The 57671-nt window shown below is 49.5% G+C and carries 44 protein-coding genes (1 of these 44 running past the window's edge); 20 read left to right on the forward strand and 24 right to left on the reverse strand.

What is annotated here, in order from left to right:
- A partial coding sequence (locus tag JW814_02345; GenBank protein ID MBN2070270.1) for a hypothetical protein occupies positions 1-189 on the forward strand: 189 nt, incomplete at its 5' end.
- 65 nt (positions 190-254) lie between these two features.
- Here JW814_02345 and JW814_02350 read toward each other — a convergent pair.
- On the reverse strand, positions 255-572 hold the full coding sequence (locus JW814_02350; GenBank protein ID MBN2070271.1) for an RNA-binding protein: 318 nt from the start codon (positions 570-572) through the stop codon (positions 255-257).
- A 529-nt stretch (positions 573-1101) separates the two neighbouring features.
- On the opposite strand from JW814_02350, the gene JW814_02355 reads away from it, so the two are divergent.
- Both JW814_02355 and JW814_02360 read left to right on the forward strand, forming a co-directional pair.
- Positions 1102-2676, forward strand: coding sequence for a C69 family dipeptidase (locus JW814_02355; protein MBN2070272.1), 1575 nt, complete (start codon positions 1102-1104; stop codon positions 2674-2676).
- Between the two features lie 77 nt (positions 2677-2753).
- On the forward strand, positions 2754-4046 hold the full coding sequence (locus JW814_02360) for an MFS transporter (protein ID MBN2070273.1): 1293 nt from the start codon (positions 2754-2756) through the stop codon (positions 4044-4046).
- 107 nt (positions 4047-4153) lie between these two features.
- Here the strand turns inward: JW814_02360 and JW814_02365 are convergent, their stop codons facing one another.
- Entirely contained in the window at positions 4154-7312 is a 3159-nt protein-coding gene (locus tag JW814_02365) for a S9 family peptidase (GenBank protein ID MBN2070274.1), read from the reverse strand.
- A 227-nt stretch (positions 7313-7539) separates the two neighbouring features.
- Between JW814_02365 and JW814_02370 the strand changes: the two genes are divergently transcribed.
- Together JW814_02370 and JW814_02375 are read left to right on the forward strand one after the other, a co-directional pair.
- Positions 7540-8061, forward strand: coding sequence for a thioredoxin family protein (locus JW814_02370; GenBank protein MBN2070275.1), 522 nt, complete (start codon positions 7540-7542; stop codon positions 8059-8061).
- Between the two features lie 35 nt (positions 8062-8096).
- Positions 8097-9161: an ATP-dependent 6-phosphofructokinase gene (locus JW814_02375; protein ID MBN2070276.1), complete on the forward strand. Its 1065-nt coding sequence runs from the start codon at positions 8097-8099 to the stop codon at positions 9159-9161.
- Positions 9162-9164: 3 nt separating this feature from the next.
- Here the strand turns inward: JW814_02375 and JW814_02380 are convergent, their stop codons facing one another.
- Complete coding sequence (locus JW814_02380) at positions 9165-10337, reverse strand: class I SAM-dependent RNA methyltransferase (GenBank protein ID MBN2070277.1); 1173 nt, start codon at positions 10335-10337, stop codon at positions 9165-9167.
- A gap of 211 nt (positions 10338-10548) precedes the next feature.
- Here JW814_02380 and JW814_02385 point away from each other — a divergent pair, with 211 nt between their 5' ends.
- From JW814_02385 to JW814_02405, 5 genes are read left to right on the forward strand one after another with little or no spacing between them, the layout of a single operon-like run.
- A complete protein-coding gene (locus JW814_02385) occupies positions 10549-11757 on the forward strand; it encodes a glycosyltransferase family 4 protein (protein ID MBN2070278.1) in 1209 nt (402 codons plus the stop codon).
- On the forward strand, positions 11757-12875 hold the full coding sequence (locus JW814_02390) for a DegT/DnrJ/EryC1/StrS family aminotransferase (GenBank protein ID MBN2070279.1): 1119 nt from the start codon (positions 11757-11759) through the stop codon (positions 12873-12875). The genes JW814_02385 and JW814_02390 overlap by 1 nt, the downstream gene beginning before the upstream one ends.
- 31 nt (positions 12876-12906) lie before the next feature.
- The gene (locus JW814_02395; GenBank protein MBN2070280.1) at positions 12907-14031 is read left to right on the forward strand and encodes a glycosyltransferase; all 1125 of its coding nucleotides are present in this window, start codon (positions 12907-12909) and stop codon (positions 14029-14031) included.
- 25 nt (positions 14032-14056) lie between these two features.
- Positions 14057-14974 carry a hypothetical protein gene (locus tag JW814_02400; GenBank protein ID MBN2070281.1) on the forward strand — a complete coding sequence of 306 codons (918 nt, stop codon included), beginning with the start codon at positions 14057-14059 and terminating at the stop codon, positions 14972-14974.
- A gap of 27 nt (positions 14975-15001) precedes the next feature.
- Positions 15002-15277, forward strand: a complete 276-nt coding sequence (locus JW814_02405) for a hypothetical protein (GenBank protein MBN2070282.1) — start codon at positions 15002-15004, stop codon at positions 15275-15277.
- A gap of 24 nt (positions 15278-15301) precedes the next feature.
- On the opposite strand, the gene JW814_02410 is transcribed toward JW814_02405, so the two are convergent.
- The 5 genes from JW814_02410 to tldD form a co-directional block, all read right to left on the reverse strand.
- Positions 15302-16900, reverse strand: coding sequence for a rhomboid family intramembrane serine protease (locus tag JW814_02410; protein MBN2070283.1), 1599 nt, complete (start codon positions 16898-16900; stop codon positions 15302-15304).
- Positions 16901-17128: 228 nt separating this feature from the next.
- Positions 17129-17797, reverse strand: a complete 669-nt coding sequence (locus tag JW814_02415; GenBank protein ID MBN2070284.1) for an endonuclease V — start codon at positions 17795-17797, stop codon at positions 17129-17131.
- Positions 17798-17804: 7 nt separating this feature from the next.
- Complete coding sequence (locus JW814_02420) at positions 17805-19202, reverse strand: MBL fold metallo-hydrolase (protein ID MBN2070285.1); 1398 nt, start codon at positions 19200-19202, stop codon at positions 17805-17807.
- Between the two features lie 204 nt (positions 19203-19406).
- Positions 19407-20750 carry a TldD/PmbA family protein gene (locus JW814_02425; GenBank protein MBN2070286.1) on the reverse strand — a complete coding sequence of 448 codons (1344 nt, stop codon included), beginning with the start codon at positions 20748-20750 and terminating at the stop codon, positions 19407-19409.
- A gap of 19 nt (positions 20751-20769) precedes the next feature.
- Positions 20770-22185: a metalloprotease TldD gene (tldD, locus tag JW814_02430; protein ID MBN2070287.1), complete on the reverse strand. Its 1416-nt coding sequence runs from the start codon at positions 22183-22185 to the stop codon at positions 20770-20772.
- Between the two features lie 109 nt (positions 22186-22294).
- Between tldD and JW814_02435 the strand changes: the two genes are divergently transcribed.
- The gene (locus JW814_02435) at positions 22295-24472 is read left to right on the forward strand and encodes a M28 family peptidase (GenBank protein ID MBN2070288.1); all 2178 of its coding nucleotides are present in this window, start codon (positions 22295-22297) and stop codon (positions 24470-24472) included.
- A gap of 34 nt (positions 24473-24506) precedes the next feature.
- Here the strand turns inward: JW814_02435 and JW814_02440 are convergent, their stop codons facing one another.
- The 4 genes from JW814_02440 to JW814_02455 all read right to left on the reverse strand — a co-directional run bounded on the left by JW814_02440 (position 24507) and on the right by JW814_02455 (position 27603).
- Positions 24507-25091, reverse strand: coding sequence for a hypothetical protein (locus JW814_02440; protein MBN2070289.1), 585 nt, complete (start codon positions 25089-25091; stop codon positions 24507-24509).
- 24 nt (positions 25092-25115) lie between these two features.
- Positions 25116-25619 (reverse strand): hypothetical protein, encoded by a 504-nt coding sequence (locus tag JW814_02445; protein MBN2070290.1) that lies wholly within the window; start codon positions 25617-25619, stop codon positions 25116-25118.
- On the reverse strand, positions 25616-26758 hold the full coding sequence (locus tag JW814_02450; protein MBN2070291.1) for an aminotransferase class V-fold PLP-dependent enzyme: 1143 nt from the start codon (positions 26756-26758) through the stop codon (positions 25616-25618). The genes JW814_02445 and JW814_02450 overlap by 4 nt, the downstream gene beginning before the upstream one ends.
- A gap of 194 nt (positions 26759-26952) precedes the next feature.
- The gene (locus tag JW814_02455) at positions 26953-27603 is read right to left on the reverse strand and encodes a Crp/Fnr family transcriptional regulator (protein ID MBN2070292.1); all 651 of its coding nucleotides are present in this window, start codon (positions 27601-27603) and stop codon (positions 26953-26955) included.
- 214 nt (positions 27604-27817) lie between these two features.
- Here JW814_02455 and hcp point away from each other — a divergent pair, with 214 nt between their 5' ends.
- From hcp to hemW, 3 genes are all read left to right on the forward strand, one after another.
- On the forward strand, positions 27818-29452 hold the full coding sequence (gene hcp, locus JW814_02460) for a hydroxylamine reductase (GenBank protein MBN2070293.1): 1635 nt from the start codon (positions 27818-27820) through the stop codon (positions 29450-29452).
- Between the two features lie 190 nt (positions 29453-29642).
- Positions 29643-31439, forward strand: coding sequence for an elongation factor 4 (lepA, locus tag JW814_02465; GenBank protein ID MBN2070294.1), 1797 nt, complete (start codon positions 29643-29645; stop codon positions 31437-31439).
- Positions 31432-32547 (forward strand): radical SAM family heme chaperone HemW, encoded by a 1116-nt coding sequence (gene hemW, locus JW814_02470; GenBank protein ID MBN2070295.1) that lies wholly within the window; start codon positions 31432-31434, stop codon positions 32545-32547. The genes lepA and hemW overlap by 8 nt, the downstream gene beginning before the upstream one ends.
- A 65-nt stretch (positions 32548-32612) precedes the next feature.
- Here hemW and JW814_02475 read toward each other — a convergent pair whose 3' ends face one another.
- From JW814_02475 to JW814_02490, 4 genes are all read right to left on the reverse strand, one after another.
- Positions 32613-34625, reverse strand: a complete 2013-nt coding sequence (locus JW814_02475; protein MBN2070296.1) for a T9SS type A sorting domain-containing protein — start codon at positions 34623-34625, stop codon at positions 32613-32615.
- Between the two features lie 185 nt (positions 34626-34810).
- Positions 34811-35284: a hypothetical protein gene (locus JW814_02480; protein ID MBN2070297.1), complete on the reverse strand. Its 474-nt coding sequence runs from the start codon at positions 35282-35284 to the stop codon at positions 34811-34813.
- A 203-nt stretch (positions 35285-35487) separates the two neighbouring features.
- The gene (locus JW814_02485) at positions 35488-36576 is read right to left on the reverse strand and encodes a hypothetical protein (GenBank protein ID MBN2070298.1); all 1089 of its coding nucleotides are present in this window, start codon (positions 36574-36576) and stop codon (positions 35488-35490) included.
- Positions 36573-38864: a hypothetical protein gene (locus JW814_02490; GenBank protein ID MBN2070299.1), complete on the reverse strand. Its 2292-nt coding sequence runs from the start codon at positions 38862-38864 to the stop codon at positions 36573-36575. The genes JW814_02485 and JW814_02490 overlap by 4 nt, the downstream gene beginning before the upstream one ends.
- Before the next feature lie 254 nt (positions 38865-39118).
- Between JW814_02490 and JW814_02495 the strand changes: the two genes are divergently transcribed.
- Positions 39119-40999, forward strand: a complete 1881-nt coding sequence (locus JW814_02495; protein MBN2070300.1) for a tetratricopeptide repeat protein — start codon at positions 39119-39121, stop codon at positions 40997-40999.
- 54 nt (positions 41000-41053) lie between these two features.
- Here JW814_02495 and JW814_02500 read toward each other — a convergent pair whose 3' ends face one another.
- On the reverse strand, positions 41054-42382 hold the full coding sequence (locus JW814_02500; protein MBN2070301.1) for a hypothetical protein: 1329 nt from the start codon (positions 42380-42382) through the stop codon (positions 41054-41056).
- 383 nt (positions 42383-42765) lie between these two features.
- On the opposite strand from JW814_02500, the gene JW814_02505 reads away from it, so the two are divergent.
- Positions 42766-43845 (forward strand): hypothetical protein, encoded by a 1080-nt coding sequence (locus tag JW814_02505; GenBank protein ID MBN2070302.1) that lies wholly within the window; start codon positions 42766-42768, stop codon positions 43843-43845.
- Complete coding sequence (locus JW814_02510) at positions 43845-45245, forward strand: O-antigen ligase family protein (protein MBN2070303.1); 1401 nt, start codon at positions 43845-43847, stop codon at positions 45243-45245. The genes JW814_02505 and JW814_02510 overlap by 1 nt, the downstream gene beginning before the upstream one ends.
- Here the strand turns inward: JW814_02510 and JW814_02515 are convergent.
- Both JW814_02515 and JW814_02520 read right to left on the reverse strand, forming a co-directional pair.
- Positions 45233-46171: a hypothetical protein gene (locus JW814_02515; GenBank protein MBN2070304.1), complete on the reverse strand. Its 939-nt coding sequence runs from the start codon at positions 46169-46171 to the stop codon at positions 45233-45235. The genes JW814_02510 and JW814_02515 overlap by 13 nt on opposite strands.
- 2 nt (positions 46172-46173) lie before the next feature.
- Positions 46174-47763 (reverse strand): hypothetical protein, encoded by a 1590-nt coding sequence (locus JW814_02520; GenBank protein MBN2070305.1) that lies wholly within the window; start codon positions 47761-47763, stop codon positions 46174-46176.
- 207 nt (positions 47764-47970) lie between these two features.
- Between JW814_02520 and JW814_02525 the strand changes: the two genes are divergently transcribed.
- On the forward strand, positions 47971-49620 hold the full coding sequence (locus tag JW814_02525; protein ID MBN2070306.1) for a Na/Pi cotransporter family protein: 1650 nt from the start codon (positions 47971-47973) through the stop codon (positions 49618-49620).
- Between the two features lie 42 nt (positions 49621-49662).
- On the opposite strand, the gene JW814_02530 is transcribed toward JW814_02525, so the two are convergent.
- On the reverse strand, positions 49663-51807 hold the full coding sequence (locus tag JW814_02530; protein ID MBN2070307.1) for a tetratricopeptide repeat protein: 2145 nt from the start codon (positions 51805-51807) through the stop codon (positions 49663-49665).
- Positions 51804-53039, reverse strand: coding sequence for a dicarboxylate/amino acid:cation symporter (locus JW814_02535; GenBank protein MBN2070308.1), 1236 nt, complete (start codon positions 53037-53039; stop codon positions 51804-51806). Before JW814_02535 ends, JW814_02530 begins: the two co-directional genes overlap by 4 nt.
- 325 nt (positions 53040-53364) lie before the next feature.
- Between JW814_02535 and JW814_02540 the strand changes: the two genes are divergently transcribed.
- On the forward strand, positions 53365-53982 hold the full coding sequence (locus JW814_02540) for a protein-L-isoaspartate(D-aspartate) O-methyltransferase (GenBank protein MBN2070309.1): 618 nt from the start codon (positions 53365-53367) through the stop codon (positions 53980-53982).
- Position 53983: 1 nt separating this feature from the next.
- Entirely contained in the window at positions 53984-54799 is an 816-nt protein-coding gene (locus JW814_02545) for a M48 family metalloprotease (GenBank protein MBN2070310.1), read from the forward strand.
- A gap of 7 nt (positions 54800-54806) precedes the next feature.
- On the opposite strand, the gene JW814_02550 is transcribed toward JW814_02545, so the two are convergent.
- The 3 genes from JW814_02550 to JW814_02560 form a co-directional block, all read right to left on the reverse strand.
- Entirely contained in the window at positions 54807-55757 is a 951-nt protein-coding gene (locus tag JW814_02550; GenBank protein MBN2070311.1) for a UbiA family prenyltransferase, read from the reverse strand.
- Between the two features lie 7 nt (positions 55758-55764).
- On the reverse strand, positions 55765-57519 hold the full coding sequence (locus JW814_02555) for an acyl--CoA ligase (GenBank protein MBN2070312.1): 1755 nt from the start codon (positions 57517-57519) through the stop codon (positions 55765-55767).
- A gap of 128 nt (positions 57520-57647) precedes the next feature.
- A protein-coding gene (locus tag JW814_02560) for a hypothetical protein (protein ID MBN2070313.1) crosses the window boundary here: on the reverse strand, positions 57648-57671 show its end. Its footprint extends 267 nt past the window's final position; 24 of the gene's 291 nt are visible here — the last part of the coding sequence; its start codon lies beyond the right edge, outside the window; its stop codon occupies positions 57648-57650.

Here is a 57671-nt window from a genome sequence, read left to right on the forward strand (position 1 = left end):
CTGCCTGTCACGCAGGAGGTCGCGAGTTCGAGTCTCGTCGGCCCCGTTTTTATTGACCGGAAGATGATAGAGAATCTTCCGGTTTTTATTTCCATGAGGGATGTCCGGGGATTTTCATGCAGTATAATTCTCATATATAGTTCCATTCCTGAAGACTTGAAGAACTGGTCTGCGCTGCCCCTTATCTGATCAAAAAAAGGCGCGGAGGATGACCTCCGCGCCTGTATATCATAGCCATCTATATGGAAAATGATCTAGTAGTCCCTGTTGTACCCGCCGCGACCGCCGCCGCCACCGCCGCCACCGCGGCTGTTTCTGCGGTCCTCACGGGGCCTTGCTTCGCTGACCTTAAGGGAACGGCCTTCTATTTCCATTCCATTGACAGCCTCTATCGCTTTCAACGCTTCCTCATCATTTTCCATCTCGACGAAGCCGAAGCCTCTTGAACGATCAGTGAATTTATCCTTGATTATACGGGCTGATGAGACAGCGCCAAAAGGAGCGAAAATCTTGTCCAGATCATCATCATTTGTTGAGAATGGAAGATTTCCCACATAAATATTCTTTGCCATTTTTTACGGATCCTTTCTAAGACATATAAAAACGGGAAAAGGCCGCGGTCACTTCAGGCCGCCGCATTAACTGAGTTACTTTTCATTCACCTCTTTCCCGCTCAGCCAAACAAAGATCGATGAGTATTGCGCCGATATATCTGGCCATATACATTATCCTGTGTGATCCGTACGAATTAAGTTGTCCTGGAATCTGATAAAGACAGGCGCAAATACTTCATCGATAGGATCCTGCAACAGAAGATCTTTGAATTCTGAGCATTTAAACTGTTGGTTCGCTTCTCCTTTTTTGGACAAAAGTCCCTTCTGACCAAATATACAAGAAGAAATATCGGCAAATCCAGTCTTTTTTATTAATTTTAAGGCTATTTTTCAGGGGAAAGATTCGGATTGCCAGCAATCAATAGTGCTGATATCCTCAGGTAATCCCGAGCCGGCTGACCAGGCAGCCGGCAAAGCGGTAAAACCCGCTGGTCCCCGGGCCGCGGACAGATTCCGAAGGAAGAATTCTCAGGATGGAGGAGCAGGATTGAATGGAAAAACGGTTAATCACGGATTGGTTCTTTTTCTTCTGGCCGGCGCGCTCTTTTTTCCGCGGGAGATCGATTCATGTACCTGTATCCTTGTCGGGAAAAAGGCTTCAGTCGACGGTTCTGTGACTACTTCACACACATGCGACAGCAGGATCGACAGGACATGGCTTGAGGCAGTCGGGGAAGGAAAGTACAGGCAGGGCGCAGTATGCGGAGTCTATTCAGGGCTGAGATTCATGCGATTCCCTGGTGATACGGCAGGGGTCGTTCTCAAGAAAGAGATACCGCAGGTCGAGAAGACTTACGCCTATCTGAACAGTTCATATCCCTGTATGAATCAATTCCAGCTGGCAATAGGAGAATCGACTTTCGGGGGAAGACCGGAACTTCGAAACCGCGACGCGGTCTTCTCGTGCGAAGAGCTGTGCCGGTTTGCCCTCGAGAGGGCAAAGACCTGCAGGGAGGCGATCGCCATAATAGGCGAACTGGTTGCGGAATATGGCTATAATGATGGCGGCGAGTGCCTGATGTTTTCCGATAAAAATGAAATATGGCACTTCGAGATCATCGGTTGCGGGAGTGATCGTATCGGCGCCGTTTGGGCGGCGCAGCGTATCCCCGATGATCATATCGGTGTTTCAGCCAACGCAAGCAGGATCATGGAGATCGATCCCGAAGATACAGGGAATTTCATGGTATCGGCAAACATATACGAAGTGGCGATCGCCAATGGCTGGTATGACCCTGGTTCGGGTGAGCCATTCAGGTTCTGCTACGTATATGCTCCCGAAGGAAGGACCAGCATGGCGGCGAGACGCCGTGAATGGAGAGTCTTTGACCTTCTTGCCCCTTCACTGAGACTCGATCCCAATTCGGAGAATTATCCGATATCGGTAAAACCGGATACTCTTGTCTCTGTGAGACAGATCATGGATGTCTTCCGGGATACCTTTGAAGGGACAGAGTTTGATATGACTAAATTCATGTATGTCGAAGACGATAAAGGAAATTTCGTGAAGAGTCCGTACGCAAACCCCTTCATGCATTACGATATGATGCCGCTGATGAAGATCAATGGCGGGTGGGGCAGGATGGGCGAGAGGTGTATAGCGAGGTATTACTGCACATATATAACGATAACTCAGTCAAGAGACTGGTTGCCTGACCCTGTCGGCGGCCTCGTCTGGTTCGGCTGGGATAATCCGGCGATGACGGCATTCGTGCCTCTCTATTGCGGTATCGGCGATCTGCCCGATACCTGGAAGCTGAGCGGCAGGCAGGCGTTCGACAGGGATTGCGCCTGGTGGGGGTTCAACAGGGTAGCCGACCTGGCTGCGCAGAAATGGGGGGAGATGCGCGTAGACGTCGATTCGGTAAGAACTTCCCTCGAAGATGAGGCTTTTGCCGCGATTGAAAATGTTGAAAAAAAGGCTATCGAATTGTACGGGAAAAATCCGGAAAAAGCGAAAAAATATCTTACTGGCTACTCGACAGGGTTCGCTCAAAAGGCGACGGAAGCATACTGGCAGCTTGGAGACCATCTCTGGTGGAAGTACACCGGTAGATTCTGATATTTCAACGCGGATTTGTGCTGCATTAAGGGAGATAGCCCAGGTGTTTATCTGGCAGGCACAGGAAGGGAGTTCTTATGACTGAGACAGCGGATCTGCATGAGAGGAAGTGGTGGAGGTGGTTTGTCCTCGTCATGGTCAGTCTCATCATGTTCGGATCGTACTACGTCTATGATTCGCTCAGTCCGATCAATGATAATATCCAGACGGCGATGGGGCTTGATAATTCGAAATTCGGTCTCCTGTTCACCTTCTACGCCCTTCCAAATATCTTTTTTCTCCTCGTAGTGGCGGGGTTTTTTCTCGACAGGGTCGGTATCAGGAAAGCGGGGAGCTTCTACGCTTTTCTTATCCTTCTCGGTACGCTGCTTACATCGATAGGGGCGGGAAACTCATTTGCCCTTATGTTGATAGGAAGGATGGTCTTCGGATTCGGATCGGAGGCTACCCTTCTCGTAACGAACAAGGTGATAGCCCGGTGGTTCAAGGGAAAGGAACTCGGTCTCGCTTTCGGTCTGAATATAACAGTGATGAGACTCGGGACAGTCCTCGCGCTTAATTCATCGGCCCAGATAGCTTCCTGGAGCGGATCCTGGCGGTGGTCCGTATGGGCCGGTACGGCAGTGATGCTGGTCTCTTTCATATTATTCCTGCTCTATATCTTCAAGGACAGATCGATCGATATAGCTGTGGAAGGTGGAGAAGAAGAGCGGATAGTGATGAAAGACATATTCCATCTGGAACCTGCATTCTGGGCGATCAACCTGTTGTGCCTGACTTTTTATTCGGCAGTCTTTCCCTTCACGAGCCACGCGACCCGGTTCCTTCAGGTCAAATTCGCCATGAGCGCGGCGAAGGGAGGGCAGTATACTTCATATATAATGACTGCCTCGATGATCTTTACGCCTGTGATGGGTTTTTTAATCGATAAATTCGGACACCGCGGAAAGATCATGATAGCCGGTTCGATGCTTATTATTCCGGCACACCTGCTTCTGGGTCTTACTTTTGTGAAACCATACATAGCCTTTATCCTGCTTGGAATATCGTTTTCGCTGGTGCCGGCGGCGCTGTGGCCAGCGGTACCGATCCTTGTACGGGAAAAATTCCTCGGCACTGCCTATGGTCTTATAGCATGGATCCAGAGTATCGGCCTGGCAGTATTCCCGTGGCTTGCCGGCAAGGTAGTCGATATGTCAGGCGGCGATTACACCAGCATGCAATGGATGTTCGCTTCGCTCGGTCTCGCCGGGCTTTTCTTCTCTGTCATGCTGATGATCCTTGACCGGAAAAATCGTTCCGGTCTGGAGCTTCCGAGCCGGCTTGCCCAATCCAGGGCCGACGCGGAGAGGGATCTATCCGGGAGTTGAGAGGATCAGGGATAAATATCGCTGAAAAGGCTGAGTAAAAAGAAGGAGAAGATCTGGCGATCTTCTCCTTCTTTGCAAGGTCTCCGTTTATTGCGAGTGCTGGAGGATCACTTGTCCGAAAGAATGGCAAGAAGGTCTTTCTCAAGCGATTCTGAAGGAGTCTCGACTATTCTTCCGATCTCACTGCCGTCGCGCAGTATGATTATCGTAGCGACCCTTTCCACGTCGAACCACTTTCTGATATCCCGTGACCAGTTAAACAATCTTGCCGGAATCGGCATATCGATCGTAAATCGTGAAGATCCGACGGCGAGCATTCTGATCTCCGAAACGGGATATTCCATTTTTTCCAGTATTTTCCAGAGCCTGGGGATCTCCCTTCGCGAGTCCGGACACCAGGTGCCGAGGACGCAGAGTATTTCCACTCCGTAGATCTTTTCTTCAAGCACCGCGATAGTCGCTTCATCCGGTTCGTACGCAAAGAATTCGCTGTCCCAGCCGTCGAGGCCCTCAATGATCTCTTCCCTCGTCACTTCTCCCATAAGGACAACGGTATCATCACCCAGGTCGATTTTTTCCGCAGCTACTTTTTCCGGTTCTTTTTTCTTTTCATCTTTCAGCGGAGGATATGTCTCATTCCACCACTCAGGCTGATCTTTCAGCCATTTGTCGAACCAGGCCAGCTGGGCGTCAGACCAGGATATGCGCTTTTTATAATCGAGGATGAAATGATTCTGTCCGGAATACTTGATATATTCTACTTCCTTACCAAGTACTTTCAGCGCCGTATACATCTGTTCGCTTTCCCCTGGAGGAACGTTGGTGTCGGAACCTCCGTGAAGGAGAAGAAGCGGTGTCGTTATTTTATCCGCGGCAAAGAGAGGACTCTGGTCGACATAGATATCAGGCCTGTTCCATGGATAGCTTCCGGCAGCTGAAACGGCATTATAGGCGTATCCCCAGTATCCTTCTCCCCAGTAGCTCGGGATCATGCTTATCCCCGCGTGAGAGATCGCCGCGGCGAAAAGATCGGTTTTCGTGATAAGGAGCTGGGTCATGAATCCACCATACGACGCTCCTATACAGCCCACCCTGCAGGGGTTGACGAAAGGATGGGCCTGAAGGAATTCTTTCGTCCCGAATATGATCTCCTCCGCCGTGGTCTTACCCCAGTCATTTACATGAGCCGTTGAAAATTCCTGGCCGAAACCAGTGGCGCCGCTCGGTTGAAGCACATAGACGACATAACCTTTTGCCGCCCAGAGGTTCTTTGGATATCTGCCTCCAAAAGCGCGATTGACCGGGGAAGTCCCCCCATAATAATAGACTATACAGGGGTATTTCTTTTCCGCGTCGAAATCCGGAGGATAGTGAACCCGGCCGACGATCTTTACACCTTTTTCACTGATGAAATCCCAGTTCTCGATCTTTCCGAGCCTGACATTTTCCATCATTTCCCTGTCGGGATCATAGATCTCCTTTGCCTTTCCATTTTTAAGGTTGGCGTAATATAACTTTGCAGGTTGATCAGCACCCGATCCGGAGAAGACCATTGAAAGGCTATTATCGCTTATATCACCCCTGCTTATCACGTCGACGCCGAAATCGAATTCATTGAATCTGCTTTTCCGTGGATCAAACCTGTAGCATTTTACGTATGATCCGCTTTCGGCAACGATATATATGTTCCCGTCGGCTTCAGACCAGACAGCCCTCTGCACCGCGGGATCAAATTCTCTCGTGATCGGTCTTGCTTTTTTCGTTTCGGGGCTGAAAATATAAAGCTGGTGGTCGTAATCATTCGGGATCAATCCATCAGCGATATTTTTTCCATCCTTGCCAAAGGTTGATGGGCCTCCGGTTATAAGTATCTCGCTTCCGTCAGGCGACCACGCGGCATTATTAAGCCACTGTCCCTCCCACAGAAGCGAAGTACTCATATCGTTGAGATCGAGAATCAGGAGCTGAGAAGAAAAGAAGGGACGTTTTTCAAGATCCTCGTAACCTTTCTGCACGAGAAGTCTTTGTCCGTCGGGGTGAATATCATAGACGAAGATGTCGTGTTTTCCCGTCGCGATCTTTCGTGTCGTCCCACCCGGCACCGAAGTCAGATATGTGCTTGTCCTGTTCCTGGCATAGTCAGTCCTATCCTCTATCCCCCTGAGTCTTTTTATCCCTGAGGGATCTTCTTTATAATTCTCTTCGACGTAATAGATCATGTAAGTCTCGTCGGGGCTCCACAGATATCCGCCGAGATCCTTTATCCCTTCCAGGACCGTTTCCGTCCTTCCCGATTCAAGATCGAGGATCTTTATTGAACCGGCGCCATTGGAAAAAAAGGAATATGAAAGACGGTGACCGGAAGGAGCCCACCCCACATTTCTCATGCGGGAATCGTCAAGCATTCTGACCATGGTCCCCTCTGGTAGAGATCTGATCTCCCTCCATGATTCCCTTTCTCCGTCCGGGGGAAGAAATCTCCAGTAACTTATCAGCGCCAGTTTTCCGTCAGGGGAGAGGTCGATAGAACCAATGTTGTTCACATCGAGGATGTTGGAGATATCAAGGGGAGCCGATGGGTCGATAGAAGCCTTGATGGGAGTGTCAAAGCCTTCGCCTGGTCTTATGCGGGCGTCGAAGCTCCATACTGAAACGGAATCAGCCGGCATATAGACTGTCTTGACAACGACCAGGTGCTTTCCCTGCTTGAGATTTTCCGTAGCCGAGACCCTGTGCCTCGTCTTTCCCGTTCTTTCCTTGAGTGATTTTGCTGCTGATCTGCCGTCGATATACAGTTCGAACGGATCAGAGCCTGATACTTCCATCTCGATCTTCGTCCAGCGATGTGTCTCAATATATGAAGCAAGATATGTTATCAACGGTTCATTTCCAGCCGTGTCGAGGTGGACTCCGTCCGTGTCGGGTCTTGCCGGTGTCCACAGGGCGCTGCCTCCCAATGGCAGGTATTCGACTGATTTTCCCACTGGTTTGAAGGCGTCGATTCTCATGTCCCCGAAGGAGAGAAGGAATTTGCTGTCATTATCAGTCTTTTCTTCCTGGTGGAAGGCTGGAAGAGTCGTGGTAACAGGCCCAAGAACAAGCCACTCGCCTATCTGAATATAGGGTGTCTTGTCTGGTTCAGCCCCTGATGAATCCTGAGGCGCCGCTTCGGGAGTCGCAGAGAAGGCACCGGGCGCCGGAATGAATAATGCGGACAATATCGCGAGAATGACCAGAACGGCCCGAAATTCGATCGATCTACGCATCTTTGACCTTTCTCCTGATGGAAACGGATAAACCGCGATCTTTTCTGCTTCAACAGGCAGATATCAGGATAATACAGCCAACAGCCGTCAAGGGCAAGCCAGATCATCGGTCTTTCCGTCCGTAGATCCTTTTGGCGACCATATCTTCTTGAATGGGGCCGGATACAACAGTATATTATCAAAACGAGCGAATGGAACGAGTAAGAGCGCCGAAAGGAAGACAGAATATGGCATCGATCAAAAAAAGGAATACCACTTTCTTTCTGGCAGCGGTCGCGGCGATATGGATCGCCTGCGGAAGCGGTGCCGAAGAAAAATCGGAAGGATGGATCGGTTTCAATGAAGGTATAAAACTGGCTGAAGATACGGGGAAACCGGTAATAATCGATTTTTATACATCCTGGTGCAAGTGGTGCAAAGAGATGGATAATAAGACTTTTTCAGATCCCCAGGTCAGCGGAGTCCTCCAGAAAGGTTTTATTACGATAAGGATAAATGCAGAGAACAGGAGCGAACAGTTGAAATACCAGGGAAAGATCTATACGCCCGCTCAATTGACCAGGCATTTTGCCGTCAGGGGATTCCCCTCGCTGGCATATCTCGAAAGCGACGGAACTAAAATTATGGTTGTTCCAGGTTTCAAGCAGACAAAAGAATTCCTGTTGACGTTGAATTATGTAAATGAAGGATGTTATAAGAAGGATATCACGCTCGACAGGTACCTGAGAAGTGGTGGGAACTGTAACTAGGACCGGTTTAATTGCCTTGAAATGGAGAAGATCAGATGAGGATAGGAGTGCTTACGGGGGGCGGGGACGCCCCGGGGTTGAATCCCGCGATTGCTGGAATAGTTGAGAAAGCCTCAGTTTACGGATACAAGATCATCGGTTTAAAGCGTGGGTGGGAAGCTCTTTCGATCGAGGATAACAAGGACCATATTGTCGAACTGGGTCCGGAGATCATCAGGGAATACAGCAGGCTGGGTGGCAGCAAGCTTCTCTGCAGCAGGACCAATCCTGTTTCGAAGGATAATAACAGGATCGATATTGTAATGAAAAATATCAAGAAACTTAAACTCGACGCCCTGATCGCCATTGGTGGGGACGATACGCTGGGTGCCGGTTCCGCGCTGGTTGATGAAGGGATCCCTGTCGTCGGTATTCCCAAGACGATAGACCGGGATCTGGCGGGGACGGAATATTCCCTCGGATATGATACGGCATTAAATGTAATAACCGAATGTGCTGAAAGGATCGCCCAGTCCGCCGAGTCCCATCAGACGATATTCTTTCTTGAAGTCATGGGGCGCCACGCTGGATGGCTCGCCCTGAGGGGCGGGGAAGCGGCTTTTGCCGATGTGATCCTCATCCCCGAGTATGAATTCACGCTGGACAAGCTTGCCGAAGTCATCCAGAAGAAACTTGATTTTTCCCGAAAGATCGGATTCGATCATGTTTACAAGATCATAATTGTCGCAGAGGGTGCTCATATAGCCGGTGAGGAGGAAGTTAGGAAGGACGCGAAACTCGACGAGTTCGGACATTACAGTCTCGGAGGAGTCGGGAATTATCTTAAAGGTCTGATGGAGCACAGATTCCACCATACTAGGTATACGGCGCTGGCTTATCTTCAGAGAGGCGCCCCTCCTTCCCAGAAGGACAGGCAGGCCGGGCGGCGTTTCGGCAACAGCGCGGTCGAACTGATAAAAAATGGAGACGCGGGCTATATGGTATCGGTCATTAAGTCAAAGTTGACCAAGGTGCCATTGGCGGAGATAAGAAAATCTCCAAGCCTTGTCGATGTCAAAACTTATTATGATACTGAGAATCTGAACGTCAAAATGAGTTGATTCCTAACTCCTTTTGAGCATACCGACCGTTTCCGTATGATAGGTACCCGGGAACATGTCAATAAGGTCGATGCTCGAAAGGATATACCCCGCTTCGATAAGCTTTCCTGTATCCCTGGAAAATGTCGGAGGTTCGCATGAGACGATGATTATTTCCTCAGGCCTGAGTTTTATTATTCCATTCATGGCCGAGTCGGGGATACCGGAACGTGGAGGGTCCGCTATCAACAGATCGGCCTCACGGATCCTGTGTATCTCTTCTTCGGCTTTTCCCTTTCTGAATCTGACATTTTCGATCTTATTCAATTTCAGGGCCGCCGAGGCGTTCTTTACAGCCTGTGGGTCGCGCTCGATCCCTATGACTTCTTCTGATATACGGGAGAGCGGAAGAGTGAAAAACCCCGTTCCGCAATAAAGATCAACAATTTTCCTGACTGCTTTACGGGGAAGTGAAAGGACTGTTTCGATAAGTTTGTCGTTGAGCAGCCTGTTCACCTGAAAGAACCCGTCAGAGCTGATCGGATAATTATAGCCTCCCGCTTCCATCAGGATGTCCGGCGCTCCGGAATCACCTTTTAATCCATGAAAATGCACATTCTCATATCTGTCCAACCTGACTCGGACTTCCGCCCCCGGAAAGCGTGAACTGGCAGGGAGAGAGGAGATCTCTTCACGTACCTTGACAGGCAGAAGAAGGCATCCTTCGTCGGGAAACGGAACGACTGTCCTTGAGCCCTTCATCCTGAATCCCGGCCTGCAATCATCGTCAAACCAGAAGACGGCGTGATTCCTGTAGCCTTCCCGGGAAGGAGAAGCAGTCATCGCGTCCAGTTCCATGCTGATCTTTCCTATCCTGGAAAGGTTCTCGGCCACCGACTCTCTTTTCACTTTCAATTCGCTGTCATAATCAAGATGCAACAGGTGGCACCCTCCGCACCTTCCAAATATCGGGCACCGGGGAGTGACTCGATCCGGAGAGGGTGTGGTTATATTCAGGATCTCCCCGAACAGGACCTTCTTCTTGGCCTCGGTAATATTAAACTCAACGATATCTCCCGGAGCGGTATACGGGATGAAGAGGGTCTTGCCTTCAAAATGCGCGAGGCCCAGACCTCCATAGACTATTTTCTTGATCTCCGTCGAGCCCTGACTGTTCAGATAATCTTTGTCCGACATCGTTTATCGCCCTTTCCGCCTGGCCGTCACAGGTGTCTGACCGATGGCATTTTTTCCATTTGACGCCCCGCAACATGCCAGGAAGAGATCACGCGGCATTTATATCGTCAGGCTATACCTGTTTTATATTGAACAAGGTAGCAGGAAGTGATTATTATAATCCGGTGTATTAAATTATGCAATATCGAGTTTTAAAGGGCGGAGTCTTCTCGTGCGAATAGGAATGGTTCTGAAAGGGAGAATTCCTCCTCCCGATATTCGGGTGGAGAAGGAAGCAGGCACTCTGATTTCGGAAGGGCACAAGGTATTTCTGCTTCTTGAAAGAGGACCGGGACAGCCTCTGCGGGACACGATCCATGGCATCGAACTTTTCCGCGGCGTGGAAATGGGGAAATCAAGGGAAAAATGGCACAGATATACTTTCTCCTTTACTTACAAGGATACCCTCTGGCGCAAGGCGATCGATGATTTTGTGACGGCCAACTCGATCGATGTCCTCCATATCCATGATCTGCCTCTTGTCGGGGAAGCAGTCGAAATCGCGCGGAAACACTCGATACCGGTCGTCGCCGATATGCACGAGAACTATCCCGGAGGCCTTCAGGTATGGTATACGAGCAGATTCAAGAAAAAGACGATCTACAATTTCAAAAGATGGGCGAGCTATGAAAAAAATATACTGGCAAAGGCTGACGCCGTCATCGCAGTGATAGAGGAATCGAGAGATCGTTTGAAAGGAATTGGGATCGAGGCGGAAAGGATATTCGTGGTGCCGAACACGGCACATGTAGAGAGGATAAATATCCCTCTTGATAAAGAGATAACACGCAGGTACGAAGGAAGTTTCATGGTCTCGTATATCGGGGGGTTCGCCCCGCACAGGGGACTGGATATCGTAATACGTTCTCTTCCGAAGTTGAGGGATGAAGTGCCCGGCCTGAAAGTCGTGCTGGTAGGCGACAGGAACAAACCGTACATGGATTACCTCAAGGGTCTCGCGGATGATCTCGGCTGTAGCGACCTGGTAGAGATGCCAGGCTGGCAACCCTTCGACAAGATATGGAGTTATATCGATTCAAGTTCGGTGTGCCTTGTGCCGCATTCGCGTAATCCCCACACCGACACGACGATTCCGCACAAGATATTTCAGTATATGATGGTCAAAAAACCAGTGATAGTCAGCGATTGTCCGCCGCTTAAAAGAATAATAGAAGATGCCGGTGGAGGGCTTGTCTTCAGATATGATTCTCCCGAAGAACTCGCCTTGTCTATAATAAGGCTGTTCAAGGATGAGAACCTGCGCAGGGAAATGGGAGAATCGGGACAGAAAGCTTTTCTAGACCGCTATAACTGGGACAGCACGAGTGGCGATCTCAAAAGATTATACAGAGGCCTGTCGATTGAAAGAAAAGAGAAATAATGGAAGTCAGATTGCTCGATCTGAAATCGCAGTATAAAGGAATCCGTGATGAGATAGAGAAAGCAGTAAAGGAAGTTCTTGAATCCCAGTATTTTATCCTTGGTCCGAGAGTCGCGGAATTTGAAGAGACAGTCGCCAGCTATTGCGGCGTCTCCAATGGGATCGGTGTGGCATCGGGGTCCGACGCGATTCTTATTTCTCTTATGGCGCTTGGGACAGGACCCGGGGATGAGGTCATCACGACGCCTTATACTTTTTTTTCGACTGTTAGTTCGATCACCAGGCTTGGCGCTACTCCGGTCATGGTCGATATCGATCCGAAAACATATAATATCGATCCGGTCAAGGTGGCCGAGGCAGTGACCAGTAGGACAAAAGCCGTCCTTCCCGTGCACCTTTTCGGTCAGACGGCAGATATGGATGGCATAGAAAAGGCAGTCTCCGGCAGAGGGATACCTGTCATCGAGGACGCATGCCAGTCTATCGGCGCGACCTACAATGGGAAAAGAGCAGGTTCGCTCGGGATCGCGGGATGCTTTTCGTTTTTTCCCTCAAAGAATCTCGGTGGATGCGGGGATGGAGGAATGATCGTATCAGATGACGCAGAATTCGCGTCGAAGTGCCGCATGTTGAGGAATCATGGCGGGCACGAAAGATATTATCACGATGTCGTTGGGATCAACAGCAGGCTTGATGCTATCCAGGCGGCTGTCCTTGGAATCAAGATGAAATATCTCGATGAATGGAGCAGCGGACGGAGAATGAACGCATCCTACTACAATGAGGGATTGGCCGGTATCGAAGGGGTCTCGACCCCTTTCGTGGAGGATGGTAATGAAAGCATCTTCAATCAGTACATAATAAGGACGAGGGAGAGAGACAATCTGAAAGCCCACCTTGGCAGCAAGGGCATCGGATGCGAGATCTATTACCCGGTGCCTCTGCATCTTCAGAAATGTTTCAGTTATCTTGGAGGAAAAGAAGGGGATCTTCCCGCGTCTGAGTCAGCCGCGAAAGAGACGCTCGCCCTTCCTGTCTATACGGAACTTTCGAGGACAGAGCAGGATTATGTTATCGAATGCATCAGTGAGTTCATGATAAGCGCGGGCCGGGCATAGCTGGAGCTGACTGAAAAGGATCGGATCAGTTTTGAAGATCGTATGTTTTTCCGAGATACAGTGGCGGTATGTAAGGACGCGAAAACAGCAGATTCTCAGCCGTTTTCCAGGTGACTGGGATATACTCTTCCTTTCAAGCGTAGTGGCGGGAAAGAAGAACAATTTCAGGCCGATGAAAGATGGCCGGATCACGCATCTATGCATCCCCGTCTTTAAGAATTTTCCCCAGAAATCATTGAAAACCCTCTTTTCCTTTCCTCCCGCGAGGTTTATGTGGAATCTGATCCTTCTGGTCTGGGTGAGGATCGCTCTAGCCGTGACCGGGTTCGCTGGCCGCGACAGGGTCTTTTATGTATCAAACATTTATTATTCGGCAATCATCCCTTTTTTGCCGAGAAAAATGATGCTCTACGATTGTAATGATGATCCGATGGAGTTCCCCGATGCTCCTGAATGGTCGAGGAAGTATTTCAGAAAGCTTGTCTCAATGGCGGACAGGACAGTCGCGGTCAGCCGCGGGTTGATGCAACGATTGAGTGAACTCGGGGTCAGGGATATCCACTATATAGGTAACGGTGTTGATTATGATCTCTTCAGAAAAGCGATCGAATCGGGGGTGCCGGAAGAGATGAAAGGCCTGAAAAGGCCACTGATAGGATACTCGGGGGCGATAGCTCCATGGTTTGATATGAAGACTCTCGATCTAGTCGCCGCTTCTTTCAAAGATGCTTCGATCGTCCTCTTCGGACCCCTTTTCGAACCAGGAAGAGGAGAACTGGAAGATATAATCAGGAAAAGAGGTAATATCCATTATCTCGGTTCCTTTCCATATGAGATGCTTGGGGCCTATATCGCCGCTCTTGACGTCGCGATCATACCGCTGCAGATGAATGAACTGATGCGGATGGCTGATCCCAATAAACTGTATGAGTACGCAGCGGCTGAAAGACCGATTGTGACTTTTAAATTCGCAAAAGAGATGGAAGATCTTTCAGGTTTTGTATACCTGGCCGAGACAGCGGAAGAATTCGTTGAAGGGGTCAGGACAGCTCTCGATAAAGGCGGGAACAGTAAGAGTTTGAGGGAGTTTGCCGTAAAAAGCAGCTGGCAGGCACGCGCCGATGAAATGGTAGCACTTGTCATGGATTACAACTGAGCAGGATCCAACAGGAAAGGGCGTTATGAGAAGAAAACTTTACATGGTTCTAATCACGATGATCGGCATCTTTTTGCTGAGCCAGGCCTGTTCCGATGAACCGGATAATTCCGATCTATATCTGCTTGAGGAACTCGAAACGGCATCGGCGGTCAAAGATCCCGGGCAACGGGTCGAGCGGCTCGATCTCTACGCCAGGGCTCACAATACACATCCTTACAGGATACTGGCATATGTAAAACTTCTTGAGACGATCGCCACTGATCTGAACGATCTTGACCGCGCCCTGGATCTTTTCGAAGGTTACCTGGCGAAGGAGACCGATCCGGAGGCAAGGGGAGAGCTGCTTTACAGAAAATTCGCCTATCTCTGGAATTCTCACGGGGAAAAGGCGATAGATCTCGCGGAAGAGTTGATCGACGGAGGGGAAAAAGACTACAAACTGTTTCTCTATATCGGTTATTACACGATGGATGATGCGGCGACGTCGGGACTTGCCCGAAGATTACTTGAAAAAGCGATCGAAAACACGGAAGACCGGTTTAAAAAGAACCACATCCTTACCGTACTGGCAGAGCTGGAAGACAAAGCGGGAAGAAGCGATGAAGCGTATGAGACGGCCTTGCGGGCATCGGATTATACATTCGCGAACGAACTTGTCGGCCGGGCCCTCTGGGAGAGAGGCGAAAGGAAAGAAAGCCTTGAGGCATATATAAGGTTGGCGGCAGGAGCTCCGGGATATGGTGAGCATATCAGACTTGACAGCCTCTACGCTCTTGTCTATCAGGATACGGACCATCTGAAGGGAAAGATCCTGGATAAACGGCTTAATGACGAAGGACCGGTCCCTGATTGGGACTTTATCGATATCAGGGGAAGAAAACACAGGATATCGGAATACAGAGGCACAAAGCTTGTGATCAGCGCGTGGAGCCCCACCTGACCTCCATGTATTGCGGAGTTGCCGCAAATGGAAGAACTCAGGAAAAAAGAAGAAGAACTTGGTTTCAGGATACTGCTGACCGATGCCAAGGGAATGCTCGGTAAGACTCGCGAGATCCTCGATGAAAAGAATATCACGATACCATTGCTTCTCGATAGCCGGGGATATGCCAGGAACAAGCTGAACGCGATGTATACTCCTACTACCTTTATCATTGATGGAAAAGGCCGGTTAAGGGCGAGACTGGTCGGAGGATCGGAAAATATTGTAGAAGTAGTCACGGACCTGCTTGAAAAGATATGATTGGTCCTGCCGTGCCTGAAGGCGTCAGTTCTGGTAAAGGGCTTCGCTGTCGGTTTCGATCTTTCTGACAGTCTCGTCAAGAGTGTCAAGGAGTGATCTGTCGAGATCATCCGACCGCGCGTTGTTTATCAGTTCAATCGCGTCTGATGGATTGTTCAGATGATCGCTGAGGATCCTCGCAAGGAGTATCGAGGTCTTGGCGACAATATTAGGGGACTCATTTTTCTCGATTATATATCTGTATATATCGTGTGCTTCTCCATATCTGTCTTCTTCTGCAAGCCATTTACCTATACGCATGAGCGATTGGGCCTGAATAGTCAACCGGTCACAGGCTATCAGCCGGAAGGCAAAGTCAGTCGCTTCATAAAGGCGGGATCTGATGATCAGGGTCTTCAAAGTCTTTTCCCCGAGGATGAGGCAGTCATCGAAGATTCCGTGTTCGATGTAAATGGAACAGATATCAATGGCAAGCTTGAGATCTTCAGGGCGGTCCTGGAGCAGCTGTGAAAATATCAATCTCGCCCTTCCGATCTGATTTTCGTTTATCAAACGGCATCCTTCATCAAATCTCGGGTCGCTGAGCACACCTTCGTCGATCTGTTTTTTCTCGACCATCGGATCGATCCATTTCTTCTCCACTCCGGTAGCTTTAAAAGTGAGTGCGGTGATGATTCCGGCCATATATCCCGCTATATGAGCAAGGTATGCCACTTCTGATCCTCCGCCTCCGAATTCGGCGAGCGATTTTAACGCGACCTGCTGGAAGAACCAGAAAGGCAGGAAAACGAAAGCGGGGAGGTAGAAATTGCCCCAGAATGGGCGGAACAGGAAGATGAATAAATAGAAAAACTTGATCCGGGTCATAAAATGCCTGACAGTGAAAGCGCCCATGATCGCGGCGATCGCTCCGGAGGCGCCGATCAGCGGAATACTCGAGGAAGTATCCTGAAGACAGTGAGCCCATCCGGCGAATATGCCGCCCGCAAGGTAGAAGGCGAGAAACGGATACCGGCCCCAACTGTCCTCGAGCAGGCATCCGACGACCCACAGGAAAAGCATGTTTCCAAGAAGATGCCAGATATCTCCATGAAGGAAGAGATGGGTGACGAAAGTCCATATCCTGTTCATTTTAGCCGGTACCAACCCGAGGGAGTATGAGGGCAGGCCGGCCAGAGCGCGGTCCTCCTCTTCCTTGCGTATCTTCCAGTCCCTGAAAAGATTGTTTGCCTGCGAAGCTCCGTGATAATATGATTCGTCTCGTGAAAGGAGGATATCGCCGAATTCCCCGATTTTTTCTATACAGTCGAATGATTCTCCCGTCGCGACATAGATCCCTTCCTCAATAGCGGGAAAATCGCGGGCATTCCTGATACTCGCGATAGCTGCTGACTGATATTCATCGAGATATTGACCGTCCGGGTCACCTGGATTTTCTTCGAGGAGATAAAGGTGCACCTGATCGGCATATAGATCAGGATAGATCGTAATGAGCTTTTCGGAAGGGTCCTCGGATGTAAGGCCCGATAAAATATGAATAACCACGCATGTCACGATAAGGGAGATCGTAACGAGCGGTTTCAGGGCGAGTGTGTTTTTTGTTCCTATCGGTATAATAATCATCCGGGGCCCCTTTGCCACGATCCGGGATCAGACCATTGCATATTGAGATTCAGCGAAAAACCGATATATCGAAGATGTTGGATAAATTCTCCTAACATATTGTCGATATGAACGATAAACCACATCGTGTTGAAACTGGCCACTTCCGGTAATGGGTAACAGCAAGAACGATTCCACCGTGTTTCGGCGGGAGTCTCTGACAAGAGTGATCTTTCAGCGGGGAACGCTTTAACGATCTCCGGCGGCCAGCTGGTGAGCTGCTCTTAATGGTTCAGGTATCCTGTAGCGCGGGGAAGAGGCGATCGTCAGCTCGATCGATTTATCCAGATCAATCATATGACCCACAGAGACATAGACAGGTCGCGTTCCATTCCTTGTCCTGACGGCAGCTCCGATTATTTCCCCCCATTTGTCCCTGACGGGGGATATGTCCCCTTTGAATTCTCCCGGAGGGGCAAAGTCTCCGTAAAGATGGGACTTGGCGCATCCTATCGCGGGAAGGTGAAGGATCAATCCAAGATGGCAGGCGAGGCCGAACCGGCGGGGGTGAGCGATACCGTGGCTGTCGCACATCATGATATCAGGAATGATTTTCAGGCCTTTCCAGGCCCGGAATATTGAAGGGATCTCCCGAAATGACAGGAGGCCTGGAATATAAGGGATCTCGCATCTCATCAGTGATACCGATGAATCGATGATCTTGAGTCCGGGATATGACAGGACCGCGATCGCGGCGCGAGCGGTATTTTTTTCCGGGAAATGCACGTCGGCCGCGCCTATATTGCGTACAGGCGCGGCTTCCCATCTTCTGATCACATTCGTTCTTAACTTGTTCTGTATCGCTATGCCGCCCGAAGCAGTCCCGTCCCAGTGCTCAAGAAAACAATTCTTTTCCATGATTCAATCAGGATATCTCTACTTCTTCGCCAGGTACGGGAAGATGTCCGGGGAATCCCTTTTCCTTAAGAAGGTCGAGAAACATCTTTGACTGGGACTCTTCTCCATGAACTATAAAAATATTTTTGACAGATCCTTTCAAAGGTCCCACGTATTCAAGAAGTTCATCCCTGTCAGCGTGAGCGCTGAAAGAGTTCATGATCTCAACCTGAGCTCTCAGAATATGTTCTTCGCCGAAGATCTTTATCTTCTCCTGGCGCTCGACTATTTTTCTTCCCAATGTATTTTCCGCCATATATCCGATCACAAGAACCGTATTTTTTGGATCGCCGACATTGTTTTTAAGGTGATGGACTATCCTTCCAGCTTCGCACATTCCTGAAGCGGAGATTATAATCATTGGCCGGTCATCGAAATTGAGGGCCTTTGATTTTTCGACATCCCTGATATATTCGATCCTGTTTGTTCCCAGAGGGTCCTTTCCGGATCGGAAAGCTTCATACATCTCCTTGTCGTAACATTCGGGGTGCCGGATGAATACTTCGGTCACATTTACTGCAAGTGGGGAATCGACATATATCGGTATTCCCGGTATCCGGTCTTCCAGAAGCAGTTGGTTAAGGTAGTAGGCTATCTCCTGGGTCCGTTCGAGGGCAAAAGAGGGGATAATGATCTTGCCTCCCCTTTCGACGGTCTTGTTTATTATTTCAGCAAGCCTGTCTTTCGTCGTATCGACTGAGTCGTGCAACCTGCCGCCGTAAGTTGATTCTATTATCAGGTAGTCGATATTTTCAGGCCTGTCAGGGTCGTTGAGTATTGGTATGTTTTTTCTGCCAAGGTCGACGGCATACGCAAGCCGGATCGTTTTGTCCCCATCCTGAAGTTCTATCAGGGGGGTGGCTGATCCGAGAACATGTCCTGCGTCATGGAAAGTGACCGATATATCATCAGTGACTTTTATTTTTTGAAGGTATGGATGACCGGCGAAGTATTGAAGGGAATCTTCAGCCTCCTTCCTGTTATAAAGGGGCTCTACAGGAGGCAGGCTCTTTCTTTTATGGATCTTGTTTATGTATTTGACGTCTTCTTCCTGAATATGCCCCGAGTCCGGGAGCATCGCGCCGCAGAGGTCGCGAGTCGCGTCAGTAGTATGGATAGGGGAGTTGAAGCCCTGTTTTACAAGATTCGGGATATTTCCACTGTGGTCGATATGAGCGTGCGACAGGATACAGGCGTTCAAGGTCGATGGGTCGTATGAGAATTCGGAATTTCGTTTATAATATTCTTCCCTGTGACCCTGAAAAAGTCCGCAATCGATAATTATCCTGGATTTTTCCGTCGAAACCAGGATATTTGATCCGGTAACAGTCCTCGTCGCGCCTATGAATTTGATCCTGACACTCATGTTGCTCCTTTCCCGTCCGATGAGACCCCGGGATCATCCTCAAGGCCGAATCAGATCCTGTATTTTCATATAATCTACGGGCTGAGGATGATTAATGCACCCCTTTTCTTGATATTTTTCGACAATCTCCCGGGTTCCCGGCACGGGCAACACCCGCGAGCGGTAGCCAAGGCATGAACGACACTGAAAAAATATCAGGCACGATCATTTTCCGCTGATAGTCATTCCCTCGATCTTGAACGCCGGCGAAGCGATCGAAGTCCTCCAATCGAGCGTGTCCGCGACCATTACTATTCCGGAGAGCATCTGGCTGAAAGTCCCCGCTATTGTGAATTCGCTCACTGGAAAGGCCAGTTTGCCATCGATTATCCAGATACCCTGACCACCCTGGGAAAAATCACCGCTTGATATATTTGCTCCGGGTCCGGAGAGGGAGGTGAGAAAAAGACCGTTATCAATGCTGGAGATGATATCGTCGATGGAGGATGAGCCTTTTTTCATGAAAAAATTGGATATTCCTCCCGCATTTCCCGTTGTTTTCAGCGACAATTTTCTTGCCTGGTAGCTGCTCAGCAGGAATGAGCGAAGGATCCCGTTTTCCACGACTGTGGTCTTTTTCGATCTGACTCCCTCAGAGTCATATGGCCTGCTGCCGGGATTTCCGGGAATCAACGGATCATCGATTATCGTGACGAGTGGTGAAGATATCTGCATGCCGGTCATATCGGCGAGGAAAGAAGTTCTTTTATAGATGTTGCCTCCGTTGACCGCTGACGCGATCGAACCGAGGAAGCCCCTTGCTGTCACCTCGTCGAAGATCACAGGCACTTCGCAGGTATCAGGTTTTACAGCTCCGAGTTTTCTCAGTGTTCTCTCAACCGCTGTAGATGCTACGCTTTCAACGGGGTCGAGGTCTCTGAAAGAGGTCGAAGTGGAAAACCAGTATGATGATTGTTTCTTCCCAGTGTTTTCTCCTCCATCCTGAAAGTCCTCCACGGCGCATGAGATATCTATCGAATTGTGGGTCTGTCTGTATCCTTCGCAAAAACCGAGGGAGTTCGCGTACGCCGAAGCAAAGAGTCCGCTGGAAAAAGAGGCTCCGTCCGATATGATCCGGCTGTCAGATTTGAGAGCGATCCTCTCGAGATCCCGGGCTATAGATATCTTCTTTTCAGTCGAAATCTCTGCCGATTCAAAGTCGAAAAGGCCGAGATCTTCACTGGTCGAGCCGAGTTCATCCTTATCAGGCAGGCCGAAGTACTCATCCCTGTCCATTACCGATGAAAGTTCGACCGCTTCATGGATAAGTCTCCTGATGCTCGATTCAGACAGATCGCTCGAAGTTGCTGAAGATTTCCGTTTATCCCTTGAAATCGTAATCCCTATGGCGTTGGATCCGGATTCGGTAAGATTCTCGATGTTATCGTTTCTTATCGTAACTCCGAATTGATTGTCGGAAAGTACGCTTACTTCCACAGTTTCTGCTCCTTCATCAAGGGCGATCCTGACTGTGGAGGCGGCAATCTTTTTAATCTCCTCCGGGTTCACTTTTTTTCTCCTGATGATGTCAGAGATCGCTTCCTCCGACTGTGATCTCCGATATCTTGACTGTCGGTAGCCCTACTCCGACAGGAACAAGCTGTCCTTTACCGCATGTCCAGCGGCCGTCACTGAAAGCAAAGTCGTTTCCCACCATTGTAACCTTTGACAGGACATCAGGGCCGTTGCCTATAAGAGTCATGTTTTTGACCGGAGCCGTGATTTTGCCGTTTTCTACCAGGTATGCTTCTACTGGAACGAACACAAAATCACCATTGGAAATATCTACCTGCCCTCCCATGAAAGATTTGCAGTAAATACCCTTTTTCGTCGAGGCGAAGATCTCTCCAGGATCAGATCGGCCATTTGCCAGATAAGTCACCGTCATACGGGGGATCGGCGGGTATTTGTACGATTCTCTCCTGCCATTCCCCGTCAGGGGGAGGTCGAAAAAATTGGAGCTGATCCTGTCATGCATAAATCCCTTGAGAATCCCTTCTTCAATCAGGACAGTCGATTCCGGAAGAGTCCCTTCATCATCAAAATTTATGGATCCGCGGTCATGATCGATCGTTCCATCGTCTATCACGGTGACAAGTCTGCTGGCAACCTGGTCTCCTATGCGTCCCGTGTACGCCGATGTCCCTTTCCGTATAAAATCGGCCTCGAGAGGATGTCCTACCGATTCGTGAAGGAGGATGCCGGAATCGGCGGGAGCAAGGATTATCTCCATCGGACCGGCGGGAGCGTCAATTGCTTCGAGAAGGAGGACAGCCTGTCTGGCGGCTTCTTTTCCGTGACTTTCCGGATCCCTGCCTCCGGTGAAATATTCCGGGCCGAGTCTCCCTCCACCGCTTGAGACTCCAGTCTGCCGCGTCCCCTCTTTTTCAGCTACTACTGAAACAGACAACCTTGTCATTGGCCTTATATCGCTCAGTGATCTTCCGTCAGAGGTCGCTATCCTTATATTGCTCGACCTGTCGGCTATAGTAACGGAGACTTTTACGACTCGTGGATCGAAGCTTCTGGCGGCTTTTTCAGCCTTTTCGATCCATCCTGTCTTTTTCCGGAGCGCGGCGTCAGTAGTGAAATCGATGATCGGGTAGTGGTTCTTGAAAGGCACGTTGGAAAGCGGAGCTGTTCCGCCAGCATTTCCCGAATCTGCTATCGCCGCGGCGGTAAGCGCGGCCTGTCTCATTTTATCGAACGATAATTCCTCCGTATAAGCGTAGCCGGTGCCCTCTCCCTTTACAGCCCTTATGCCGGCCCCCAGCGATATTGACTTGACTCCTTCCTTTACGATACCTTCTTCCATCGTGATAATATTGACGATCGTGTGTTCAAGGAAAATATCGCTGTAATCAGAGCCTTTGGACAGAGCGGCGCCCAGGATCTTTTCGATCTCTTCATCACTGATATTGAACTGATATAAGGGTCCTGACACTTTCGGGCACCTCCGCCGTATTCACACGGTCTCCAATCGTTTCCGATGATTAAGCGGATCGGTTGCGTACTGGAAAACCAACTGGTATAATAAGCATGGAGTCATGATTTTGAAAGGATTTATTTTGAATTACAGCCATGCCGGCCTCAAGGCTCTTCTATTATCGATTGTCGTGATCCCCGTCGCGATAAGCGGTTCCCTGCACTCGCAGACCTGCCAGGTGTGCGATCTCATCGACAAGGTGAATCCATTCTCGATAGAGGGAACAGTGAGGGCGATCAGTGGAGAGGATTCAGTAAATATCGATGGCATGATGACCCTTATCAAGACGAGATATACCTTTTCCGATCAGAAGACCACTGCGATGAAATATCTGATGAAAGTCGCTTCAGATCTGGGATATCAACCATGGACGGAAGAATTCATCCTGACGATCGATACCCCGGACCTTACGGGGATAGATATCTCATCCGGGATGGATACCGTCTGGGCGGGTTCGATCGAGGGCAATATATTCAGGGCGACGGCAAGTGATGGATGGACAGCGTTCGAGCTTATATCGTCTGTCGGCGGGAGAGTCATAGAACTTGTGAACAGTCCGGGCGGAAGATTATTCGCCGCGTGCAAGACGATCGGAAGTGGATACGGAAGGATATTTACTTCAACAGATGGTGGTGTGACCTGGATCCTCTCTTACGATGGAAACAACCAGAATGTCTACGCCCTTAATACGATCACTTTCTGGAACGAAGATTTTGGTTTTGCTGCCGGGGACGCGGGATCTTTTCTGTATACTGCCGATGGTGGAGAAAGCTGGTTCTCAGAGGTAGACCCCTCGGAATTCGGCTATAGATCGATCAATGGTTCATCAGCTACCGGGCCTTTTCACTTCTGGGTCGTAACGACGGGGGGATATCTTTACGAGAGTGAGAATTTCGGTCGTACGTGGATGCCGGTGTACCAGGCTTCAGCCTGGGTCAACGATGTTGATTTTTTTAACGCGGACAGGGGAATCATAGTCGGAAATAAAGTGACCTGCTATACGACAGACGGGGGAGAGAACTGGACAGAGACGGTTGTAGATGCTGATCTTAGATGCGTCGTGATGGTCGACTCAGTCAAGGCAATAGCCTCCGGTGGTGGGGGGGATATCTGGATAAGCGAGGATGGGGGCGCGACCTGGACAGGAACCGGAGTCGAATGCACGGGAGAGACCGACGTTTGGAGGATCGCGGTCTCGGATTCCGGCACGATATGGGGTGCCGGAAGGGACGAGGTAGTCAGGGTAGCGACTGATGAATATCTTCCGCCTGATTGCAGCATATACGCTTTCAGCGATACGATCTTTGGAAAAAATATAATTTTCAGGCGCGAGGGAGAAACGCTGCCGGGAAACAGAATCATAATATGCGGTCATTACGACTCGATAAACAGGAGTACAGATCCTTTCGTTTGCGCGCCAGGTGCTGACGATAACGGAAGCGGAGTAGCATCGGTCATGGAGTGCGCGAGATTGCTTGCCGACGCGCGCCTTGAAAAGACGGTCGAGTTCATACTTTTCGATGGAGAAGAATTGGGACTGATGGGGAGCGTGGCTTTCGCCCGGGATCTCGATCCTTCAGTGACCTATGAAGGAGTCTTCAACATCGATATGGCGGGAAACGACTATGCCGGCAACTCAACGATAAGTGTCGCCGGATATGACGGGACTGCCGATACCGTTCTTGTCGATCTTCTTATGAGATCATCAGAATCTTATAACAGGATATATTCGCTTGACTGGGGTTTCAGAGGTTCACACCAGCCCGCCAGCGATAATCTTGCATTCAAGGAAATCGATGAAATTCCAGCAGTCCTGATTATTGAGACGGGGTATTTCGAGAATCCTCATTATCACAACTGTACTGACCTCGTTGATTTTATGGATTTTAATTACGTTGCTGACGTGGTGAGATCGGTTCTTGGAGCCGCGGTCAGCCTTGCAGGACTGAGAAGCGTTCCCCTGGCCGAACAGGTCGTCCTGTATCAGAACTATCCAAACCCATTTTTTTCTTCTACAAGCATACCTTTCGAACTTCCCGAATCTCTCCCGGTCGAATTATCGATATTTGATGTATCGGGAAGAAGGGTCGCCAGGCTGATAAATGAAAGGCTTGGCCCCGACAGGATAGTCTATCAATGGGACGGCAGGAATGAGACGGGAGAGACGGTCGCGAGTGGCCTCTATTTCATCCGACTGGAAGCGGGTCCTTACACGAAGGTGAAAAAAACGGTCATCCTGAGGTGATCAAACTGACTGCCAGGCGCGAGTCGATCGAGCCTTATCTCGTTATCTCCACATCTCCAAAGATCATTGATATCCTGATAGTGATCTTTTCCGAAGATTCATCGAATCCCGGACTGGTATAACCGGAGGTGACCGGTTTTCCATCCGGTGTGACAGTCGATCCGAATATGTTGCTTCCCTTTATCTCGAACGCGATCTTCTCAGGTAACCTTATGATGAGGTCTCCGAATACTGAGTGGATATCGAGCTGGCCATAATTTTCTATATGGTCGACGCTTGTCAAATCAATCGAGATCTTGCCGAAAATATTGCTCAGCGTCCCTCCGGAGAATCTTTCATTCTCTATCTTCAGACGGATGTCCCCGAATGCGCTGGAATTCCTGACGTATTGGCTCGATGTTGTCGCCACGGTATCGCCAAAGACCTGGAAATCACTGTCACCATGCGTGGCTCTGCCTCTTTTCCTCAGGATATGAAATCCCCACCACACAAGAAGAAGGGGGGAAAGCTTCCATAGCGACTCCCCGAAATCGAAGAATCCGAAATTGTTGATTATGAACAGAAACCCGACGATTATAAGTATCAGGCCTATACCCCTGTTTTTTGATAAAAAGGTCATTTCAATCCTCCAAAAAAGCCCGTTTCAATAATCGATGCCGTTTTCTTCCCCGCCCCTTTTTCTCATAAGAATAAGTACTCCGATCACGATCAGTGCCGGTGGCCAGAGATACTTGATGATCGTATAACTCTGCAGCAGGAATACACCGCCGACAACTGTCAGGATTATTGCTGGAACGAGAAGACCACGGTCTCGCTTTCCAAAGAGAAACATCGCGTAGAAACCGAATGCCGGACCAAGTATAAAGAAAGGCCATAGATCCGACATATCAGCCCATCTGAATCTGGCCGCAAGGTTGAATATGACTCCGTACGTCAAAAGGACCGTTCCAGGCATGATAAGTCCTTCCTTGCTCCTGTCGAAGATATATCCCAGCCAGAATATAATACCCAGAACCAGTATGAAATATGTCCACAGGACGTCCCAGTCAAGATCAAGTAATTCGAAGTTGCTCAGGACAGCGATGATCCCCACGCAGATCAGTATGAGGCCGGGGACCACGGACTGTCTCTTTTCACGTTTTTTCATTTCGTCACCTCCAGCGCTGAAAAAAACTTTTCTATATCCTTCTGGTCATTGTACAGATGGGGACTGAGTCTTATCGTTTTTTCGCGAAGGCTGCATATGACGTTTGTTTCAGTCAGCTGGCGGTAGATCTCTCCTGAATCTTTCTCCGGATCGAAAAAACAGATAATCCCGGATCGCTCATCATCGTTAAACGGGCTGGAGATGGAATACCCTCTCGACTCGAGCCCTTCGGCAATCAACGACGTAAGATGCATGATCCGTTCTTCGATCTTATCTGTCCCGATCTCAAGAAATCTCCCTATTGACGCGCCGAGCGCGTAGATCCCCTGCAGATTATGCGAACCTTCCTCATACCGGGAAGCGTCATCGCGATATTCGAAATTATAATCGAGAAAATCGCGCGGATTGACCACTCCGGTCCAGCCGGGGTTCGGCACGGCCAGTTTTTTGATCAGGTCTTTCCTGCAATAAAACAATCCTATTCCAGGTGTCGCCAGCATCCATTTATGACCGCCGCACGAGAGGAGGTCGATCATTTCCTTCTCTACGTCGATCTTTAATGCTCCAAGAGCCTGAATAGCGTCGATATGCAGAAGAATCCCTCTTTCACGGCAGTACTTGCCAAGCTGTTGACAGTCGATTCGCTGGCCGGTCGAGAACTGGACATAGCTCACAGTGACTGCTCTGGTTCTGCCGTCACAGATATCGGCCAGCATCTCGGCGGTGACTTTTCCGTTTTCAGGCTCTACCATCCTTATTTCGACGCCTTTTTCAGTGAGTCCTATCCATGGATATACGTTGGCCGGGAACTCTATCGCGGGCATCACTATGTTATCGCCTTCGCTGAATCGGATCGCGTTTGCCGCGAGAAGGACCGCGTGAGTGGTATTTCGCGAGAAGGCTATTTCTTCCGCGGTAGCGCCGATGAGAGCAGCCGCGGAGCTACGGATCCCGGAGACTTTCGCGAAGACTTCCTCCTCGCAGAGCATTCCCTTACTGACGAAAAGATCGCTCACTTCTCCTATCGCGTTTCTTACCCGCAGAGACATTGGACTTACAGCAGCTGCGTTTAGATATGTGTAATGCCTGGCTGCGGGAAAATCCGATCTGTGCAGTTTCCAGTCTATGCTATTGGACAATCAAGCCTCCCGTTTATTGGTAGAGTCTCGCAGAAGCACGATCCAGTTACAAGTTAAAACAATAGATGATCCCCAATGGCGTCAGCTGACAATCAGCGTTCACCTTCTCCCTGATCGGTCGATTGTCGTTAAATAGTACGATAAAGAGGGGCAAGGAGTTTCAATACGGGTCAGTGGGAGTGAATGCCGGCTCGTCACCGGATATTCGACCGCTCCCAGAATCCAACGGCAAGTGTCAGCTCGTTCTTATCCCATTCAATAATATCAGCGGTTTTAAGTCGATTGAGCAGCCTGGAAAAAGTCTCCGGTATCGTCCCGACCGCTCCTGCCATCTCTTTCTTCGAAATGTCGATATTGTATTTTTCGTGTCTGCCGTAATTTTCGCTGAGGAATCTGAAAAATCTTTCCTCGACGTCGAATGACGTGAGAAAGAGTATCCTGTCGGCGAGGTATTCGAGTCTCTTCATCAGAAGAGTCAGAAATCTGTCTCTGAATTCTTTTTTATCGAGATAACCTGTAAAGACTCTTCTGGATAAGGAAAATAATCGCGAATTTTCTATAGCCAAGGCAGTGACCGGGTAGTATTCGTTGGCAAACAGGATAGTCTCGGCGAACGATTCGGGAGGTGAAATGATCTTTACCGTTATTTCGCGGCCCTCCTCAGTCGATTTGAGGAGCCGTATCCTGCCGTCGACAAGAATAAAGAAATCTTTTCCGATATCTCCCTCACAGAATACCAGGCCACCCTTGATGACACTTCTGAAATTTCCATCAGATACGATCCGGGCGAGCATATCCTGAGGCAGGCCGCTGAAGATCTCTGATTTTGACAGGATCTCTTTCATTCCTCATTGTATAGGCTGTTTGCTGGAAAATGTCAATTTTAAGTTGGCAGGACCGTCATATTCCGATAGCATGACATAATCACCGTAATTTGAAAAAAAACGTACTATTGACCCAGGTCAAGGCGGAAATCACCGGACCTGGTATCTTGAGCGAGTGAACGGATCATGCCGGTCCGGCAAAGCGATGGACGGTCGAAAGGAGAAGCTCATGGGAATGTTCTGTTTTCAGTGCCAGGAGACGGCTAAAAACAGCGGATGCACGGTCAGGGGGGTCTGTGGCAAGAGCGAACAGACATCCCATTACCAGGATCTTCTGATCTACACGCTCAAAGGTATTTCCATATACGGGGTCAAAGCGGCGGAAAAAGGGGATTCACTGACGAAAGCGGGAAGGTTCATCACGAGCTCACTTTTCGCGACGATAACCAACGCCAATTTTGACGATGAGATATTCAAAAGCCTGATAAAGAAAGGGTTGGAGATAAGGGATGATCTTGCTTCCAGGTATGGTTCCGATGCCGGGGATGACCTGCACGACGCGGCGACATGGAAGCCCGGTCCTGGCAAAGGGATGGAGGACAAGGCGATCGAGACCGGTGTCCCCCTCACCGGCGATGAGGATCAGCGCTCGTTGCGGGAATTGCTTGTCTATGGTCTGAAAGGGATATCGGCGTATGCTCATCATGCCGAGGTCCTCGGTCATGAGGATGAGAAGATATATGCCTTCATCATGGAAGCTCTCGCGTCGACGACCATGGAACTTTCTCTCGATGATATGGTTGCCATGGTCATGAAATCCGGTAGTATGGCCGTTGAAACGATGGCTCTTCTTGACAAGGCCAACAGTACGACGTATGGCAACCCCGAGATAACGGTCGTTGATACGGGAGTGAGGACTAATCCTGGCATCCTCATCTCAGGCCATGATCTGAAAGATCTCGATGAACTGCTGAAACAGACTGAAGGTTCCGGAGTCGATATTTACACGCACAGCGAGATGCTTCCCGCCAATTACTATCCAGCGTTCAAAAAGTACGGCCATCTGGCGGGAAATTACGGAAACGCGTGGTGGAAGCAGAACACCGAATTCGAATCATTCAACGGCCCGATACTGATGACGACGAACTGTATTACTCCAGTTCAGGATTCCTACCGCGAAAGAATATTTACCACCGGAATGGCCGGGTATCCGGGGATCAGGCATATCCCTGACCGGAAAGACGGGAATCCGAAAGATTTCTCGGAGATCATAGAACTTGCCAAGAGATCAAAACCGCCCGTCGAACTGGAGAACGGAAAAATTACCGGCGGATTCGCGCACAATCAGGTAATGGCTCTTGCCGACAAGGTTGTCGATGCGGTCAAGAGCGGCGCTATCAGCAGGTTTGTGGTGATGGCCGGATGCGATGGACGGCAGAAAGGGAGAAATTATTTCAGCGAAGTCGCCGCAGGACTACCCGATGATACGGTCATACTTACCGCCGGATGCGCCAAATACAGGTATAATAAGCTCGACCTGGGAGATATAGGGGGAATTCCCAGGGTGCTCGACGCCGGCCAGTGTAACGACAGTTATTCTCTCGCGGTCATCGCCCTGAAACTCAAGGAGGTCTTCGGGCTTGACGATATCAACGATCTGCCGATCTCTTTCGATATCGCCTGGTATGAGCAGAAAGCTGTCGCGGTCCTGCTGGCCCTGCTCTCGCTCGGCGTCAAGGGGATCCGTCTCGGACCTACATTGCCGGCCTTTCTCTCGCCAAATGTCGTGAAGGTCCTGGTCGATAATTTCGATATAAAACCGACCGGAGATGCCGAGGAAGATATCGCTTCGATCGTGAGGGGGGAATGATCGCTGCTTCACCGGTCCGGCCGGTGTGAAAGCGTATGATTGCTTGAATGCGGCTCAACGGATCGGGATATCCAGGGCCGCATTCTTTATATTATACCGGGTCTGCCGATATATCCCATTTACATGACAGCTTGAAACAGCTAAATTGCAAGATGGCTGAATATGCAAAACAACCAGGTCAGGAACGGATATGAAACAAATAAGGAATTTCAGTATAACGGCCCATATCGATCATGGAAAGTCCACTCTGGCAGACAGAATGATCCAGTATGCCGGCATGGTCGAGGACCGCAATTTCAGAAATCAGCTTCTTGATAATATGGATATTGAACGTGAGCGGGGGATCACGATAAAAAGCCAGACAGTATGCATTCCGTACACGGCAAGATCGGGAAAAGAATATATTTTGAACCTGATCGATACTCCCGGGCATGTCGATTTTTCCTACGAAGTCTCGAGGGCACTAGCGTCCTGCGAAGGGGTCCTTCTCCTGGTCGATGCCAGCCAGGGAGTCGAGGCGCAGACCCAGGCTAATCTGTATCTGGCCCTTGAGCATAACCTTGAGATAATCCCGGTCATAAACAAGATAGATCTTCCATCGGCTGATATCGAACGGACGAGAGAGATGATCGATGTGGAACTTGGGATCAATGGAGATGATGCTATCCTCTGCAGCGCCAGGGAAGGGAAGGGTATACAGGATATTTTTGAGGCGATAACTGAAAAAATACCCGCGCCGTCAGGAGACGCGAACAGACCTTTGCGCGCGCTTATATTCGATGCTCAGTACGACCCGTTCCGTGGAGCAATCATAAGTTGCAGGATCGTCGATGGAATCATAAAGACAGGGGATACTATACGCCTGATGTCTCTCGGGACCACTCACAAGGTCGAGGAGGTGGGGGTATTCAAGCTCGTAAGGGAAAAAAGGGGAAAGCTGCAGGCCGGGGAGGTCGGATATATAATAGCGGGAATAAAGACGGTGAGTGATACGCGCATCGGGGATACTATCATTCTTGACGATGGCCCGCCTGTCGATCCTCTCCCTGGGTTCAAGGAGGTCAAACCTGTCGTATTCTCTTCCATCTATCCTATCGACTCGGATGATAACGCGGCCCTGACTGACGCTCTTGAGAAGTATAAACTCAATGACGCTTCGCTCACTTATCAAAAAGACTCATCCGCGGCGTTGGGCCAGGGATTCAGATGCGGATTTCTGGGATTGCTTCATCTCGAGGTCTTCCAGGAAAGGCTTGAGAGGGAATTCAACCAGTCGATAATAATGACTTCGCCGAGCGTGGAATATAGATTCATACTTACAAACGGTGAAGAGATGACAGTAGATAATCCCGAATATTATCCCGATCCGGCGCTGATAGAGACGGCGATGGAGCCCTTTATCAAGGCCACTATAATGATCCCGGAAAAATACATGGGCTCGGTGATGAAGCTCTGCCTGGCCCGCAGGGGAGTCAACTCTCATTTTCACTACCCGCTGCCGGGCAGGATCGAGATATTTTTTGATATGCCCCTTGCTGAAGTGATCCATGATTTCTACGACAAGCTGAAAACGATCACCCAGGGGTATGGATCGTTCGATTACGATCTGCTCGATTATCGAAAAGACGATCTGGTAAAAATAGATATTCTGGTAAATGGCGAGAAGGTGGACGCTCTTTCAGCCATCGTGCACCGTGAACGGGCCAGGTCCCGGGCGATGCAGATCTGCGACCGGCTCAGGGAGGAGATCCCTCGCCATATGTTCAAGATCGCCATTCAGGGAGCCATAGGAGGCAAGGTCATAGCCCGCTCGACTATTTCAGCGATGAGGAAAGATGTCACCGCCAAATGTTACGGGGGGGATATCACAAGAAAGAGAAAACTCCTTGAGAAGCAGGCGAAAGGTAAGAAGAGGATGAAGGCGATCGGAAAGATCATGATTCCGCAGGAGGCCTTCGTGGCGGTGCTCAGGGCAAGCGATGATTGAAAGATCTCCGGGTTTATATATTCACATTCCATTCTGCGGCAGGCGATGTGGTTATTGCGATTTCTATTCAATCGAAAATGAAGAACTGCAGGAAGATTTTTTCAATGTCCTGACGAAGGAAGCGCGTTTATACAGCAGACAGTTCAGTGAGTTCGGCACCATCTACCTGGGCGGGGGCACTCCGTCTTTTCCTGACGCTTCCAATATCTCTGCTTTGCTGGAAGAGGTCTCGGATATATTCTCATTCCAGCCTGACAGGGAGATCACGATAGAGGTGAATCCCGACGATATCTCCAGGGAAAAAATCGAATCGTACCGCAGATCCGGCGTAGGAAGAGTAAGTATGGGCGTTCAGTCGTTCGATGAAGGCGAACTGGTCTTTCTTCAGCGAAGGCATGATTCCGAGGCGGCGCGGAGAGCGATAGTAACTGTTCGTGAGGCGGGTGTCGGTGATCTTGGATTGGATCTGATTTTTGGATTTCACAACCATTCGGAAGAATCCTGGAGAAGGACGCTTGAAGAGGCAGTCAGGTTTTTACCGGAGCATATCTCCTGTTACCAGATGACAATATCAGAATCGACTGATATGGGAAGGCTTCTGGCCGAAGGGAAGATCAGCGAGATATCCGATGAATTGCAGCGTTCACTTTTTCTGCTCGCCGACGAGATTCTTACGGCAAACGGGTACCTTCATTATGAGGTCTCCAATTTTGCGAGAGAAGAAAGGTTTATTTCCAGGCATAACAGCAGGTACTGGAATCGAACCGATTATCTCGGACTTGGGCCCTCAGCGCATTCATTAAGAGCTGATCGAAGATGGTGGAATATCGCGTCAGTTGAAAAATATTGCGATCTGGCGGATAAAGGAATCAGCTGCGTAAGTGGAGAAGAAGAACTATCGCCGGAACAGATCTCGATCGAGGACCTGTATCTGGGATTAAGGACTGCGCATGGAGTACCACTTTCCCTCCTGAGCGGTTTTGCAGGAGGAATGAGGACCGTGGACGAATTGATCAGGGAACGGCTCCTTTTCATCCGTGACGACCGGGCCATCCCGACGATAGCTGGATTCCTTGTCGCTGACACGCTACCTCTTCTTTTTTTATAGTCTTGCCGGGGAGCAGCCGCGCGGATGTGGTGAGCGCCGGACGATATCAAGCGGTTCGACCCGTATCACCTTAGAAGGACCATCTTTCGGGTCATGTCAATGCCGTCGGTGGATAATCTGTAAAAATAGAGTCCAGAGGAGACTTTTTCGCCGTGGTCGTTCATTCCGTTCCATCTTCTGGTAAAGGTGCCAGCCTGGAAATATCCCCTTGCTAGAGTGACTATATGGGCGCCTGACAGGTCGAATATTTTCAGAGAGATGTTGGAAGGCCTTCTTAGAGTAAAACTGATATTCGTTACGGGATTGAACGGGTTGGGGTAATTCTGTGAAAGGAGAGTGAGAGGCGGGAGATCCTCATCTCCTACCGTCGATGTCGTAAGCTCGCGCAAGACCCAGTGGTCCGGATCAAGCTGCACGTCGACGACAGGATCATCCACCACAAGCTGGAAAGATTCTTCGGCTTCATCGACCCAGAGAAAGGTGTCAACAGTACCGGCGCCGGTTGATATTCTCAGGTCTACCGGCATAGTATACGGCCCTGGTTGATTCTGGATTACCGCTACGGATAAACGCGTCGACCCATCTTCCGGGTAACTGTCCCAGAGCAGCGTGTAGTCAGGCCTGTCTTCCCTGGTGAGCCAGGGGGTGAAAAACCAATCAAGATCTGAACCGTAAAACCCCTCGAATATCTCGATAAAATCGTCAGTCTCGGCATATGAGAACCTGAACCGTGGATCTTCCAGATAAGCGCGAGTCGCGGCGAAAAAATTTCCGTCTCCCATAATATGCCTCAGCATGTGCAGGACCCAGGCAGCCTTGCTGTAAACGACGTTGTTGAAGTAATACCACGGATCATCTTCATCTGGAGATCTGAGGACAGGCCCCGCCCAGTATTGAGGGATGTCCTTTGATTCCATGTAGGAGCGCAGAGTCGCTGCGCCTTCAAGATGTTCGAACCAGAGGGCTTCGCTGTAACTGGCCCATCCTTCATTCAACCATATGTGAGTCCAGTCCCCGCATGTGACGAGGTCCCCAAACCACTGGTGAGCCATTTCGTGGACCAGGATCCAGTCATAACGATGATCTCCGGTCACCAGGGAACCTCCATAACTTGTCAATGTCTGGTGTTCCATGCCTCCCCCTATGGAACACATCGCTATTCCGTATTTTTCATCGATAAAGGGGTAGAGGCCAAATACGGAAGAAAAGAAATCAAGAGCCGGTACCTGAATATCCAGGTCGACGAGAGACTGATTTACCCTTGCCGGATAGACATAGTTGGTCACCAGCATAGTCTCGCCAGGTGAATGCACGAAGTAATCGTCCAGTCTCACGTAATCTGATATCGCCATTGAAAAGAGGTAATTGGCCATGGGATGATTCTCGCGCCATTTGTACTTCCTGTAAGGCGCTCCCCAGTGCGTAGTGTCGCTTTCACCGATATACTGACCATTTGAAGCGGCGAACAGTCCCGGTTCAACAGCTATCGATATATCGAACAACGCCTTATCATCCGGGTAGTCCTTGCAGGGATACCACGTTCTGGCTCCCCAGGGCTCGCTCAACGTGTAGATCACCGGAGCTCCATCGAATACTCTGAAGAAAAGTCCCGGGTCGACTGCTCCCTCGGGAAACCCGTCATATAGTATTTCGATCCGGATCTCCTCTCCGGCGGAAAGGCCGGAAGGGATAGTCACAGTTATCATGTCGGCCACCCTTCCCCAAACGGCGGAAGGTTTAGCGGGAATCGATACTGACAGGATATTTAGGATAGCGTCAGCGTCGATATCGATCTCGTAGAGGTTCCCGTACATGCTTTCAAGGGTGATTATTACCCTGCCTTCGACCTGGTGAGTCGCCGGGTTTATCGCAATTGAGATGTCATAGTGTTTTACATCATAGGCGGTCTGAGATGGTGTAGGATCAGGCATTCTCAGTATTCCAGTGGAAAGCCGGCCTGATCTGGCCGCGTCGATTTTTGAGATCAGATCGTGATGGATAGTATCGAAAGGTTCCCCGGCCGTATGGGATGAGACAAGGGTGAGAATAAGAGCGAGTTTCGCGCAAAGAGTTTTCATTAATGTAACCTGTTCAATCAACAATCTCTTATACTAATAATACTACAAATGACCCTGACAGGCAAGTCGACCAGGCCAGATCGTTGCCGGCCGGATCGGGGGATGATAATCGCCGGGGAAACGAAAAGAGGCATATCCGGCGACAGATATGCCCCTTACGGGTCTGTATCATCATCAGCAGATGATCAGCTGGGAAGATGACGCTTTATAAGGATCTTTGAATCCTTTTTAATCCCGGGTCCATTCGGATCGATTTCCAGCATGCCGGACTTGTCAGGGAACAGGCTGGTTCCATCTATTATAATCTCGACTTCACCGGTTCCGTGTCGGCTTTCCCCCACCAGATGAAAAGTCCTGTGTTTCGATATGCTGTCCTGAAATTCTCTCAGCAGAAACCGGCCATCCCTTGAACAGAACCTGATCGCTTCTTCCTTATATGGCTCTTTCGCCGCCGCCCAGGGATGATCTCCGGCAAATGGTTCAGTATATGGCTGGTAGAGAAGCTCGATCTCCTCGTGATCGGAATCCGGATGGCTGGCAGGGGGTGGTGGTATCTTATTCATAAGAGCATCGAATCTATCATCGATATTCCTGCTTCCAAGAGCTTTTTCATAATAGCGATAGAACTCGATCAATTCCGCCCGCTTATCCCTGTTCACAACGCGTACCTCCCGATGTGATCGCAGGTATCATGCGCCGAAACAGGGGAACCGGCTGACAGGCAGCAGTTCCCCTGATAAAAATATCCGCCGCTGAAAACCCCTCCAGTACTCTGACGGCGAGCATCCCAGGATTTCCCCTAGGAAGGCACTTGACCAGTGCCGCGTTATCTCGCATCCAGTTACTCCTTACTGGTGACAAATCAAACATCTGCACGAATTTTATTTAAAAGATTATTCCAGGCCACATTCCAGAAGTTCTGAAAACTGCCCATATACACTTTTCTGTAAATTTCGCGTGTACAATGCTCCGCGTACCGCGCGAAGATCTCGTGCGAGGGAGATCTTTCCGCGTGCATAATAGTCTCTTCCATATGATCTGCCGCTACTTTTATAAAAAGGTCCCTGTAACGGGACGATCCATCATCTCTCCAGTGATATTGCTCCGCCGCTTCGCTGACAGCCTCGGCGGCAAGGTGCAGCATCTGTTTCTGCATGTATTCCTGCATGGGATCGCTATTGTAGATATTCCTGATTGAAGGAGTGAATTTCGAGCTTATCAGCTGAAATATCGCCATCCGTAGAACAGAGAGTTCAAGAACCGGTGAAAATCTTTCATCCAGGGCCAGGGCATCAAAAATAATATCGGTCATCCTGCCAGGTGTCACCGACCGGGGCAGGTCGACCGGACATAGAGAGACGATATCTTCTACTGAAGCCTGGTGGAGACTCTGACCCGTATCGTTTGAAGCCAGATCCGATATCCGGTCCCCTTCCCTTGAATATCTTGGATCATTCCTTATGTGTCTTGTAGCCGCGGTGTAAATGTAATGGAGAAGGCTCTTTTCCGATCTGTATATATCCCTTATCACGCTACTGACGTTTTTTCCCGTTATACCTTTGAGATACAGGAAAAAATCGTTTTTATCCGACCTTTTCGTTTTCCGGAAGAACCGTCTTATCAGGTTGACCAGGTCGAGAAATCCATCGTTACCCCGTGAGCAAAAAGGGATCTCGGCCGCTTCGCTCGCGATATCCTCGGATTCATACGATACTGATTCGAGAAGAAACCAGTCTTTAGAGTGAGATCTGGATCTGAGTTCCGCGACGGCCATGGCGTAAAGATGCCTGTGAATAATCCGGAACTGCTCTCTCGCGGAGGATTCTGCTTTTCCGGTCTCAACAGCGGGGTCGCCGTGCCCCGGCAGCCCGGTAAAAAGAGAATCTACCTTTTGCGCCGCTTTAAAGAGGACTTCCAGTTCGATGCTGTCTTCAAGGAGTCGATCATTCATCGGGGCTGCCCCGGGGCTGTATTATTGGCAGCAATCGATTTGAGATATGAACTGCTGATGACGGGGGTGTCGACCCATCTCGTGCCATCCCAGTATTTCACGTTCCGTGCAAGCCATTTCTCGTCCTCTTCTCTGCCTTTATAATAAACAGTGCGGACATCATCCCTTGTGACGGTCGAATTGGCCGTTAACTGCTTGCAATCGACTACCTGAGCTCTGTAGCAGGACAGGTCGCTGTCGAAAAAGAACCGGACGTCGTCTCTTCTGCTCTTTACGAGAACAGACAGATCTTTAGTCGTCTCATGAAAAGTGACGTTCATTCCCATCTCATTTCTGAATTTTACATATTTATCATAGTCAGGGAGCATGACGATATACTTGGCAATGTCATCAGTATAACCTGGCGCGGTATAACAGTATCCTTTAGGGGATGATCCGTTCATATATCCGGGATCAAGACCTATCATTACAGCCGCTTCAAGGTCAATGTTATAACCGGACAGCATGATCTCAGTCTGACCATCGTTGTCATAGTCGCCGACCCGTATATCTCTTAACATCCCCTTGTGAAAGAAGAGGCCGGCGGTATTATCCCTTATTGAATATCTTATCAGGACACCGGGGCAGTAGGCAGTGTGGTTTGCGACAATATAAAAAAGAGCCTGCCCGGAATCATCGTTGAGAATATGACAATTCCTCACTAATAGCGGAAATTCCGTACCGTTTGTCCCGATCTCTGCCCCGAGGATCTTTTCATCGTCAATAATATATTTCTGGACCATCGATCCTATGTCATCAAAGATCATGATATGTATCCTGTTGTGTTGGCCGGCTTTTAAACGGCACTTGCGGGATTCAGCCAGAAGGCAGACTACTTCGATCTTCCCGTCATTATCGTAATCGTCGATAAAGTATCTTTCGTATCCAGTATCGTTTTTTCCGTGCTGAGTAAAACCCACGTTATAGTCTGCGATCGGTTTACCCATATTGTTTTTCATGATAAGAGTGCTGTCGGCGAATTCGACGTTTGAGATCGTATCGTCGAGATAAGGTTGTATTGAAAAAAGATATATCAGGGCAGCTACTGTCACCGATGTTCCGGTGATGATGTGCTTGCGCAGGTGAAAAGCGTATTGCAGAATCGACCTCAACCTTGAGGTAGTACGTTCTTCCATCACGCGACGTTCCCCGCACAGCCGGGAGATATCGGAAACGGGGATGATCTCGAGTCTTCTCTCCGGATGGTCATTGATAAAAGTCTTACGGCATTCGCAGGCAGTCGTCATATTCTCTCCGGGGACGACGAACCTCTCGCAGGTCGAGAAAAATACCGAGCGGACCTTTTCCTTTAAAAAACCTTCTTCCACCGGCACTATATTTCCGGAATCGTCGATTGTCCCGGTGAAAGCCGTGCGTGGGCGAATCTGGCAACTTGATCTGACCAGTTCGAGCTTGCCCAGAAGCGATATCAGGATAGCAGTGATAGCGAGTCCTGCCGAGCCGCCGGTAACCATAACGCTTATGGGATCGGGGAGGGAAGCGATCTCAGGGAAGGAGACAGTATATTGTCGGGGAATCCTGAATATACCCCGCATTTTCAATGAAGAAGAAACAAATTTTTCGGCGGCGTTTATTGCCGTGAAGACCTGTTTCTCGAAGATGCTGTTTGGCTCGGCGGATATATGATCAAACGTCACGGCAGGTTTATATTTTTTTCTGATACTCCACTCACCGGTGATCTTGAGGCTTATGCTCAGCTCGATGACCCGCCCCGTAGTCAGCGGCACGGATCCCGTGGAATAAAGCGAAACGAATGGAATGCCCGCGGAATCAAAAAGATTCTCATGGAAAAAACCTGATCTGGCATCACCTTTTGTTCCGCCGGATCCTGCCTGATTGGTCTCGTCGCCTTTTCCATCAACAGTATTGTCTATCCTCGCGATCTTCTCTCTGATCTTTCTGATGTTCCGATCGACCGTGTCGGGCATGTATTCGCCGGCAAGCAGCGGGATATCAGAAGTGATCTTCAAAAGTGAAGTCAATCCATCATATCCAAACGAGACGAACGATTCAGCGACCAACGCGTCGATCAATACGGGGATAAACCTTGATATATATAAATCGTAAGCCTGCCTGTCCGACTCCTTCAGCCAGGAAAGAAGGATGGCGGCAGGTTCGACAAGCGACAACCCTTCTTTTTTCCCTCTAAGCCTCTGGTAGAGATTTTCAAGAAGGTTGTCGATATCCCTGATTGTAAAACCTGATTCTTTCATTTTTTTATCACGCAAAGAAAAGATGGCACCGGTTCACTTTTAGATTGTCTGTTAAGGCCCCGAAAAATGAGTCTAACTGAAATTGAAGCGCCGATTCAAGGGAATTATATGTCATAATAATCATGGCATGATGATTTGCCGCGACTACCGGCAGGCCTGAAACCGGGCGTACGGATAAGACCGGCTCTTAAAAAACTTGAACAGGGAACGATTGGCCTGTAATTTATCAGATCAGGTGGATTCAGCGCAGGGAGAAGCAATATATGGGCATGCGAAGACGATCTTTTCTTCTTACGATCCTCACGGCAGGGGTCATATTAAGAATTGTCTATATCATCCAGCTTGGCAGGTCGGATATAGGCCGAATCCTTCCTCTTGACATGGACTTTTATTTCGATCTGGCAGCCCGCATAAACTCGGGGGGCGGATTGAAAGGAACAGCGATATCATTCAATCCTCTCTATCCTTTTATTCTAAGCGCCATAACCGGTATCTTCGGAAGGAGCCTGCTCTGGCCGAGGATCATACAGGCGGTCACCGGACTGGCTACCATAGGCCTCATATTTTTTTCAGGGCGTTTCCTCGGCCGAAGAAGCGGCAACGTCAGATCGGATGGATACACCACCGGGTTGATAGCGGCGGCGGCAGGGCTTCTTTATCCGCAGTTTCTTCTGTATGAAGGAGCGCTGCTGGCGACTGTTTTCGTGACATTTATCGCGGCAGCGTCTTTTGCCGTTGCCCTTCTGGTCGATTCCAGTCTTCGCGACGGGTCAAAGATCGTCCTGTTCTCCAGGCCGTTGCCGGTCGAGGCAGCTGCATCCTTATTCGGTATCCTTCTCGGCGCCGGAGCTCTTGGCAGGCCGAACCTCTTTTTCCCACTTATTCTTATGCTTCCTCTCCGGTTTCTGATCAGTGGTACTGAAAGAAAGAGGAGCCTTCGAACCAGTCTGCTCTGCGTAGCAGGCATAATCATCATGATCCTTCCTTCCGCTGTATATAACGCGGCACAGACCGGTAAGTTCGTGCCGGTGACGACTCATGGAGGAATAAACTTTTATATAGGAAACAGGCCGGAAGCGACCGGGATCTACGATCCTCCTGACGGGATGAGATCGGACATGCGAGGATTGATAGAAGATGCCGGGCGGATAGCCGAAAGAGAATCAAATCGCGGTCTCTCGATGGCTGAAGTGTCCGATTACTGGTTTGGACGTTCGAAAGAATGGATACTGACAGATCCGGTGGGATTCGCAAGGCTTCTGGCGAGGAAATTCGTCCTTTTCTGGAATGGGGCCGAAGTCTCCGATATCGTCGAGATATCGGCGTACAGGGAGGAATGCTGGATCCTCAGGCTTCTGATCCTGCCGTATTCGATCATATCGGTCTTTGCTTTCGCCGGATTCTGTTTTCTTTTTATCGGGGGGAGAAACAGGAGTATTCCGTCGATATTCCTCCTGGCGGCCCTCGCGTCGATAATGTTCTTCTATATCAATACACGCTACAGGATACCTTCAGTACCCGTCCTGATCGTCATGGCCGCATTCGGCGTGACAAGTTTCGCCGACTGGGTGAGAGGGGGTAGATGGAAGCGGGCGACGGCTGTCGCGGTTGTCGGATCTTCGCTGTCTGTGCCGATGGCAGCTGTAAAGACAGTCGCTATAGACAGGAGCGCCTCATATACCTTTCTCGGGAATCACTACATGGAGGAAGGTGAATATATCAAAGGTGAGAAAGCTTTTGCAAGGGCGTACGATATGGCACCGCAACAGGTCATGACCAATATAAACTATGCCCGAGCGCTGTTAAAACAGGGGAAACTCGATCAAGCCCGCCGATTTTATTCTTCGGCATTCAATATCGATCCGGATTTTCCTCTTCTCGCCGTAGAATATGGTTCGTTGCTCGAACAGGTCGGAGACAGGGATGAAGCGGCAAAAGCTTTTCTTTACGCGTATCGGCTTGATTTTAAAAGAGATCGTCTCCTTGCCTGCCAGTTTCTTTCGAGACTGGAATATGAAAAAGGCGATATACCGGAAGCGATTGAATGGATAAAGAAAGGCCTCGAGTTGGCCCCCGGCGATGAAAAACTTTCGCGGATCATGAATGAACTGATCATGGAGATCAATGACCAGCCCACGGGCTTGAAGTGACAGTCATCGATCCTGGCTTCAACGGACTGACGGTGGGGATTTCATTTCATCGATTCAAGAGAAATCGGTCGTCGCCACGTCAGGTTCTTTCCTGTTCTGAACCTCGATTCCCGCCCTGCACAAGAGGAATATCAGAGCAATCGCGCTTGTGATAACAAGTATAAGGCATAAAATATGGAAGAATGAAAAGGGAAAATCATCCCCTAAACAGCGTTGGAAAAGATCTGCAATCCTGGTCTTGCCTTCAGCGCGGCTTGTGCCGAGGGCCAGCGCTACTCCCCTGAACAGGTTGGAACCCCATTCACCCGCACCCCATACTACCATAAAAAAAACTGTCCATCCGCGATATAAGGCCTTTTCCATTCTCGAAAGGCATATAAGCATCAGAGGAAGCACCCAGAGTACATAGGCGGGAAATGTGATCGATATGGTAAGGAGCGTCAGGTAAAGGGCGCCCGAAATCATAAAGACCATCGGAATTCTATTGTGGACTCTCCAGCAGAACAGGGAAACGGAAGCGGTCGCAAGGATAAGAGAAGCGATCTTTATCACGGGCTCACTAATCCTTAACCCGAGGTTCCAGAAAAGGGCCCATAGCGAGAGAGAAGATCCCGGATCTATCATATGGGCGATTACCGGAGTAAGGCCGAAAAATATCCTGTGATATCCTATATGAGCAGCCAGGACCGTGATACAGGTGAGAGTCCATAACCGGAAATAATACAGGGAGCGGGGCGATGCCAGCGCGATCGGTATAGCCAGGATCAGTAAAAAATATTTGCCGGCAAGGGTAGTTAGAATAAATATATAAACGATCTCCTTCCACCACTCTTTTTTCGCAAAAACGTAAAGTGTTATAACAAAAAGTGATGCGTAAATTTCTTCCTGGGGGATCAGGGCGACAGCTCCCCACACTGAAGGCAGCAGGGAAAATAAGACCAGGGCTGAGCGCCTGCGAGCTTGATTAAATCCTTCGATCCTGTCCATTACGAGGGAAATCACGAACATCGTCATAACTGTCCATGACAGTATCCCGATTCTAAGTCCCCAGAAATCGGGGAGGATCCTCAACCATGGGTACACTAAAATACTGAACAGGAGAGGAAGAAGAGGTGGAAATGAACCCCAGTTATCACTGATTCCGGAAGCAGTGTAGTCACCCCAAAGTACGAGAGGGTGCTCGGAGAAGTAGATCAGTATCCTCGCGTCATCGGCGATTTCTTTCCCGCCGGAGAGAGTGAAAACAGCATATATTATCAGCACGTTCAGTATTACGAGGATCATCAGGGGAATGATCAATGTCAGGCGAAGATTCGGTGATACCGCAGAATCAGGCGGTATATCGGGCGCGTTCTGCAGATTATTATCGAATTTGTCGACCAATACCGGATCTCCTCTTCCGGGTCTGTCTGCCTGTAATAATTATCCAGGAGATTTTCGCATCATAATATCAGGAACCAGATTCTACTCAATAATCATATTGAGAAAAAGGATTATTTCCCGATTTAAGACAGTTCCCGCCGGAAAGATCCGATTTACGCTTGCCGGTTTAATACGGTGATGTTACATTTTGCGCGTACAGGCGTGATAACGGGGGTATTTCTCCCCGAAGATTAATATTTATCCAGTTGGATACTATGTTGACTTTCCTTTCCATTCTCCTTCGGTATAAAAAGACAGTTGTTCTTGTGACAATGGCTGGATGTGTTATTTCTGTGGCTGCTAGCCTCGTTTTGTCTCCTAAATATATATCGACAGCGGCCTTTATGCCGGCAGGAGTTGAGAATGAACTGACCGGGGGAGGAGGTTTTTTTTCCAACCTCGGCGCTCTTGGAGAAACCTATTCGGCCTTTGTCAGGGTCCGTAGAAATTTTATCATAGACTATATAGTCCGCAGCAGGCTGATGAGCACCCTGATGTCTGAAAAATTCGATCTAATGACCGTATACGGCGTCAGGAGTGAAGAGGAGGTCAGGGAAAAGCTGATGCGCGCGACTATAGTGATCGTAAGGGATGAAGGCGTACTTGAGATCGGCGTGGAATCGGAGAACCCTGTCATGGCGAGAGATATGGTCGACGCGTACATAGGATACATCGACAGCATCCTAGTGTCAATGTCGGTCGCGAGCGCCGGTTCGACGAGAAAATACCTTGAAGACGAGGTCGCGAGAAGGCGCGGCAAAATAGCCGTGATTGATTCATCGATTCAGGACTTTTCAGACAGGCACGGCATTTTCGCGATCCAGCAACAGGCAAGGGCGGCGTTTCTGGTCATGGCCGGAATCTCGGCCAGGGAAAATCTTCTTGAGATAGAAAGAAATATCCTTGAACGTTCGATGAAGGACAATTTTCCCGAGATGAAGATGCTTGATCTCGAACTTGAAAAAATAGAGGAGCAACTCAAAAATATGATGGAAGGAGGGGAGGCAAGTGTGCTTTTCCCTCCCCTGAAAGAATTTCCCGAGATTGCTTCCGGATATATGTCTCTTGTCAGCGACAGGATGATCCAGGAATTCGCTCTGGCATTCATAATGTTGAAACTCGAGGATGCCAGAGTCTCCGAGTCAAGCGACGCCAGCGTCATAAGAATAATCGATCCCCCATATATTCCAGGCGTGAGATCGTGGCCGAAGAGAAAGCAGATCGTGATCGTATTCACCCTTGCCTCTTTTTTCTGGGCGTTATTTTCCATCCTGCTTTACGAACAGATAAAGGCGGGACTCTTCAGGGGCTGGAAAGAGGGGATGTCTAAAGAGAAGGGTGAAGAGAATAAAAGAACCGGTCATTTTTCCAGTGATGGAGGTCTGCCTGCCGGAGACGGCCGGGAAAAGAGGCTTGAAGATTGATGGATTTTCGACCTGAAACCGCTTCCTTCAAGGGCAGAAAAATCATATTTCTTCTCCTTGCGGTGACGGTTCTACTCGCCCTCTCGGCGATATTTCTTCCTCCAGGGCTTATAAGGCTTGCTGTTTCAGCGCTGTTGATCTCACCTGTCATATTTGTCCTGTTCGACAAACCGGAGTGGACATTTTATCTGCTTTTATTTCTATTATTCTCCAACCTTCATATCTTTTCAGATCTCCCCGTGACCAGGTCGATCTCGATCCTGTTGATTATCACTTTTTTGACCGCCTGTATCAAAGGCCGCAACGTGCTTGTTCATGACAGGTTGTTTTTACTGATGACCTTGGCCTTCCTGATACTGGCGTTTCAATCGATGGCGTTGTCAAGGGATATAGACAGTTCCATTTACAGGATAAGTCTGTTTATCCGCTATCTTATATATATTTTTTTCGTCATTCAATTTTCATCGACGAGAAGAGAATTTATCACAATTCTCTGCGTGATAGCATTCGCGAGCGCGATAAGCAATTTTCTTCCCTTTATCCTCCCTCCGCCCGACAAGTTCGCCGATCTCTCGCTTATGTGGGAAGAAGGTGTTTTCCGGTACGAAGGGTATGAGCGAGAGGCGAATATGTTTGCCTTCACCCTGAACTTTATCATCCCGATACTTTTTCTCGTCTTCGCCAGATTCAGAAGACCATGGTTTATAAGACCGCTCGCGACGGCCGCGATCGGGGGGTCGATATTTGTCCTTTTTCTGAGTTTCTCAAGAGGTGGTTTTATCGGCCTGGTTTTCATGTTTCTCGCTCTGTTCATCATTGAGAGAAAAAACAAGGCTGTTATCAGCACCGGGTTGATCCTTATCGCGGCCGGAGCTATACTCGCTCCATATTTGTACTGGGACAGGATATCTTCGATACTTGATGTAGGTTCCAGGATATCAGAGGATTTCTCGATCCTGTCCCGGTTGGAGACAATAAGGATCTCTCTTATCCTTGGAGTAAAAAACCCTCTCTTTGGTCTTGGAATAGGGAGTTTTCTCTTTTCCGCCGCGCGTTATGTCCCTTTCAGCGACGTCGTGCACAATTCCCTTCTCCAGGTATTCGCCGAAATGGGTTCAATCGCCCTTGCGGTCTTGTCGGTTATAATCATTTATAATTTCAAGGTCATAAAGAAGCTGATCGATCGTCGTGACGATCCCGAGGCCGCGCAGGTAGGAAGAGTCCTGTTTATCCAGCATGCTGCCGTATTGGCCAATTCCATGACCCTTCCGGTAGCTTTTAATATGGTCTTCTGGTTCACGCTCGTCTTGCCGACCGTGGCATGGTACGTCTACTCGGGAAGATCCCGTCTTGCTGGCAATAGCATGAAATTGATTAATAAAGAAGATCAGAGACCGTAACCGATCGAGATCCTCGTCTGCCTTCCGAACGCGTCCAGAGGATCGAATCTGAAGGACAGAGCGATCAGGATATCCCTGTAGTTGGAAAGCAACCCGACATGCGGTATTGTCCTTGATCCGTTTACAAGGCGCATGTCGGCGCCGCAGGTTATGTGAAGAAGTTTTTCAGCGATGATGATCTCCGATCCGAAAAGGAACCGGTTCATTTCTCCTTCTTTACTCACCGCGTCGCATTCCACCGAAACCCTGTCAAAAATATTTTCCCATGATATGGCAATGTTGATCGATGAATCGATATCATAGTCATTTTCCGGATAGTGAACAGTACCGTTAAAATTCCTTCCAACCAGGGCGAACCATATATTCTTGTGGAGTCTCGTTGTCCATCCGATATCGAGCGCGAAACCCCAGGAATCAGCATTATCAAGGTCTGTCCAGCCTTTAAGCAGCTTGCAGCCGATCCCGAAGCTGTTGAAGTGATTCGGGGAAAAAGCTCCTGCCAATCCTATGGTGCTCTCATTCCAACCCGATCCTTCAGAGAGATCAAGGCCGAGATGAGTCACGCTCAGGGCCGCGGCGAACCTTCTCATCGATACCATGCCATCGGGAGAGACCCTTGTGTCGAGCAGGCCTGTTCCTATAGAGAGGATGCTGTACCTGTTATTCAGATCGGGAACAGGTTTCATCGTGCCAAGAGTCATCATCGTAGTTTCGAGGAAGACGAGGTTTGCCGGGTTCCAGTATGCCGAGCAATCATTCCTGACGAGCAGAGAAGCGGCGCCGGCAAGGCCTTCCCCTCGCGCGTCCCATCCCAGCGGGAGGAACGAACCGCCTTTTGAACCTTCACCGGCTGATATTCGCGCCGGCGATAAAGCCAGGAGGCTGACAAAAAGGAAGGTCAATATCGATCTGCCGGTAATTACCATATTTATCTGACCACCGCGATGAAATTCTTTTCCACAGTCTTTCTAGTGCCATATTCAATTGTCAGCACTACGACGAACGGGCCGTTGTTGACATCGTCTCCGTCATTGTTGCGAAGATTCCACTCGATCTGGAAGGCTGTCGATGGTCCCCATTCGAACAGAGTCCTTACCTCTTCTCCAGCAATATCATATATCTCTATCATGACTTCCTGGGCCGTCTCGGTAGTAACGATCTCAAAGTTGCCGGGAGAGCGGAATACCTCAGGAAATTCCACGGAACAGGTGACGTCGTAGTCTATAGTCACAGTGTTGGAGTTCTCACTGATATTTCCTGCCTTGTCTTCAGCGCTGATCCATATATGGCTTGTGCCTGGAAGAAGAACGACAGAATGCTGCATCTTATGGTGAATATGGTTTTCTGTCGTATCGCCTTCGAAGACCTTGAAGATCGAAAGGTATTCCGTATCATCATCGTCATAGGTGATATCAAGCATCAGGTCGGGTAATATCACCCGTCCACTCCGGTTGTTGATCACGGGAGCGGGCGGTGCTGTCCTGTCGAGAGTGAATGTTCTGCTTTCCTGTTTCTGCTGGTCAAAATTGTCGGTCGCGACCACTTTCAGGGTGTAAGTGCCTTCGTCATAGGAAGATACTCCGGTTATGCTGTCAGGCAGATCGAATCTCCAGTAAAGAGTGTCAGCCTGCATCCACGTCTCGTCCGGCAGAAAATATGGAGTAGTCGAATAGTTTCCTTCATCATCATATTGTCCCCAGGAGAGATCGATCGTATCCTGGACCCCGCTTCGGTCATGACAATAACCGGTAATCGAGAGAGGCGCGTCTGTCGTATCAGATGGCAGGCTGGTCAGGAACTTAATCACCGGACCCTTCGTGTCTATGTTCAGCGCTCCTGAGGAAATTGAGCTGTTTCCCGCTTCATCGGTGATCTTCAGTCCGATAGTATATATTCCGTCGACCCATGAGCCAGCCGGTTTAAAAGTATAGCTGTATTCACCGTCTTCTGCCGCGCCGAGCGGGTAGTAGTCCGACTCTTCATCAGGATCTGTTATAGTGATCGTCAGATCGGACCCCGATTCATATCCGGTGACAATATAATATACTGATACGTTCGCCGACGTATCGGGATAGCCGGGGGAGAAAGATCCCGGTTCGATCCTGTCGATAGTTATCACTGGCGCCGTCATGTCTATGATTATCGTCCGGAAGGTGATATCGGGACTCGATCCGGTCGATTCATAAAGCTTCATCCGGTATTCGCCCTCACCGAGCGGAGTGCCCAGGGAATCACTGCCATACCAGATAGCGGTATATTCCCCTTCCGGGCAGGGGGTGAGGAAAAAGAGAGTGTCGAACACTTCGGTGTCGTACAGGTCCTCCACAGTAAGGATCAGTGAATCGATCTCTGTCGCGACGATGAGAGTCGCTGATAATTCATCCTGCGTTCCGTCACCATCGGGCGAGATCGAGGGGAAATTTATTATCAGCGTAGATTCTCCAGCGACGGCGGGGGCGGCAGACAGGGCCAGCGCCGCGGCGAGGAAGATATATGCGAAAAACTTCTTTTTTGGCAACAGTTTGACCTCTATCTGTAAAGTTCGTTGTATTATAAGGATTTAGAATAGAGGCAGTCAACAGATAATTGAGCGGGAGATCCCGTTTTTTATGATGCGAAATCACGGGGCCTTGCGCGAGCTTCTTTTCCTTGCAAGGCATGGGATATTTAATTATAGTGGTAATCCTTTTATTAGTATCTGTCATGTTTTTCCATGGAGGATGAATTGGGTTTTGAAATGGCATTTATGATCATCGGCGGGCTCGGTTTCTTCCTGTTCGGGATCAAGGTCATGTCGGAAGGGCTCAGAAGGGTCTCGAGCGACCGGTTGAAGGATATCCTTTCCTATCTGACGCAGAATAAGCTGATCGCCATGATTGTCGGTGCCGGAGTCACCGCCCTGATACAAAGCAGCAGCGCGATGACAGTGATGGTCGTCGGTTTCGTAAATGCCGGACTTCTTACTTTAAAACAGGCGATACCCGTAGTCCTCGGTGCCAACATAGGCACGACATTCACAGCCTGGCTGGTCAGTTTTCTCGCTGTATTCAAGATCACTCATTACGCTCTTCCGGCAGTCGGGATAGGTTTCTTCTTAATGTTGATGGAACGCAGGTCAAGTCTCAAGCAGTGGGGAGAAGTGATCTTTGGATTCGGTGTGCTGTTTGTCGGCATCGGATTCATGAAAGACGCTTTCGAACCTCTTGAGAGCAGCGAACATGTGTTGCGGATCATGGTCAATTTCAGCGAGTACCCGATCCTTGGCGTGCTGGTCGGCACCGCGATCACGATGCTTCTGCAGAGCAGCAGCGCCACGATCGCTCTTGTGCAGCTTCTCGCGCTGAGGGGGCTTATCGATTTCCCAGCCGCGATACCGATTATTCTCGGAGACAATATAGGGACGACGATCACGGCGCAGATAGCGACCATAAATGGCTCGACCGGAGCAAAGAGAGTTGCCTGGGCGCATACTCTCTTCAACGTCTTCGGGACCGCTTACATGCTGATCTTCGTCTACATGGGACTGTATGAAAGGTTTATCGAGTGGCTTGTCCCGGGAGCCGTTAATACAAAGAATATCATGGTCCATATAGCCCTGGCTCATTCGGCCTTCAATATTTTCAATGCTATATTATTCCTGCCGGCGACATCATTGCTTCAGAAGCTGGTAGAAAAATTGATCAGGGAGACCGGGGACGTGGTAAGCATCAAACCGAAATTCCTTGAAAAACATTTTCTCGAAACGCCGGTCATCGCCCTGAATCAGAGTCGCCTTGAGGTCGTTAGGATGCTTGGGCTGGCCGAATCGGCGTTCAAGAGTTCCTTCGATCTTTTCGTCAATAACAGGATCGAAATGGCGAAAAAAGTTTCGAGAAGGGAAGAGGCGGTCGATAATCTGCAGGCCGAGATCACCCGTTATCTTATCGATATCTCGATGGAGCCTCTCGATAAAGAGGAAGCGGAGATGATCCCCGTCTTTATTCATTCCGTCAATGATATAGAGAGAATAGCCGACCAGGCGGAGAATATCGTCGAACTGGGGATGAGAAAAATGGATCGGAAACTCGAACTGTCTGTTGATGCGGTCGGAGAACTGCAGGAGATGTTCGGTATCACGCTGGAAATGATCGAAGATGTCAATAAAGGATTAAAGACGAACGATCTGAAACACGCCAAGAGAGCGATGAAGAAGGAAGACCTCCTCAACCGGATGCAGATCGAACTGAGGATGAAGCATGTCGATCGGCTTAATGCCGGATCATGCGATGTCTACGCCGGGATGATTTTCCTCGACTGCGTCGATTATATGGAAAAGATCGGGGATCATCTTGCCAATATAGCCCAGGGACTGCTTGGCGGGTTCCGCTGGGATTAGCGCACGGAACACGGGAAGAAGGGCTAAGAGACCGCGGTAATCTTATCGGGGACTTTTCTCCTGCTCCCGGAGTTTCTTCGATATCCTTTCGATATCATCGTTGGGAGGCGGCGAAGTCCTGTTGAGTTCGCCGCAGCGGCGAAGGTGGTCGAGCGCTACGGAGTAATTGCCCATTTCTTCCTCGACAAGTGCCATATTGTAATGAAGTGTCGGTGAAAAATCGTTCGACCTGAGTGCTTCACTGAGGATCTTATGGGCCTGTTTGAATTCTTTTTTCTCCATCGCGATCATGGCGAGATTGTTTGAAGCGATCCAGTCCGTAGGATAGGTCCTCCGCGCTCTTTCGTAGTATCGCTTTGCTTCTTCATATTCTTTTTCCTTCTGAAGCTCTACGCCCTTGTTCAACAGCGCTGAAGTCAGGTTCTTGAGGTACTGGTCGTTCTCCGGGTCGAACTCGAGGACCGTCTCATAAGTCCTGATGGCCTCATCGTACCTGCTGCTGTGATTATAAGCGTAGCCAAGCCGGATCCAGTACCTGACCCTTGTCGAGTCAGCATTTTTAAGCTTGATATATTCCGCTATAGCTTCTTCCATCCAGTTGTTCTCGATATATGCCTCAGCCAGTTTCTCGGAATATTCCATGTCATCAGGTCTCAATCTCGCGGCCTTGATCATGTTCGATACAGCATCGCTCTTTCTGTCTTCCATCGTATTGATCGTCGCGAGAGTCGACCAGACAGAGGCGTCTTCCCCGTTTTTCCCTGCCGATAACTGGAGCCACTCTGTAGCTTCGGCGAATTGTCTTTTCTCGAAATATCTATTGCCGATGATCTTCTCCGGTCCGCCTTGTGGTAGGGGAAGTTCCCTGATTCTTTTGATTCCGAGATTATCCGAATGCGAGATGGCGATCATCGGGGTCGAATGAAAGATACCAAGAGCGAAAATGAGCAATGCCGCGTAACCGAATTTTGAACGGAATGCAAGACGTGAATTCAGGGCCCAGAGCGAATAGGCCGCGAACACGGGACCCGAGACGGCGATAATATCCCATCGGAGACCGGACTCTATCTTTTGAGCGGTCAAGATAAGAAAGAGAAAAGCGCTCACGGACGCCGTGGCGAGAAACCTTTCCTCGAACAGGGAAGATTGAGCCGCGTGGTGCCTGTTCCGTTTGGATGTGAGGAGGAAGAAAAGGGCTGTGATCGACACTGGACCGGCGAGAAGAAGGGCATTGCTCAAGTCGGAAAAGAGTTTGATGGTATTGCCTGAAGCGAGAAAATGAGTGAACTCCCGGAAAAGGGCAAAAAGGGATCTCGATGGTCCGGAGAAGCTGCCTCCCCAAAAAGGCGACAGATCTGCCGCCGCGTATAGTATTACAATGACAGTGATAGCGGGGATAATACCTCTTCTTCGGTCCTTTTCCCTGAAGTCGACAGCGGCGAGATATGCGAATCCGGGCAGAAGGAAGAGTGTGGACAGACTGGCCATGATCGAGAGAATAAACAAGAACGCAGTCAACCAGAGTGGAGTATTACCCCTTATATGGGTTATTGAGGAGACGACGAAAAGGATCACAAAGAGCATCGCCAGAGGCGTGTTTCCCCCTGATCCGAAAAAGAGGGTAAAATATCCTCCCGAAACCACGACAAGAAGCGAAAGGGTCCGGTTTTCGGAGAGGTATTTACCTTCCCGGTGGAGAGCGCGGGAGAGGAAAGCGGCAAGAAGTATGTATACTCCACCTGAGATAATACTGAGAAGAGTCGTGGCTGAAGAAGCGCTCAGCAGCAGGATCGAATTGGCCAGGATGAATATCAATTGATTGAGCATCAAGGCCAGGGGCGCGCCGGGTACGAAGAAAATACCATTTGTGACAGCCTCCGAGATCTCAACCCTTTCACCCCAGTAATCATGCCCGGACCTGAGCTGCCACATCAGGATGACCATTATGCCAAGTATGATAATCGATATCCATCTGTCAGACAGGCGGATGCGATTGAAAATATTGAGGATCTTCTGATTGATCCCGCCGATCAGAAGCAGAAGGAGAATCGCGGCGAGTACTATCTGCGTTGTATACGAAACTGCCGACCATGACGAAAGGCCCCAGAGGGGGAGGCCTGCGAATGTCGAAGATGTTATCGTAACGATTATATACAGGAGGAACAATATCTGTATCTTTTTTATCATTTTTTCTCCTTTTCAGACTCTGCCGGAATCGCGTGCAGGTCTCCTTCTGTGGCGGCCACGATGACGGCAGCGGAGGCGTCACCCGTAATATTGACCACTGTCCGGCACATGTCGAGTATTCTGTCGACACCAAGGACGAGCGCTATCCCTTCAAGGGGGACTCCTATCGTCTGAAGGACCATCGCCAGGGTTATGATCCCCACGCCAGGGACGCCGGCTGTCCCTATAGAAGCAAGCGTAGCCATGAGGACGATCGTCAGCTGATCTCCTATCGAGAGAGATATACCATATACCTGCGCTATAAATACGGCCGCGACGCCCTGATACAAAGCTGTTCCATCCATATTGATCGTCGCGCCGAGAGGAAGGACGAAGCTCGATATTTCTTCCGAGACCCCGAGGTTCTCCTCGACGCATTCTATGGTGACCGGAAGGGTCGCGTTACTCGACGAGGTGGAGAAGGCGATCAGCTGGGCCGGTCTGATAGCCCTGAAAAAAACCATCGGCCTGATCCCGGAGAAGACGCGGACCGCGGAAGAGTAGATGAACACTCCGTGGACAGCGAGGCCGACGATCACGACAATAGCGTATCGGAGAAGGGAAAGGAGGATATCGATCCCGAACTTTCCGACGACGGCGGCGATCAGAGCCAGTACTCCAAGGGGAGCCATCTTCATCACGATATGGACAAGTTGGACCATCCCATCGCTTACCGCCGCGAAAAAATCGATTACAGGTTTTCCGCCGTTTCCCGGTATCAAAGTCACAGCGATCCCGAAGATCAGAGCGAAGAATATTATCTGCAGCATGTTCTCCTCAGCCAGGCTTTCGACAGGATTGGCAGGGACAATGCGGGTTATCGTCTCCAGGACTCCGGGTTTGTTTTTAGCGAGATCAATTTTAAGAGCGGCTTCTTTTTCGTATGACGCCATCAACTGGGTCCTGGTCGAAGAATCTATATTCTCGCCAGGTTTGAAGATATTTCCGAGAGTAAGGCCGATAGTGATAGCGATAGCCGTTGTGCAAAGATAATAGGCTACGGTCTTGGCTCCTATCCTTCCGAGTTTTTTAATATCACCAAGGCTTGCCGTACCGACAAAGAGGGATGAGAAGACGAGAGGGACTACGATCATTCGAATCAACCGGATGAACAGTTTACCAAGAGGTTCTATAACTTCAGCTCGAGGCCCAAGCAGGAGACCTATCGGGATTCCCGCGACAAGACCGATCATGATCTTTGTATGAAGGGGAATCTTTAGAAATTTCCTGAATAGATTCACATTTAAACCTGCTGGCCGTCTGCATCCGGTGATCACCCTCGCGCTGAGGCTGACGGAACCGAAATTACTTGAATTCCTGTTTAATGTAAGACAAAATACCCGTGATGAAAACAACTTTTCACTCCCCGAACCAGGCAAAGGGTTTATTGTGAGGTTGACCCGTAGCAGGAAGGCTGCCTTGATCAAGAAGAGCGTACTCATTTTATCAGTGCTCCTTCTTTATATCTCCCAGGGATGCACTACGGGCGATGTCGTCTATGACAGGCTCAGAGAGTCGATGGTACGCGAGCAGATCATCGCCCGGGGAATAACGGACGAGAAAGTCATTCTCGCCATGAAAAGCGTCCCAAGGCATCTTTTCGTCCCCGAAGAATATACTGGTATCGCGTACATCGACAGTCCTCTCCCAATCGGGAGTAAACAGACTATATCTCAACCATATATCGTAGCGTTGATGACGGCTTTCCTGAGTCCTGATTCGCTGGACAGGATACTGGAGGTCGGGACCGGTTCAGGATACCAGGCAGCTGTTCTATCGATGATCGTCGATTCAGTCTTTACTATCGAGATCCTTTCCGAACTGGCCTCGCGTGCTTCCGCCCTGCTTGATACGCTCGGATACGATAATGTCATGGTCAGAACGGGGGATGGTTATAACGGATGGCCGGGGAAAGCTCCTTTTGACGGTATTATAGTGACCGCCGCGGCTCCAAGGATCCCTGAACCTCTCGTCGAGCAACTGAAGTTGGGAGGGATGCTTGTGATCCCGGAAGGTCAGTTTCCCCAAAAACTCAATCTGTATGAAAAAGTGGCAGACGGACTCAAACTTCACTCTTCAGTGCCGGTGCAGTTCGTTCCGATGACCGGGAAGATAAGAGAAAGGAATAAAAAGTAAAATGAAATATTCAAAGGATCTTATAAGATTATCAGGATACGGTGTAATCTTTCTTTTCGCTGTTCTTGCCGGCGGTTGCGCCACGACCGGCATAAATTCCGGCCAGGTCAACCTGATCAGTTCTCCCGAAGAGGTCCAGATGGGAAAGGAGTTCTCGGTAGAGATCGAAAAGCAGTTCGAGATCTATGACGATCCTGAGGTCTCGGGGTATGTCCAGCGGGTCGGAAATCGTCTTGTCCAGGTCTGCGATCGAAGGGACATCGAGTATCATTTTGCTGTTATAAATAAAGATGAATTAAACGCTTTTGCTCTTCCGGGAGGGTATATCTATATCTACACGGGACTGTTATCCGAACTCGACGACGAAGCTCAACTTGCAGGCGTGCTGGCTCATGAGATCGGGCACGTGGCTTCGCGTCATTCGACCGAGAGGCTTACGGCGATGTATGGATACCAGATCCTTTCCAGCCTGATACTTGGAGACAATCCCGGGCAGATGGCCCAGCTTGTCTCGAACATATTCTCCACCGGGGGATTCCTCGCCTACAGCAGAACGAATGAGTTTGAAGCTGACAGGCTTGGATCGAAATATTCAAATTCCGCCGGATATGACCCCAACGGAATAGTCGAATTGCTCGGCAAACTGCATTCGACAGAAGAAAGGGAACCAGGCAAGCTCGAGGAACTTCTCTCGACCCATCCGCCTACTTCAGACAGGATCGCGAGGACGAAGACGATCGTAGCGTCGTTTGGAGATACATCCGGAAAAGAAAGGTCAGCGGCCAGGTACCAGGAGATGAAAAGATCCCTGCCGTGAAGGGTCTTTACATTGACGGGTAGTCTAACCGGAATCTTCGCCTGTAGTATATCCTCGTCGCTATGACGATAATTAAGAGGAAAGGGATATACAGTCTGAACAGGAATCCCGCAACGACAGAAAAAACAAGAGTGGAGAGCTTGGCAGGAATGAGAATATTGCTCCGGGAAAGACGGGCATTTTCAGATCTCATCGGAACCAGGAAAGCGGGAAGGGAGAGCAGGGTGGCATAGAGCGCTTCCCTGTTTGATGAAATGACGGCAAGAACCGCTGCAGCTGCCATAAGGATCGTCGAGAAGATCAATCCCTTTTTTACTCCGAGAGCGATTCCGCTGGTGCGGAGCGAGCTTTTCCTGTCGCCTTCGATGTCAGCCAGGGTTGTCACCAGGTGAACCGAGGCGACAGCGAATGGATATGGAAGAAGGATGATCAGACCTTTCAGTTCCCCTCCGACAGCGATCCATCCAGCGAGAGTGTTGAGAATGCCATTTCCAACAGCGTTGGCAAGTACGTCGAAAAGAGGGCGTTTTTTGAGCCTTACAGGCTCTACCGAGTAAATGATGCCGAGAAGCAGGCCGGCGAACGAGATCAGCGTGAAACCGGCAGGTAACCACGTGAAAGAGATCGCCAGCGAAATGATGATAAGGACCGATGCTTCCACTGATGCTGTTCTTACGGAGATGATCGATTCTGGAATAAAAAAGAGCTTGTCGTTATCGAGATCGCTTTCCCTGTCCGATATCTGGTTGATTATATAAATGGCTCCGGTCAACATCGTAAAGGCTATTATTCCCGGAATGAATCGGCCCGACCAGAGATCTCCCGAATGGCCGGAGTGCCAGGCGCCAAGCAGAAAGAATGTCCACACGGGAACAAGGATGAGTGGCCTGAGAAGAAACAGATGATCGAGAGACCGCAATATAATTGAAGGTCTTTTATCCAGGTGCGAAGCTACCATCGCTGATCTATTCCCTGGCCCACGATACCAGGTGGCGTTTCACCTTGCGCGTAGTCGTCTTTGGAAGCTCCATGTCCCTGATCTGAAAACCGAGCAGGTGTTTGTAATCAGGAAGATCCTCAAATATGGCGCGAAGTTCTTCACCGATGAATCTTTTTATATTTTCCTCGGTCAGTTCGCTTTTCAATTCGGCGACTGTCCCGAGCATGTCATAGTCGGGTACTATTACCGCGCCGGGCCGTGTATTGCCCTTTTTGTCCTCTACAGATAGAACGACGCACTCAAGGATATACGGATTTTTAATTATCATTGCTTCGAGCTCATCCGGATAGACGTTTTTCCCCCCGGCAGTCACTATCAGCGATTTTATCCTTCCAGAGATCGTTATATACCCGTCCTGATCTTTTTTCCCAAGGTCTCCGGTGCGCAGATATCCATTTTTCAGTACGGCGGCGGTCGCCTCCCGGTTTTTGTAGTATTCCTTCATCACATTCGGCCCCTTGACGAGTATTTCTCCGACTCCGTCACTGTCGGGAGAATCTATCACCACATCGATTCCGGGAAGGGGAGGTCCAACTGTCCCATTTTTCGGGCTGTCAGGAATGTTCATCGCGATCACCGGCGATGTCTCGGTCATTCCATATCCCTGGATCAGCGGTATTCCCGCTTTGATAAAGGCTTCTTCGACATCAGGACGCAGTGCAGCCGCGCCTGTCACGCACAGCCTGATATTTTCCATCCCGGCGGTGACTATCTTTTTCGTCATTGTTCCCGATGGTTTCTTTCGGCCGAAAAGCCTCCCCAGTCCGATCACCGCCCGGAGGAAAAATCGCCTGACTTTACCGCTCGCGCCTTTTTTATCCTTTTCCACCGGAACAAGAAGGGGGGCGAGATGCTCGTAGAAAAGAGGCACGGCGACAAGGACGGTGATCTGTTCCCTGATTATATCTTCAAGGATGATCTTTGGTTTGATCGATCTGGCGAAGACGATCGTAGAGCCGTTATAGACAGGAGTAAGAAAAACGCTCATGACAGGAAATGTATGGTAAAGTGGCAACAGGCAGAGAAAAGCGTCATCTGAAGTAAAACGGATGATACATGAAAGCGATTCAATATTGGCGACGAGATTGCTGTGGAGAAGGACCGCGCCCTTCGGTTGTCCAGTGGTACCTGAAGTGTAGCAGATCGCCGCCGTATCTTCCGGCCTGACCTCCGTCCTGCGCCGAAAGAATGAGGTGTCGCCGTTGTTTACCTTTTCCTTTCCCCTGGCCATCAACTCGCCGAGCGATAGAGCGTCTATTCCTGTCTCCTGCTCTCCAATGACTATAACGTCTATATCGCGCAGGTTCATTCCTTCTACCAGGTCATTGTATATTCCTGGAGAGACGACGATCGATCCCGCTTCAGAATGAAGGAGAAGATGCCTCAGTTCATTTTCCTGGAGATTGGTGTCGAGTGGTACGATCACACCCCCGCAGGAAGTCACTCCGGCGTAGACAAGCAGCCACTCGGGGCTGTTTTCAGCCATCAATGCTACGCGGTCACCATTGCTGAGGCCGCGTTCAATCAATCCGGATCCGAGAAAAGAGATCAGTCTGCCGAATTCCTGGTATGATATCGACTGGTGTCCCCATGAATGTCTTTTCTTGATAGCAACAGTGCCAGGGTAATTGTCAATGGCATGCTGGAAAATATCGGGAAGAGTCTTCAGGCCGATCTCTTTAAATCCGCCTGGAATATTGAGTTTAGGGTGCCCCTGCATATTACGGTCCTCCTGATATTACCATTTTAATACCTTAAAACCATGTCCTTGTACGAATCTATCAGGATAAAACAGCGCGGGCAATTCTTTTTTGATCACCTGACAGAGGTGGTTACCGCCGGTGTGGATCAGACTCGTTTATTTTTTTCCCA

It is taken from the genome of Candidatus Krumholzibacteriota bacterium, from assembly GCA_016932415.1.
GTDB lineage: Bacteria > Krumholzibacteriota > Krumholzibacteriia > Krumholzibacteriales > Krumholzibacteriaceae > Krumholzibacterium.

Bases quoted from the DNA above. Each gene is read 5' to 3' on its own strand.
- JW814_02350 (MBN2070271.1), bottom strand. From the start codon at position 572: ATGGCAAAGAATATTTATGTGGGAAATCTTCCATTCTCAACAAATGAT.
- JW814_02360 (MBN2070273.1), top strand. From the start codon at position 2,754: ATGACTGAGACAGCGGATCTGCATGAGAGGAAGTGGTGGAGGTGGTTT.
- JW814_02365 (MBN2070274.1), bottom strand. From the start codon at position 7,312: ATGCGTAGATCGATCGAATTTCGGGCCGTTCTGGTCATTCTCGCGATA.
- JW814_02370 (MBN2070275.1), top strand. From the start codon at position 7,540: ATGGCATCGATCAAAAAAAGGAATACCACTTTCTTTCTGGCAGCGGTC.
- JW814_02375 (MBN2070276.1), top strand. From the start codon at position 8,097: ATGAGGATAGGAGTGCTTACGGGGGGCGGGGACGCCCCGGGGTTGAAT.
- JW814_02380 (MBN2070277.1), bottom strand. From the start codon at position 10,337: ATGTCGGACAAAGATTATCTGAACAGTCAGGGCTCGACGGAGATCAAG.
- JW814_02390 (MBN2070279.1), top strand. From the start codon at position 11,757: ATGGAAGTCAGATTGCTCGATCTGAAATCGCAGTATAAAGGAATCCGT.
- JW814_02400 (MBN2070281.1), top strand. From the start codon at position 14,057: ATGAGAAGAAAACTTTACATGGTTCTAATCACGATGATCGGCATCTTT.
- JW814_02405 (MBN2070282.1), top strand. From the start codon at position 15,002: ATGGAAGAACTCAGGAAAAAAGAAGAAGAACTTGGTTTCAGGATACTG.
- JW814_02410 (MBN2070283.1), bottom strand. From the start codon at position 16,900: ATGATTATTATACCGATAGGAACAAAAAACACACTCGCCCTGAAACCG.
- JW814_02415 (MBN2070284.1), bottom strand. From the start codon at position 17,797: ATGGAAAAGAATTGTTTTCTTGAGCACTGGGACGGGACTGCTTCGGGC.
- JW814_02420 (MBN2070285.1), bottom strand. From the start codon at position 19,202: ATGAGTGTCAGGATCAAATTCATAGGCGCGACGAGGACTGTTACCGGA.
- JW814_02440 (MBN2070289.1), bottom strand. From the start codon at position 25,091: ATGACCTTTTTATCAAAAAACAGGGGTATAGGCCTGATACTTATAATC.
- JW814_02445 (MBN2070290.1), bottom strand. From the start codon at position 25,619: ATGAAAAAACGTGAAAAGAGACAGTCCGTGGTCCCCGGCCTCATACTG.
- JW814_02455 (MBN2070292.1), bottom strand. From the start codon at position 27,603: ATGAAAGAGATCCTGTCAAAATCAGAGATCTTCAGCGGCCTGCCTCAG.
- hcp (MBN2070293.1), top strand. From the start codon at position 27,818: ATGTTCTGTTTTCAGTGCCAGGAGACGGCTAAAAACAGCGGATGCACG.
- lepA (MBN2070294.1), top strand. From the start codon at position 29,643: ATGAAACAAATAAGGAATTTCAGTATAACGGCCCATATCGATCATGGA.
- hemW (MBN2070295.1), top strand. From the start codon at position 31,432: ATGATTGAAAGATCTCCGGGTTTATATATTCACATTCCATTCTGCGGC.
- JW814_02475 (MBN2070296.1), bottom strand. From the start codon at position 34,625: ATGAAAACTCTTTGCGCGAAACTCGCTCTTATTCTCACCCTTGTCTCA.
- JW814_02485 (MBN2070298.1), bottom strand. From the start codon at position 36,576: ATGAATGATCGACTCCTTGAAGACAGCATCGAACTGGAAGTCCTCTTT.
- JW814_02495 (MBN2070300.1), top strand. From the start codon at position 39,119: ATGCGAAGACGATCTTTTCTTCTTACGATCCTCACGGCAGGGGTCATA.
- JW814_02505 (MBN2070302.1), top strand. From the start codon at position 42,766: ATGCCGGCAGGAGTTGAGAATGAACTGACCGGGGGAGGAGGTTTTTTT.
- JW814_02510 (MBN2070303.1), top strand. From the start codon at position 43,845: ATGGATTTTCGACCTGAAACCGCTTCCTTCAAGGGCAGAAAAATCATA.
- JW814_02515 (MBN2070304.1), bottom strand. From the start codon at position 46,171: ATGGTAATTACCGGCAGATCGATATTGACCTTCCTTTTTGTCAGCCTC.
- JW814_02530 (MBN2070307.1), bottom strand. From the start codon at position 51,807: ATGATAAAAAAGATACAGATATTGTTCCTCCTGTATATAATCGTTACG.
- JW814_02535 (MBN2070308.1), bottom strand. From the start codon at position 53,039: ATGATCGGTCTTGTCGCGGGAATCCCGATAGGTCTCCTGCTTGGGCCT.
- JW814_02540 (MBN2070309.1), top strand. From the start codon at position 53,365: ATGGTACGCGAGCAGATCATCGCCCGGGGAATAACGGACGAGAAAGTC.
- JW814_02545 (MBN2070310.1), top strand. From the start codon at position 53,984: ATGAAATATTCAAAGGATCTTATAAGATTATCAGGATACGGTGTAATC.
- JW814_02550 (MBN2070311.1), bottom strand. From the start codon at position 55,757: ATGGTAGCTTCGCACCTGGATAAAAGACCTTCAATTATATTGCGGTCT.
- JW814_02555 (MBN2070312.1), bottom strand. From the start codon at position 57,519: ATGCAGGGGCACCCTAAACTCAATATTCCAGGCGGATTTAAAGAGATC.